Below are 57,085 nucleotides of genomic sequence, written 5' to 3'. Positions count from 1 at the left end.
CGCCGCGAGCTTGGTCTGTAAGGATTCGAGCAGCATGCTGTCATCGCCGGAGGTTGCGCAGGTAGCGTCGAGAATCCAGGCTATGCCGCTTTCCGAAGTGCTCACCAGCTCCGCCTGCAGGTTATGCTCGGCCAGCAGAGAAAAAATACGGGCGTTGAAATCTACCGCAGGCTGCGCGTGCGGACGGCGGCATTTCACCAGCGTTTGCTTGCGGCGGACGGCAAGCGCCCGGTAGCCTGAAGGATTGTCTGTTTCGCGACAGACCAGCGTGCCGCCTGCGTCAGGGTTTTTACTCGATCCTACAAACACCGGGATATTTTTACGCATGGCGGGCATCAGCGTTGCCGGATGCAGCACCTTCGCACCGTAGGCCGCCATGTCGCTGGCTTCACTGAACGAAAGCTGCCCGATGCGCTGCGCCTGGGGCACGATGCGTGGGTCGGTGGTGTAGATCCCGGCAACGTCCGTCCAGATATCCACCCGGCGTGCGTTCAGCGCTTCACCAATCAGAGAGGCGGTGTAATCGCTGCCGCCGCGGCCAAGCGTGGTGGTATGCCCTTCAGCATCACTCCCGATAAAGCCCTGGGTGACGACAATGGCCGTTTCCAGATGAGGCAGCAGCCGGGTTTGTACCTGCTGCGCAATCATCGCCACGTCCGGTTCCGCGCAGCCAAAATTCGCGTCGGTGCGAATCACTTCCCGCGCGTCCAGCCATAGAGCATTCGCTTCGCGTTCGCGCAAAATCGCCGTGAACAGCTGGCTGGAGAGAAGTTCCCCATGGCTGACAAGCTCATCGCTCAGAGAAGGCGAAGCCGTCACAGCAGCCCGTTCAGCAAGAGCTGAGATGTTGCCAAGCAGCGCATCAACCGAGAGACGGACTGCGTCAGGTTTTTTCAGCGAGGAGAGGATGCCGTACGTGAGCGTACGAAGCGTCTCGATTTTGTCGATGCGATCCTGGGCCGTAAGCCCTTCGGAAAGCGAGACCAGAAGGTTGGTTACGCCTGAGGAGGCGGACAAAACGACTACACGGACTTGTTGATCGGCGAGGACGATACTGGCGCTGCGGTTCATTGCGTCAAAATCAGCAACGCTCGTGCCGCCAAATTTGGCCACGACAAAAGGGGAATAAATGCGTGTCATAACAATCTCATATCAGGGCGCCATCATGGATGGCAGAAAATTTCATTCTTGGCATAAGGGAAGCGTGCTTCGCCTTACGAGTGCTCCGCCCGCGGAGAACTCTGGTGACAACCCAGGAAATCTTCCTGTTGTCGATAACGTGTTTCGCCCGTCACACGTTACCGGTGTTTGCGCATTAATTTTTTATTACAACAACTGGATTATTAAAGCCGGGGGATAGTAAGTGATTTATTCCCGCGATGCGATATTTTTATGCCGTTCTAAGATAAATGATTCTTAAACAAAATTTCCTGTTGATAAGTTGTTACAAGTTTAAAGGTAAAAATCCGTAAATAGTTTATGAATCCGCAACTGGCGTGTGGTTTCTGTTTGCCTTCCTTTATAGAGATCCTATTCGCTTAATTAACGGCAGCTTTGTCGCCATTTTTAAACTTTGTCATTTAAGTTTCATCTTTTTGTTTTTGATTTATAAGGGAAAATTTTGTTTTGTAACTATGGGAAATTAATGATTGAGTCCGTTGTCAAAAGGGCATATATTAGCCGCGCCTTTTTTAGGCCAATCCCTTAACTATTATTCAATCCGGCGTCAGGTTAGCCGCGGTTGTAGGAGTGATATGATGACGGATAAAGTCCGTATTGATACTTTAAGTGCTTATTCATTACCGCAGAGCAATGATACCTATTTAACAAGACAGGCTGAGTTTGAGTCTAATGTCAGGAGCTATCCGCGTAAGCTGCCATTGGCGATTGCCAAAGCGCTGGGCGTCTGGATTACTGATGTAGAAAATAATCAATACCTTGACTGCCTTGCAGGTGCCGGAACGCTGGCCCTGGGTCACAATCATCCCGATGTGATTCAAAGCATTCAACGTGTCATCACAAGTGGCTTGCCGTTACATACGCTCGATCTGACTACGCCATTAAAAGACGAGTTTTCCGCTTATCTGCTCTCCCTTTTACCGGGCCAGGGCCGCGAATATTGCCTGCAGTTCACCGGCCCATCCGGTGCCGATGCGGTAGAAGCGGCGCTGAAGCTGGCGAAAAAAGTGACCGGTCGCTCCGGCATTATCAGCTTCTCCGGTGGCTACCACGGCATGACTCACGGCGCACTCTCTGTGACAGGCAACCTGTCGCCGAAAGAAGCCGTCAGCAACATGATGCCGGAAGTACAGTTCCTGCCGTATCCGCATGAGTACCGCTGCCCGCTGGGCATTGGCGGCGAGGCGGGCGTGAAAGCGCTGACTTACTATTTCGATAACCTGATTAACGACGTTGAAAGCGGCGTGCGTAAGCCTGCGGCGGTGATCCTTGAAGCCGTTCAGGGCGAAGGCGGCGTTAACCCGGCTCCGGCGGAGTGGCTGCAGCGCATCCGTAAAGTGACTCAGGAACACGGCATTCTGCTGATTATCGATGAAGTGCAGGCGGGCTTTGCGCGTACCGGTAAGCTGTTCGCTTTCGAACACGCTGGCATTGAGCCAGACATCATCGTGATGTCAAAAGCCGTCGGCGGTGGCCTGCCGCTGGCCGTACTGGGCATCAAGAAACAGTTTGACGCCTGGTCTCCGGGCCACCACACCGGCACCTTCCGCGGTAACCAGCTGGCGATGGCCACTGGCCTCACCACGCTGAAAATCCTCAAGGAAGAAGGCATTGCTGAACAGGTTGCCGCGAAAGGCGAGTGGCTGAAAGGTAAGCTGAAAGAGCTGCAAAAACGCTATCCGGTGATTGGCCACGTGCGCGGTCTGGGCCTGATGATCGGCATTGAGATCGTTAAGCCAAACGAAGCACAGGATCACATGGGCTGCTACCCGGCGGACGGTGAGCTTTCTGCGCTGCTGCAGAAAAAATGCTTCGAAGGCGGGCTGATCCTTGAGCGCGGCGGCCGAAACGGCTGCGTGCTGCGTCTGCTGCCATCGCTGCTCATCACTCGCGAAGAGCTGGAAATCTTCCTCGATAAATTTGAAAACGCCATGCTCAATGCTGGCGTGAAGCCGGTTTGACAGGAGTCGGAACGCCAATGTCAGAAGTGAACCCAATTCTGTCCGGGTCGGCGCAGAGCGTTGCCGCCTATCAGGAAGCGATCGAGCAGAGCACCCGGGCCGTTGTTGAATGGCTGAAGCAGCCTGAGATGTACCAGGGCAAAACCGTGGAGCAGCTGCGCGAGCGTATTCAGCTGGCGTTTACGTCGGAGGGCCTGGGCAACCAGGCCGCCATCGAGCGCGCCGTAGAGTATTTCCTGAAAGACAGCCTGTCGGTGCATCATCCGCAGTGCGTGGCGCATCTGCACTGCCCGAGCCTGGTGATAAGCCAGGCCGCGGAAGTGCTGATCAACGCCACCAACCAGAGCATGGACTCCTGGGACCAGAGCCCGTCGGCAACCATTATTGAGGTTAAACTCATTGAATGGCTGCGAGATCGGGTAGGGTATGCGGCAGGCGACGCGGGTGTGTTCACCAGCGGCGGCACGCAAAGCAACCTGATGGGGCTGATGCTGGCGCGTGACGCCTTCTTTGCCCGTCAGGGTCACTCCGTTCAGCAGCATGGCCTGATGGGGAACCTCAGCAAGCTGAAGGTGTTCTGCTCCAAAGAAGCTCACTTCTCAGTGCAGAAGAATATGGCGCTGATGGGGCTGGGCTACCAGTCTGTGACGCTGGTGGAAACCGATGCTTTCTCGCGCATGGACGTTACCGACCTGAAAGCCAAACTGGCGCAGGCGAAAGCGAACGGCGAACAGGTGATGGCGATTGTGGCTACCGCCGGCACCACCGACGCCGGTGCCATCGATCCGTTAACGGAAATTGCTGCGCTGGCCAGTGAAGAAAACATCTGGATGCACGTGGATGCGGCATGGGGTGGAGCACTGCTGCTGTCTGAGCACTATCGTCACTATCTGAACGGTCTGGAGCTGGCGGATTCGGTTACGCTCGACTTCCACAAGCAGTTCTTCCAGACCATCAGCTGCGGCGCCTTCCTGCTGAAAGACGCCCGCCACTACGAGCTGATGCGCTATCAGGCGGCTTACCTGAACTCTGATTTTGACGAAGAGCACGGCGTGCCGAATCTGGTGTCGAAATCCCTGCAAACCACGCGCCGCTTTGATGCCCTGAAGCTGTGGATGGGCCTTGAAGCGTTGGGTAAAAAGCAGTACGCCGCCATCATTGATAACGGCGTGACGCTGGCGCAGCAGGTTGCGGAATATGTGCAGGCACAGCCTGAGCTGGAACTGGTGATGACGCCGCAGCTGGCAAGCGTGCTGTTCCGCTTCCGCCCTGAGCAGCAGGATCCGGCTTTTGTCGCACTGCTGAACCAGCGTATCGGGGACGTGCTGCTGGCCTCCGGGAGCGCTAACGTGGGCGTGACGGAAGCGAACGGCATAACCTGCCTGAAGATGACGCTGCTGAACCCGACCGTTTGCCTCGACGACGTCAAGGTATTGCTGGCAAGCGTAAAAGAGACGGCGCAGAAACTCCTTACTGCCTGATTCATCCCGGCGGTATCAACGCCAGCCTCAGGTCATTGACCGGGCTGGCGTTTTTTTATGCCTGCTAAATGACTATCCACAGCAGAATCACCACCACGATTGCCGCGATAAGCATCAGGCCCGGGCGGGCAGACATCGCTTTTATCTGTTCGATAAACGGCGTGAACGGGTTATAAATCGGCTGAACATAGCGGGTGTCCAGCGTCTCCTGAGAGCGCTCAACGCGCCGCAGGAAGATCTGATTAAGCAAATCCTGGACCTGGGCTTGCGTCAGTACGGTGAGCGGTGCCGCCTGCCACGTCTGCTGAGCATAATCGCGCAGGGTGTTAAATTCCTGCGCGTCCAGCGGCTGCTTTAATGCTGCCTGAAGGCTGGTAAGCGTGGGAGCTGGCTGCTCGCTCAGCGTTTGACGCGCCTGTAGCCAGGTCATTAGCTGATTAAAATGCCTGGCGGGGATCAGCTCACCGGTTTTGACGCCGGAAAGTTCCAGCATCGACTGCCAGATGAGCTTACTGGATTCGCCCGTGGCGGCGGCCACTTTGGTGACCATCTGATTGAGCGTGTTGTGTTCGGCGGGCTGAAGCGGCCGGTCCGTTGCCGGACGCTGCTGCGGCTGCGGAATGGTCAACTGGTTGGTTTGCAGCAATTGCAAAACCGTTTTGAGCTGATCGGGCGTCAGCTGGCTCAGGGCAGTCTGACCAAACTGCTGACGGATAAAATCACTCACCGCCTGGCGATTGTTGCCCTGGCTCAGCAGCTCGGTGAGCTGGGCCACGACCTGACGCACTTCGTGAGTTTGCTGGGCGCTGGCGAGGCGCTGGTTGAGGTTCTGCTCCGCCGCCGGGAAGTGCCTTGAGAGCAGCTGCGCATCGTTTTTCAGACCTAAATCGTGCTTCATGCCGGCCCACACCCCGGCGCTTTGCTGCGAGGTCAGCGCGATAAGCCGCGTGATCAGACGTTCCAGCACCGTGCGCTGCTGCGTGGAGAGCGGCTGGTCGCCGAGCTTGCTGGTGGGTGGTGCTTCCCCCGGAGGGCGGGCGGGCAGACCTGAAATGGGTTGCGTCATGATAAATCCTGCATGTCCGTCGGTGTTCTCAAGGCTCAGTGTTACTGGCGGCAAGATTATGGCACACTTCCCCGGTTAACTCTCGTTTCAGACAGGTACAGTACCGTGAAAATCCTTGTTGATGAAAATATGCCCTATGCCCGCGAGCTTTTTAGCCGTTTGGGCGACGTAAAGGCGGTTCCGGGCCGTCCGATTCCTCAGCATGAGCTGGATGACGCTGATGCCCTGATGGTGCGTTCGGTTACCAAAGTGAATGAATCGCTGCTGGCAGGGAAAGGGATAAAGTTTGTCGGCACCGCAACGGCGGGTACCGATCATGTCGATGAGAAGTGGCTGGCGCAGGCCGGGATCGGCTTTTCCGCAGCGCCCGGCTGCAACGCCATTGCCGTAGTGGAATACGTCTTTTCCGCGCTGCTGATGCTGGCCGAGCGCGACGGCTTTGCCCTGAAAGATCGTACCGTGGGCATCGTGGGCGTAGGTAACGTCGGCGGTCGTTTGCAAAAACGTCTTGAAGCGCTGGGTATCCGCACCCTGCTTTGCGATCCTCCTCGCGCTGATAAAGGCGACGAAGGTGATTTCAGAAGCCTCGACGAGCTGGTCCAGCAGGCCGACGTCCTTACATTCCACACGCCGCTGTTTAAAGAGGGGCCTTATCAATCGCTGCATCTGGCGGACGAGGCGCTGATTTCGCGCCTGAAGCCGGGCTGCATATTAATTAACGCCTGCCGTGGACCGGTGGTGGATAACGCCGCGCTGCTGAAATGCCTCAAGGCCGGGCAGAAGTTGAGCGTGGTGCTCGACGTCTGGGAGCCGGAGCCGGATCTTAATACTGAGCTGCTTTCTCTCGTCGACATTGGTACTGCGCACATCGCTGGCTACACCCTCGAAGGGAAAGCGCGTGGCACTACGCAGGTGTTTGAGGCGTACAGCGAATTTATCGGCAAGCGCCACCAGATTGCGCTTGAAACGCTGCTGCCAGCCCCGGAATTTGGTCGCATCACGCTGCACGGTGACCTCGATCAGGCGACGCTAAAAAGGCTGGTGCATTTGGTGTATGATGTGCGCCGCGATGATGCGCCGCTGCGGAAGGTGGCGGGGATCCCGGGCGAGTTTGACAAGCTGCGCAAAAATTACCTTGAGCGCCGCGAGTGGTCCTCTTTGCATGTCCTGTGCGATGACGCAAAGAGCGCCGAACTGCTGAAAAATTTGGGCTTCAACGCCGTTCATCACGCCGCGCGTTAATGTCTTCTTAATACGCCCTGCCAGATACTCTGGCGGGGCGGCTATTTTATTTTGGAGTAAACCACCATGTCTGAAGGCTGGAATATTGCCGTACTGGGCGCAACGGGCGCCGTAGGTGAAGCCTTGCTTGAAACTCTTGCAGAGCGTCAGTTCCCGGTGGGCGAGATTTATGGCCTGGCGCGCAGCGAGAGCGCGGGCGAGGCGCTGCGCTACGAAGGCAAAACCCTTCGCGTGCAGGATGTTGCCGGATTCGACTGGACTCAGGTTCAGCTGGCGTTCTTTGCCGCGGGCGTTGAAGCGTCTGCTGCCTGGGCCGAAGAAGCTGCGAATGCGGGCTGCCTGGTGATTGATTTAAGTGGCCTGTTCGCTCTTGAGCCAGACGTGCCGCTGGTCGTGCCGGACGTGAACCCGTTCGTGCTGGCGGATTACCGCAACCGCAATATTGTTGCGGTGCCGGACAGCCTGACCAGCCAGCTGCTGACTGCACTGAAACCGCTGATCGACGAAGGCGGTCTGTCGCGTATTTCCGTGACCAGCCTGATGTCGGCTTCCGCGCAGGGTAAAAAAGCGGTGGATGCGCTGGCAGGGCAGAGCGCCAAGCTGCTGAACGGCATTCCGATTGATGAAGACGATTTCTTCGGTCGTCAGCTGGCGTTCAATATGCTGCCGCTGCTGGTGGATCGCGAAGGTAGCGTCACCGAAGAGCGCCGGATTGTCGATCAGGCACGCAAGATTTTGCAGGATGAAGGCCTGATGATTTCCGCCAGCTGTGTGCGTGCGCCAGTGTTCTACGGTCACGCGCAGATGGTTAACTTTGAAGCGATGCGTCCGTTAGCGGCAGAAGAAGCGCGTGATGCGTTCGAGCGCCAGGAAGATATTGCCCTGTCGGAAGCCACTGACTTCCCGACTCAGGTGGCCGATGCCTCCGGCTCTGCTCATCTCTCGATTGGCTGCGTGCGCAACGATTACGGCATGCCGGAGCAAATCCAGTTCTGGTCGGTGGCCGATAACGTTCGCTTCGGCGGCGCGCTGATGGCAGTGAAGATCGCCGAGAAACTGGTTCAGGAGTACATGTACTGATGTCTGAAGTGGAATCGCTGCCACGGTTTAAAATCGCGCTCGGTATCGAGTACGACGGCAGCAAATACTACGGCTGGCAGCGTCAGAATGAAGTGCGCAGCGTGCAGGAGAGGCTTGAAAAAGCGCTCTCCAAAGTGGCGAACGAACCCATCAACGTACTCTGTGCGGGGCGCACCGACGCCGGTGTCCATGGTACGGGGCAGGTGGTGCACTTTGAAACTCACGCTGAACGCAAAGATGTCGCATGGACGCTTGGAGTCAATGCCAATTTACCCGACGATATTGCCGTGCGTTGGGTTAAAGCCGTGCCGGATGATTTCCACGCCCGCTTCAGCGCGACCGCGCGCCGTTATCGCTACATCATCTACAATCAGCGGCTGCGTCCGGCGATTTTGGGCCAGGGCGTGACGCACTACTATCATCCTCTGGATGCCGAAAAGATGCAGCGTGCGGCCCAGAGCCTGCTCGGCGAGAATGACTTTACCTCGTTTCGCGCGGTGCAGTGCCAGTCGCGCACGCCATGGCGAAACGTGATGCACATTAACGTTGAGCGTTACGGTGCTTATGTGGTGGTGGATATTAAGGCCAATGCCTTTGTACATCATATGGTGCGGAACATTGTGGGCAGCCTGATGGAAGTGGGTGCCGGAAACCAGCCGGAGAGCTGGATTGCAGAGTTGCTGGCAGCGAAGGACAGAACGCTGGCGGCAGCGACGGCGAAAGCGGAGGGGTTATATCTCGTTGCGGTGGATTATCCGGAACGTTTCGACCTGCCAAAACCGCCAATGGGCCCGCTGTTTTTAGCGGACTAATGCAGTCACTTAAGGTTAAGCAACTATGGATCTGATTCGCTTTCTGATTGATTTTATTTTGCATATTGATGTGCATCTCGCCGAACTGGTCGCTCAGTACGGCGTTTGGGTTTATGCCATTCTGTTCCTGATCCTGTTCTGTGAAACGGGGCTGGTGGTGACGCCGTTCCTGCCGGGCGATTCGCTGCTGTTCATTGCCGGGGCGCTGTCCGCGCTGCCGACTAACGATCTGAACGTGCATCTGATGGTTGTGCTGATGGTCATTGCGGCGATTGTCGGTGATGCGGTGAATTACACCATCGGACGACTGTTCGGTGAAAAGCTCTTCAGCAACCCGAACTCAAAAATCTTCCGTCGCAGCTATCTGGATAAAACGCATCAGTTTTATGAGAAACACGGCGGCAAGACCATCATTCTTGCTCGTTTCGTGCCGATCGTTCGTACTTTCGCGCCGTTTGTGGCGGGAATGGGGCATATGTCCTATCGTCACTTTGCGACTTATAACGTGATTGGTGCGCTGCTGTGGGTGCTGCTGTTTACCTATGCGGGCTACCTGTTCGGTGACCTGCCAATTGTGCAGGAAAACCTGAAGCTGCTGATCGTGGCTATCATCGTGCTGTCGGTTCTGCCGGGGGTTATCGAGATTATCCGACACAAGCGCGCCGCAGCGAAGCAGGCAAAATAAACAACGGGCCCTGAAAGGCGGGGAAGTGGCAGCGGTTCGACCACTTTTTTATCCCATGTTCAGGGCTCTTATGTTTTAATGTGCAACATTTCATGGTCTGTAAGCCCTAAAAATGGCATTATTCGCCGCTTACAGCAAAAACTGGCATCGGCCAGGTTCAGGCAGAAAGGTTATCAATGAGCTGGATTGAACGAATTAAAAGCAACATAGCCCCCACCCGCAAGGCGAGTATCCCGGAAGGGGTATGGACCAAATGTGACAGCTGCGGACAGGTTCTGTACCGCGCCGAGCTGGAGCGTAACCTGGAGGTTTGCCCGAAGTGCGATCACCACATGCGAATGTCAGCGCGTAATCGCCTGCATAGCCTGATGGATGAAGGCACGCTCGTGGAGCTGGGTAGCGAGCTTGAGCCGAAAGATTTGCTTAAGTTCCGTGACTCCAAGAAATACAAAGATCGTCTGGCCTCTGCCCAGAAAGAAACCGGCGAGAAAGACGCGCTGGTGGTAATGAAAGGCACGCTGTTTGGCATGCCGGTCGTTGGCGCGGCATTTGAGTTCTCCTTTATGGGCGGCTCAATGGGTTCCGTTGTGGGTGCTCGTTTCGTCCGTGCGGTGGAATATGCGCTGGAAAACAACTGCCCGATGGTCTGCTTCTCCGCTTCCGGCGGTGCTCGTATGCAGGAAGCCCTGATGTCGCTGATGCAGATGGCGAAAACCTCTGCGGCGCTGGCGAAAATGCAGGACCGCGGTCTGCCGTACATTTCCGTTCTGACCGACCCGACCATGGGCGGCGTTTCAGCAAGTTTTGCGATGCTTGGCGATTTGAACATCGCTGAACCGAAAGCGCTGATCGGCTTTGCCGGCCCACGCGTAATCGAACAGACCGTACGTGAAAAACTGCCGCCGGGCTTCCAGCGCAGTGAATTCCTGATCGAGAAAGGCGCGATCGACATGATCGTTCGTCGTCCGGAAATGCGCTTTAAGCTTGCCAGCATTCTGGCGAAGCTGATGAATCTCCCGGCACCGAACCCGGATGCGCCGCGCGAAGCCGTGGTGGTACCGCCGGTACCGGATCAGGAACCAGAGGCCTGATAATGCAAAAGGGCAGGGCCAGACGGCGCTGCCCTTTTTGCTTGTGTTCACCGTTAACTATCGCGGGCATCATGGAAAAAGAACTGACTCCTCTCGCCACGTCGCCCCTCGCTACGTGGCTTTCTTATCTGGAACATCTGCACAGTAAAACTATCGATTTAGGGCTCGCTCGCGTGAGCGAAGTCGCAGCCCGAATGAACGTGCAGAAACCGGCCCCCTTTGTGTTTACCGTGGCGGGCACCAACGGCAAGGGCACGACCTGCCGTACGATTGAATCAGTGCTGACGGCAGCGGGCCTGAAAGTTGGCGTTTACAGCTCTCCGCATCTGGTGCGCTACACCGAGCGTGTGCGCGTGCAAGGGGGTGAACTGGCTGAGTCGGCACACACTGCATCCTTTGCTGAAATCGAAAAGGCACGCGGTGATATCTCCCTGACCTACTTTGAGTTCGGCACGCTCTCGGCGCTGTGGCTGTTTAAGCAAGCGCAGCTGGATGTGGTTATCCTTGAAGTTGGGCTCGGCGGACGCCTGGATGCCACGAATATTGTTGATGCCGATGTGGCCGTGGTGACGAGCATTGCGCTCGATCATACCGACTGGCTTGGGCCCGATCGCGAAAGCATTGGTCGTGAAAAAGCGGGCGTGTTCCGTGGTGGCAAGTCTGCGGTTGTCGGCGAACCCGATATGCCGCAAACCATTGCTGATGTGGCGCAGGAGAAGGGTGCTGTGCTGCTGCGTCGTGGTGTTAACTGGGACTATGACGTACAGAGCAACGGTTGGGCATTCCGAGACGCACAGGGCACGCTAAACGATTTGCCTCTGCCTCTGGTGCCACAGCCCAATGCCGCAACGGCGCTGGCGGCGCTACGCGCGAGCGGGCTCGATGTGAGCGAGCAGGCGATCCGGGAAGGTATCAGGAATGCGATGCTGCCGGGGCGTTTCCAGATTGTGAGTGAATCTCCGCGGGTGATTCTGGACGTGGCGCATAATCCGCATGCGGCGGCTTATCTCGCCGAACGTCTCAAAATGCAGCCTGCCGCCGGGCGCACGCTGGCGGTCATTGGTATGCTTCATGATAAGGACATCGCCGGAACGCTGGCATGTCTGTCTGACGTGGTGGACGGCTGGTATTGCGCGCCGCTGGAAGGGCCGCGCGGCGCCACGGCGGAACAGCTTGTGGAACATTTGCGGGATGGCGCAGTCTATGCCACTGTAGCGCAGGCGTGGCATGCCGCGATGGCGGATGCACGTCCGCAAGATACGGTGCTGGTGTGTGGTTCATTCCATACGGTAGCCCATGTAATGGATGAGATGGACGCGGGGAGAGCCGGTGGCGAGTAAGTTTCAGAATCGTTTAGTCGGAACCATTGCGCTGGTGGCGCTGGGCGTTATTGTGCTTCCGGGTCTGCTGGATGGTCAGAAAAAGCATTATCAGGATGAGTTCGCGGCGATTCCGCTGGTGCCAAAGCCTGGAGACAAAGACGAGCCGGATATGCTGCCCGCCGTGACGCAGGCGCTGCCTTCTCAGCCACCGGAAGGGGCGGCGGAAGAAGTTAGGGCCGGTGATGCGGCGGCACCGTCGCTGGATGCGTCGCGCTATGCGGCCAATAACAGCGGTAATGAGATGGACGAGACCGCACAGCCCGTGCCGCAGCCGAAGCCAAAACCGGTGGCGCCAAAGCTGCAGGTGCAATCGCCACCAAAACCTCAGCGTGATAATACCAGCCAGCAGCTTGCCGCTGCCGCAGAGGCTCCGCCGGCGCCACAGAAATCTGTCGCAGCGGATAAACCAGCACCAACGGGCAAAGCTTATGTTGTGCAGTTGGGGGCGTTGAAAAATGCCGATAAAGTAAACGAAATCGTCGGCAAGCTGCGCGGGGCGGGCTATCGCGTGTTTACCGCGCCGTCCACGCCGGTACAGGGTAAAATTACCCGAATTCTGGTTGGGCCGGATGCGTCGAAAGATAAGATGAAAGGCTCGCTTGGCGAACTGAATCAGCTTTCCGGGCTGAACGGCGTGGTGATGGGGTACAGCCCGAACTGAGGTTGAATTGCCGGATGGCGCTAAAGCTTGTCCGGCCGACAAAAACGGGCTGAACCATAGGTCGGGCAAACGTAGTTCCGCCCGGCAAAAGTGAAAGCAGGAGACATCATCGGCAGCCGTCGATGGGAGTGAATTAGCCCTTATAAGGCTAAAAACTCAGGTGGCGTTGAACGTTTTTTCAGCGCCATTTTTATTTGGGCGGGGAAAGGAAATCCCTACGCAAACGTTTTCTTTTTCTGTTAGAATGCGCCCCGAACTGGACGACAGGGCGTAAAATCGTGGGACGACTATGGTCTGGATTGATTACGCCATTATTGCGGTGATTGGTTTTTCCTGTCTGGTAAGCCTTATCCGCGGCTTTGTTCGTGAAGCATTGTCACTGGTAACCTGGGGTTGTGCTTTCTTTGTTGCCAGTCATTACTACACTTACCTGTCTGTCTGGTTTACGGGCTTTGAAGACGAACTGGTTCGAAACGGGATTGCTATCGCGGTACTGTTTATCGCGACGCTTATCGTCGGCGCTATCGTTAACTACGTTATCGGTACGCTGGTTGAAAAGACGGGCCTGTCGGGAACCGACAGGGTGCTTGGGATCTGTTTTGGTGCGCTGCGTGGAGTGCTTATCGTTGCCGCCATTCTGTTCTTCCTCGACACCTTTACCGGCTTTTCAAAAAGCGATGACTGGCAAAAGTCACAGCTGATCCCGCAGTTCAGCGTCGTCATCAGAATGTTCTTTGACTATCTGCAAAGCTCGTCGAGTTTCTTGCCCAAAGCATAAGCTTTGGGGAGTTCTGAACGAGGAAAATGACGTATGTGCGGTATTGTCGGTATCGCCGGTGTTATGCCGGTAAACCAGTCGATTTATGACGCGTTAACGGTGCTTCAGCACCGTGGGCAGGATGCCGCGGGCATCATCACCATTGATGCAAACAACTGCTTCCGTTTGCGTAAAGCCAACGGCCTGGTGAGCGATGTGTTTGGCGCCGTGCATATGCAGCGCCTGCAGGGCAATATGGGGATCGGTCACGTCCGCTACCCCACTGCAGGCAGCTCCAGCGCTTCCGAGGCGCAGCCTTTCTACGTTAACTCGCCTTACGGCATCACGCTTGCGCACAACGGCAATCTGACCAACGCCCACGAGCTGCGCAAGAAGCTGTTTGAAGAGAAGCGCCGCCATATCAACACCACCTCCGATTCTGAAATTCTGCTCAATGTTTTCGCCAGCGAGCTGGATAACTTCCGCCATTATCCACTGGAAGCCGATAACATTTTTGCGGCAATTGCCGCCACCAACCGCTTGATCCGCGGCGCTTATGCCTGCGTGGCGATGATCATCGGTCATGGCATGGTTGCCTTCCGCGACCCGAACGGGATTCGCCCGCTGGTGCTCGGTAAACGCGACATCGGCGATGGACGCATCGAATATATGGTGGCGTCTGAGAGCGTCGCGCTTGATACCCTTGGTTTCGAATTCCTGCGCGACGTCGCGCCGGGCGAAGCGATTTACATCACCGAAAAAGGGCAACTGTTTACTCGCCAGTGCGCTGATAACCCGGTGAGCAATCCATGCCTGTTCGAGTACGTTTACTTTGCACGCCCGGACTCGTTCATTGACAAAATTTCGGTCTACAGCGCACGCGTGAATATGGGGACCAAACTCGGTGAGAAGATCGCGCGTGAATGGGAAGATCTGGACATCGACGTGGTGATCCCTATCCCGGAAACGTCCTGCGATATCGCGCTGGAGATCGCCCGTATCCTGAACAAGCCGTACCGCCAGGGGTTTGTGAAGAACCGCTACGTGGGCCGCACGTTCATCATGCCAGGCCAGCAGCTGCGCCGTAAGTCCGTGCGTCGTAAGCTGAACGCTAACCGCGCTGAGTTCCGCGATAAAAACGTGCTGCTGGTGGATGACTCCATCGTGCGTGGTACCACTTCTGAGCAAATCATTGAGATGGCTCGCGAAGCCGGGGCGAAGAGAGTTTATCTGGCTTCCGCCGCGCCGGAAATTCGCTTCCCGAATGTCTACGGCATCGATATGCCAAGCGCCACGGAGCTGATTGCCCACGGTCGCGAAGTGGATGAAATCCGCCAGATCATCGGTGCGGATGGTCTGATTTTCCAGGATCTGAACGACTTGATCGACGCGGTGCGCGCCGAGAATCCGGACGTTCAGCAGTTTGAATGCTCGGTATTCAATGGCGTTTACGTGACCAAAGATGTGGATCAGCAGTATCTCGACTATCTCGATACGCTGCGTAACGACGATTCGAAGGCGCTCCAGCGTCAGAATGAAGTGGAAAACCTGGAGATGCACAACGAAGGTTAATCCCGACTACGCCCTCTTGCAGGAGGGCGTCTTTCCTTGCAACTCGCCGTAATTTACGGCACAGTCAGCCCCAGTATGAAGACAGGGCGCAATCATGAAACGACTCATTGTTGGAATTTCCGGTGCCAGCGGCGCGATTTACGGCGTTCGGCTGCTGCAGGTGCTGCGTGATGTCGCAGAGGTGGAAACCCATCTGATCATGAGCCAGGCCGCCCGCCAGACGCTCTCTCTGGAAACGCCTTTCAGCCTGCGTGAAGTTCAGGCGCTGGCAGATGTCGTGCATGACGCGCGCGATATTGCCGCCAGCATTTCCTCCGGTTCCTTCAAAACTGCCGGAATGGTGATCCTTCCGTGCTCAATCAAAACCCTGTCCGGCATTGTTCATAGCTACACTGATGGCTTACTGACGCGAGCCGCTGATGTAGTGCTGAAAGAGCGCCGTCCGCTGGTGCTGTGCGTGCGGGAAACGCCGCTGCACCTTGGGCATTTACGCCTGATGACTCAGGCTGCAGAGATAGGGGCCGTGATCATGCCGCCGGTTCCGGCGTTTTATCATCAGCCACAGACTCTGGATGACGTGATTAATCAGACTGTTAACCGCGTGCTGGATCAATTTGATATCACCCTGCCGCAGGAGCTGTTCACCCGCTGGCAAGGGGCGCAATAAGCGCACTAAGATAGTGCATCTTTTTGGTGCATGCGTTGCCGTCGGGCGATTTTGTAATCCCGATCAAATCCTCAACATTTAATCCCCTTTTTCACCGTTTAGCGCTGCGGTTTATTTGCCATTGCTGTTATCTTTCATTTCTAAGACAACTCCGCAACTATCTCATTAACACATTTAACGCTGTTTTTTTGAGCAGCTCGTTAAGGTGGCATAAAACGTGCAGAGCAGTTCTGCTACACACAACACAACGACATAACACGCAACAGCATCACGACACTTAAGGGTAATGTATGAAGAAGACAGTTCTGGCTCTCTCTTTAATGCTTGGGATCGGCAGTGCTTCCAGCGTCTTTGCTGCGCTGCCGCAGACTGTTCGTATCGGGACTGACGCCACCTACGCTCCGTTCTCTTCCAAGGACGCGAAAGGGGATTTTGTCGGCTTTGATATCGATTTGGGTAATGAGATGTGCAAGCGCATGCAGGTGAAATGCACCTGGGTTGGCAGCGATTTCGATTCCCTGATTCCGTCCCTGAAGGCGAAGAAAATTGACGCCATCATCTCCTCTCTCTCCATCACCGAAAAACGCCAGCAGGAGATTAATTTCTCCGAGAAACTGTATGCTGCTGACTCGCGACTGATCGCGGCGAAAGGTTCGCCGATCGTGCCAACTATCGAATCGCTTAAAGGCAAGCACGTGGGCGTATTGCAGGGCTCTATTCAGGAAACTTACGGCAACGACAAATGGCGTAGCCAGGGCGTCGACGTGGTGGCCTATCAGAACCAGGACCTGATTTATTCTGACCTGGCTGCTGGCCGCCTGGATGCTGCTTTCCAGGATGAAGTCGCCGCGAGCGAGGGCTTCCTCAAACAGCCTGCCGGGAAAGACTTTGCTTTTGCGGGCCCATCCGTGAAGGACAAAAAATACTTCGGTGACGGCACCGGTGTCGGCCTGCGTAAAGATGATACCGAGCTGAAAGCGGCTTTCGACAAAGCGTTCGATTCGCTGCGCAAAGATGGCACCTACGACAAGATGGCGAAGAAGTACTTCGACTTTAACGTCTACGGTGACTAAGACTGTCCTGGCCCGGGTAACCGGGCCTTGCGGGCTGAGCAGTTATCTATACATGTGCGGCATAACCGGGTTTTGCTTTTTGGTGGTGCAATTGATGCACTAAAATGGTGCGATAATGCATAGTTAAGCATCTTTCATGCAAAAAAGTGCGTACTTGCCCCGATAACCTTTTGCCTTATCCGCATGAATGGTGGCACGATAACTGCTCTGATACTTCTGATTACCCGTTAAATGACAGTCTGTTGAGGATGGTTATGAAAAAACTGGCGTTGTCTCTTTCTCTTGTGCTGGCACTTTCCAGCGTTTCTACGGTCTTCGCAGCCATTCCGCAGAAAATCCGCATTGGCACAGATCCGACTTATGCTCCCTTCGAATCCAAGAATGCGCAGGGTGAACTGGTTGGTTTTGATATCGATCTGGCTAAAGAGCTCTGTAAGCGTATTAATACGCAATGTACCTTCGTTGAGAACCCGCTGGATGCGCTGATCCCGTCGCTGCAGGCGAAAAAAATCGACGCCATTATGTCCTCACTCTCCATTACGGAAAAACGCCAGCAGCAGATTGCCTTCACCGACAAACTCTATGCCGCAGATTCTCGCCTGGTGGTGAAAAAGGGCAGCCCGGTCACGCCGGACCTGGCCACGCTGAAAGGTAAACGCGTGGGCGTTCTTCAGGGCACCACACAGGAAACCTATGGCAACGAGCACTGGGCACCGAAAGGCATCGAAATTGTCTCCTATCAGGGCCAGGACAACATCTATTCTGACCTGACGGCCGGGCGCATTGATGCCGCGTTCCAGGATGAAGTGGCGGCAAGCGAAGGGTTCCTTAAGCAGCCGGTTGGCAAAGATTATCAGTTTGGCGGCCCGTCTATTAAGGATGAAAAACTGTTCGGCGTGGGGACCGGTATGGGCCTGCGTAAAGAGGATAACGAACTGCGTGTTGCCCTGAATAAAGCTTTTGCCGAAATGCGCGCCGACGGCACCTACGACAAGCTGGCGAAGAAGTATTTCGATTTTAACGTATACGGCGAGTAATTGCCGTTTTCACCGTGAGCGCCGACGTTCCCGGGGCTCGCGGTGGTTTGACTGACAGGACAGGCTCAATGCTGTACGGGTTTTCACAAGTCATATTACAGGGTGCGCTGGTCACCCTTGAGCTGGCCCTTAGTTCCGTCGTGCTGGCCGTGCTCATTGGCCTGGCGGGGGCTGCGGGCAAGCTGTCCGGCAATCGTGCGCTGGCGCTGCTGTTTGAAGCCTACACCACGTTAATTCGCGGCGTACCGGATCTGGTGCTGATGCTGCTTATCTTCTACGGCCTGCAAATTGCCCTGAACAGCATTACCGATGCTATGGGGCTGACGCAGTTCGATATCGATCCGATGATCGCCGGTATCATTACTCTTGGTTTTATCTACGGCGCTTATTTTACCGAAACCTTCCGTGGGGCGTTTCTCGCAGTGCCCAAAGGACATATTGAGGCCGCAACGGCGTTTGGCTTTACTTCCAGGCAGACGTTTGTGCGGATCCTCTTTCCGGCCATGATGCGCTTTGCGCTGCCCGGAATCGGCAACAACTGGCAGGTTATTCTCAAAGCGACGGCGCTGGTTTCTCTGCTTGGCCTGGAAGACGTGGTGAAAGCCACGCAGCTTGCCGGGAAAAGTACGTGGGAACCGTTCTACTTCGCTATCGTCTGCGGCGTGATTTATCTGGTGTTCACAACGGTCTCTAATGGTGTGCTGCTTCTGCTCGAGCGTCGCTATTCCGTGGGTGTGAAGAGGGCTGACCTGTGATCGAGATTATTCAGGAGTACTGGAAGTCCCTGCTGTGGACCGACGGCTATCGCTTTACCGGCGTGGCGATCACGCTTTGGCTGCTGATTTCTTCCGTGGTGATGGGCGGGATTCTGGCGGTGTTCCTCGCCATTGGTCGCGTCTCCAGTAACAAATACATTCAGTTTCCGATTTGGCTGTTCACCTATATTTTTCGCGGTACGCCGCTCTACGTTCAGCTGCTGGTCTTTTATTCAGGGATGTACACGCTTGAAATCGTGAAAGGGACAGAACTGCTGAATGCTTTTTTCCGCAGCGGCCTGAACTGTACGGTGCTGGCGTTAACGCTTAATACCTGCGCTTATACCACAGAGATTTTTGCAGGGGCCATACGATCGGTTCCGGCAGGTGAAATTGAGGCGGCTCGCGCCTATGGTTTTTCCGGCGTGAAACTCTACCGCTGCATCATTTTGCCTTCGGCGCTGCGTATTGCGCTTCCGGCCTACAGCAACGAAGTGATTCTGATGCTGCACTCCACGGCGCTGGCTTTTACCGCGACCGTGCCAGACCTGCTGAAAATTGCCCGTGATATTAACTCCGCAACCTACCAGCCGTTCACCGCGTTCGGCATTGCTGCGGTGCTGTATCTGATTATCTCTTATGTGCTGATTAGCCTGTTCCGTAAAGCGGAAAAACGCTGGCTGCAACATGTGAAACCCTCTTCGACACACTGAGAACATCATGCCTGACAACAAACTAAACGTTATCGATCTGCACAAGCGCTACGGCGAACATGAGGTGCTGAAAGGGGTATCACTGAAGGCCAATGCGGGCGATGTGATCAGTATTATTGGCTCGTCCGGCTCAGGAAAAAGTACCTTCCTGCGCTGCATCAACTTTCTCGAAAAACCGAGCGAAGGCAATATTGTGGTCAGCGGGCAGACGATTGGTCTGGTGCGCGACAAGGACGGCCAGCTGAAAGTGGCGGATAAAAACCAGCTGCGCCTGCTGCGTACCCGCTTAACGATGGTGTTTCAGCACTTCAACCTGTGGAGCCACATGACGGTGCTGGAAAACGTTATGGAAGCGCCGATTCAGGTGCTCGGCCTCAGCAAGCAGGAAGCGCGTGACCGCGCGGTCAAATACCTGGCAAAAGTGGGCATCGATGAGCGCCAGCAGATTAAATATCCGGTGCATCTTTCGGGCGGCCAGCAGCAGCGTGTCTCCATCGCGCGAGCGTTAGCCATGGAGCCTGAAGTGCTGCTGTTTGATGAACCCACCTCCGCGCTCGATCCTGAGCTGGTGGGGGAAGTGCTGCGCATCATGCAGAAGCTGGCGGAAGAGGGGAAAACCATGGTGGTGGTGACGCATGAGATGGGCTTTGCCCGCGATGTCTCTTCCCACGTGATTTTCCTGCATCAGGGGCGGATCGAAGAAGAAGGGCATCCTGATGAGGTATTCGGTAATCCGAAAAGCACCCGTTTACAGCAGTTTCTTAAAGGTTCTCTGAAGTAAAACTCTCCCCTCGTCTGCATGGCGAGGGGCCTTATTTTACCCGCCGATAGACCCAGTCGTCGTAAAATACGCCGTTTATCTCAACAGCCTTTTCCAGAACCTGCTCGCGCACAAAACTCAGCTTTTCCAGCAGCCTCACCGAGCCGCTATTTTCTGCCAGCACCCAGGCGTTAATGGCGGAAAGCCCAAGTGTGCAAAAACCATACTCACAGACGGCGCTCACGGCCTCTTGCGCATAACCTTGCCCTTGTGCCTGCGGCAATAGCGCGTAGCCAATATCCGCTTCCCGTTGATTCGCTGAGCTGATTTGTAATCCAACGTCTCCTACGGCTTCACCCTGTCTGTCTCGAATAATAAAAATGTTTCCACCCAGACGTGAGTTGAATTTCAGCCTGATAGCTTCCTCAGAAAGCAGCGCCCCCATAAAGCGCGTCACTTGCGGATCGCGACGTAGCGTCAGGAAACAGGGCCAGTCAGCTTCACGCAGTGGAGAAAGCGTCAGTCGTGATGTGATGAGCTCGGGCATTTGGTTCCTGAATCATTGAGTAATGGCGGCGGTATTTTGCTGTTCAAGCTGCTGGAGATAGTGCATTACCCTGTTTTTTTCGAGCGAAGAGCGGAGCTGTAACGCAAGGTTCAGGCTGTCCAGGATGTGTGCATTGGCAATCAGCGGGGATTCCGCTGGTATACGACCTTCGCTTGCCAGCCAGTCAACAACGGTGCGCCAGTGCCAGAGAGGAGAGTTGCCTTTAACGCGCTGCACCGGGCCAGGAAACTGGCGTGAGCCCCTGGTGCCATCTTTAAGCAGAGCGATAGCCTGTCGGGTGAGGCCTGTCAGCTCAGCGATGTCGCTGAGCCCGACGAGGGTTGAATCGACCGACTCCACGCGGGCGCCCAGCCCGGCGGATTCAATGTTATTGACGGCGGAGAGCACGGCCTGAGCCAGGCTTTCGCTTTGCCGATCGAAATCGAGGTAGACCGAGGTGCCGTAGAAACAGATCAGCGCATCGTCGCAGCCTGCGGTAAACAGGGCGTCTTCAAGCCCTTGTGTGTCGGCGGTGACGCCTGAAAGCGTCAGAGTAAAATTGAACAGCGGCATAAGTGGCTCCCTGGAGTTTTTCTGGCTTTTTAGGTTTCAGGTTCGATGGCAAGTGGCAAACAGCTTTCGACCTTTCTGATGATTTGCCTGGCATGATGTTGCGGACTGCCGGGCGTAGACCAGATACTCATCATGTGCTGGCGATGTTCGGGTATGCCGCACTTCAGGCGTCCATAGCAGTGTGAACTGTTACCACCTGAAGTAAAAATCCAGCCCTGAGACTCGGCATAGCGAATTGCTGTACGAATGTGTTTATCAGGATGTTCCTTCATCATTCTTTCCTGTGCAGTATGCATAGTGAGTTGACGCATGTCAACATTCTTGTTGCGCAAAAAAACATCGCTGCGCAAACGGAGAGAGTACGCGTAGTCAGGGGAAATAAGATCGGCGTAAAGCGAAAATGGGTAGGGAAATTAACGAATTGCGGCCAGCATTCCAGCGCTATTGCAAACGTTGCACTGGAATGTACCGTCAGAGCGTGATGGGGTTACCTTCAGGCAAGCACGTCTGCCAGCGCTTCCTCAAGATCGTACCAGCGAAAGGCAAAGCCTGAATCCTCCAGTCGTTTCGGCAGCGCGCGTTGGCCGCCTAACACCAATACGGAAGATTCGCCCATTAGCAGTTTTACCGCCATGGCCGGAGCGCGCAGAACGGCAGGGCGATGCAGGGCGTGCCCGAGCGCGTGGGCGAACTGCTCATTACGCACCGGATAAGGGGAAACCAGATTGAACGGGCCGCGCAAATCATTATTCAGCAGCCACAGGATCCCGTTTACCATATCGTCGATGTGGATCCATGCCAGATATTGCCGACCGTTACCCATCGGGCCGCCCAGGCCAAGCTTGAAGGGAGGCACCATTTTGCCGAGGATGCCGCCTTTTGGCGCTAAGACCACGCCGGTACGCAAAAGACAAACGCGGGTTGTGTCACTCTGTGCGCCGCAGGCGATTTGCTCCCAGCGAGCGCATAGCTTGTGGGTAAATTCGTTATGAGGTGGCTCTTCTTCCGTGACGACAACTTCGCCAAGATCGCCATAATAACCGGCAGCTGAACCTGAAATCAGTACGCGCGGCGGCTGATCGCTTGCGGCAAACAGATCCACAAGTTTTTGGGTGATTTGCCAGCGGCTGTTGCACAGGCGCTGTTTTTGTTCTTCGGTCCAGCGCTTATCGGCAATGGGCTCTCCGGCGAGATTAATGACGGCATCAATGCCGTCAAGCGTGCTGCGCGCGTTGAGTCCTTTCCAGAACTCAACGCGCGCATCCAGCTGCTGACGTGCTTTGTCAGGGCTGCGGGTAACGACAATAACGTTGTGTCCTGATTCCAGCAGGCGTGGAATCAAATGACGGCCTATCAGGCCGGTGCCACCGGTAATCAGGATCTTCATACCCCCTCCGGGTTGTACTTAACGCCGCCAGCTCATGGTCATGGAGACGGAGTCGGCATACCGCAGCGCGTGAAGTTTATCGATTTCTACTTCAGCATAAGTGACCCAGTGATGTTCGCATGCGATGTTGAGCACATCCTGAGTTAATTTTTCCAGCAAAGAGAATCGGTTGTTTTCCACATGCCCGATGATGCGTTTGGTAATCGTGCGGTAATTCAGCGCATCGTTGATGTCTTCACTTTCCCTCGCGTTTTCCGCCGGGTAGTGGATGGTCACATTAATGACGATATCCTGGCGATTAGCGATTTCTTCTTCTTTGATGCCGATAAAGGTACGCAGGCGCAGGTTCTTGATACGAATAATGGCGTCTGGCTGAGACATTGCAGGCTTCCTCCTTGTTGTTATCCCGGCCATGATACACAAACTCCCTTTATTACGCGTGGACCTTCTGCATAGCCCGTTCGGTTGCCGGGCGCTGGCGAATGCGCTCAACCCAGTTGTTCACGGCCGGGAAGTTTTGCAGATCGATGCGCTGGCGCTGATGGGCATTGATCCACGGCCAGCAGGCGATATCAGCAATGCTGTAATGCTCACCGCCAAGCCAGGGGCAGGTTTCCAGACGTTTGTTCAGCACGTTATAAAGACGCTGGGTTTCAACCTGATAGCGTTCAATGGCGTAGGGGACAGGCTGCGGGGCGAAATGGTTAAAATGATGGTTTTGTCCAAGCATTGGCCCCAGACCGCCTACCTGCCAGAAAAGCCACTGCAGCGTTTTATGTCTTTCCCGCAGCTCACCGCTTAATAGTTTTCCCGATTTTTCCGCCAGGTAGAGCAGGATTTCACCTGATTCAAACAGGCTCAGCGGTGCGCCGCCGTCGGCGGGAACATGGTCGACAATGGCAGGAATTTTATTGTTTGGGGAAAGCGAAAGAAACTCCGGGCGAAACTGGTCGCCTTTACTGATATCTACGCGAATGATGCGGTACGCGAGCTGGGCTTCCTCCAAAAAAAGCGTAATTTTGTGGCCGTTTGGCGTAGGGGCGTAATAGAGGTCAATCATTTTAACTCCCGGATTTGGGTTATTTTCATGACAACAGGAGTATAGGTGCTTAAGACAATTGTGTGAGTTTTCATCAAGTGACAGCTTCACAAAGACGCGATATGTTGATGTTTCTCCCCGCAAACCGTTGAGGAAGCTATGACTCGTCCTGTGATTACGCTGTGGTCCGATGCCCATTTTTACTCGCCGTATGTGATGTCCGTGTATGTTGCTTTACAGGAAAAAGGACTGACGTTTAGCCTGAAAACGGTTGATTTGAACAAAGGTGAACACTTACAGGCGGGCTGGAAAGGATACGGCTTAACCCGTCGCGTGCCGCTGCTGGAAGTGGATGCCTTTGAGCTGTCCGAGTCCTCGGCCATTACTGAATTCCTGGACGAGCGTTTCGCGCCGCCGCAGTGGGAACGGCTCTATCCTCACGATATTGAAAAGCGTGCCCGTGCCCGGCAAATTCAGGCGTGGCTGCGCAGTGACTTGATGCCAATCCGTGAAGAGCGTTCCACCGACGTCATTTTTGGCGGTGTGAAAAAGCCTGTGCTGACGGCAAACGGCCAGGCCGCCGCCGCAAAGCTGTTCGATACAGCAGGCGCGCTGTTGTCACACGGTAAACCCAATCTGTTTGGTGAATGGTCGATTGCTGATACCGATCTGGCGCTGATGCTGAACCGGCTCGTCCTCAACGGTGACGACGTCCCGGAAGCGCTTGCCGATTACGCGGCATTCCAGTGGCAGCGCGCATCAGTCCAGCGATTCGTCGCGCTGTCAGCTAAACACGCAGGCTGAACCGGGCAGGATAATCCGTTAATATAGTGCGGTTTTTCGTGGAGGAATAATTGATGAAACTGATGTTTGCGTCAGACATTCACGGCTCCTTGCCCGCCGCTGAACGCGTACTCTCTCTGTTTGCTCAAAGTGGGGCGCGCTATCTGGTTATCCTGGGAGATGTGCTTAATCACGGCCCGCGCAATGCTTTGCCAGAAGGGTATGCTCCCGCCGATGTCGCAACGTGCCTGAACAGCGTTGCCGACAGGATTATTGCCGTGCGGGGCAACTGCGACAGTGAAGTGGATCAGATGCTGCTGCACTTTCCCCTTACCGCGCCGTGGCAGCAGGTGCTAACGTCCAGTCAACGCTTGTTTTTGACGCACGGTCATCTGTTTGGCCCGGACAACGTGCCAGCCCTGTCCGCTGGCGATGTGCTGGTTTACGGCCATACTCATATTCCGGTCGCCGTTCGTAAAGGGGAAATCTTCCACTTTAATCCTGGCTCCGTGAGTATCCCAAAAGGCGGCTACAGCGCCAGCTATGGCATGATGGAGAGCAATAAACTGCGTGTTTTAGCACTCAATGATCAACGCGTTATTGCAGAGGTCGCAATTAATCCGTAATTTACCCGACAACCGTAAACGCGCCGTGAGAGCGCTTTTAAAGAGAAGGTTTCCTGATGGTGGAGCAGAATTTGGCAAGCACAGAATGGGTGGATATCGTTAACGAGGACAATGAGGTCATTGCCCAGGCCAGCCGTGAGCAAATGCGTGCGCAGTGCCTGCGTCATCGCGCTACCTACATTGTGGTTCATGACGGTATGGGAAAGATTCTGGTGCAGCGCCGTACTGAAACCAAAGATTTCATGCCGGGAATGCTGGATGCCACAGCGGGCGGCGTGGTGCAGTCAGATGAAGAATTACTGGATTCTGCGCGCCGTGAAGCGGATGAAGAGCTGGGTATTGCCGGTGTCCCGTTTGCCGACCACGGTCAGTTTTACTTCGAAGATAAGCATTGCCGCGTCTGGGGCAGCCTTTTTAGCTGCGTCTCGCACGGCCCGTTTGCGTTGCAGGAAGAAGAAGTGAGTGAAGTATGCTGGCTGACACCGGAAGAGATCACCGCGCGCTGTGATGAATTCACACCGGATTCCCTGAAGGCGCTGGCGCTGTGGATGAGCCGCAATGCCAACAACGAAGCGCAAAAAGAAGAAGAAATCGAGTAATATTCAACAGCTGTCCCGCAGGCATAAGCGTGCGGCGATGGCGCTTTTTTCCTCCCACTCTTGATCGTTCAGACGCGCCAACAGCGCGCGTCCTGCTTCAATCCCAATCTGTCGGTGCGGTACCGAAATGGTGGTCAGCGGCGGCTGACACACGCGGCTGACGTCGCTGTCGCCGAAACCCACAATCGCCAGCTCGTCCGGCACCTTGATACGTCGACGCTGGCACTCGTACAGCGCACCACAGGCTAATTCATCCGAAACGCAGACCAGCGCATCCAGCTCCGGCCAGGCCAGCAGAAACTCCGGCAGCTGTGAGGCCCCGGTGGAGAAGGTGGGGGGCTGTGCGGCATTAATGACTCGCGTAGGGGACATATGATGGCGCAGCATCGCTTTATACCAGCCCTGCAGGTGCTGCTGAAAGATCCACTGCTCCTGGTTGGCGCACAGCAAACCAATATTCTGATATCCGCGCTGAATCAGCATTTGCGTCAGCTCGAACATCGCTGCGACGTTATCAATACCGATATTCATATCGAGTGGGTCGGCGCGCTTTGCGCCAATTTCCATCACGGGAATCGAGCTGTTCTCCAGCCACTGGCGGGAGGTATCGCTGTGTTCGACGCTGAGCAGAATGGCTGCGGCTATGTTTGAGGCGAGTAACGTCTCCAGCAGTTTTTCTTCCTGATCGAGATGGTGACGGGATTCCGCCAGCATGATTTGATAGCCCGCAGGCTGAAGCACCTGTTGTAACCCGGCGAACATCTCCGAGCAACCGGATTCGGCCAGGCTTGGCACCACCATGCCGATGGTCCATGAGGATGCCGAGGCCAGCGCGCTGGCCGCCAGGTTTGGCATATATCCCAGTGTCTGCACCGCGGCTTCAATCTTTTCCCGCAGCTTATCGGAAACCTGCTCCGGCGTGCGCAAAGCACGGGAAACGGTCATTGTTCCCACGCCAGCCAGCTGTGCCACATCTGCCAGCGTGACTTTTCCGGTGCCGCGGCGTTTTCGGGTCAGAGACATGCTTCTTCCTGATTGAAATCTCGTTTTGAAAGTGCATGCAGTATACGCCTGAAATCCCTCTTTTTGCTGAGTTATTACAGCTTGTTCACATTTTGATAGCGCTATCACAAATTTGATACAGCCTTTTTTGGTAGCGCTATCTTTGTGACTATCATCACAGTCAGCCCTTAAGGCCTTGCATAAAGTTTGTCCACCTTACCACTGCAGGAGTTGATCATGCTGAGTCAATGGATCCACGAAGGGACGGTGCGTTTACAGGAAAGCGTAGAAAGCTGGCCGCAGGCGCTGGAAATCTGTGCTCAGCCGCTGCTGGATGCGCAAACGATCGTGCCGGAATACATTACGGCCATTATCGAACAGCACCATAAGCTGGGGCCCTATTACGTACTGGCTCCTGGCCTCGCGATGCCACATGCTCGCCCGGAAGAGGGGGCAAAAGGGTTAGGTCTTTCGCTTCTGAAGCTGCAACACGGCGTTAATTTTGGCTCAGAAGAACACGATCCGGTTGACCTGATTATTATGCTCGCGGCACCGGATAAACACAGTCACATTGAAATGATTTCATCTCTCGCGGAGCTCTTTTCCAGCGATGAAGATATGCTGTTGCTGCACCAGGCGAAAACCTTTGAGGAGATTAAAAATATAATTTCACGCTTCTGATTGTTTTTTATTACCCCTGACTTCTGACATTTTATCTTCGGGTAAAGTGCGGGCTGACTCTACATTAAATAAGGTAACAATAATGAAAATTATGGCGATTTGCGGCTCCGGCCTGGGCAGCAGTTTTATGGTCGAAATGAATATTAAAAAGGTGCTTAAAAAACTCAATATTGAGGCTGAGGTAGAACATTCTGACCTTTCATCCGCCACGCCCGGTGCGGCCGATCTCTTTGTTATGGCAAAGGACATTGCCGAAAGCGCCAGCGTGCCAGACCATCAGCTGGTGGTCATCAGCAATATTATTGATATCAATGAACTGGAAAATAAGCTCAGCGCTTATTTTGCCAGCCGTTAATCATCCATCCGCATTGAGTGAGGGGCCATTATGTTTATCCTCGAAACGCTTAATTTTGTGGTCGATATTTTAAAAGTACCTTCAGTGCTGGTAGGGTTAATTGCGCTGATTGGTCTGGTTGCGCAGAAAAAATCATTTTCTGATGTGGTTAAAGGCACGGTAAAAACGATTCTCGGCTTTATTGTGCTGGGCGGTGGTGCGGGCGTATTAGTTGGCTCGCTGAACCCGCTAGGTGGCATGTTTGAACACGCTTTCAGCATTCAGGGGATTATCCCGAATAACGAAGCCATCGTCTCTATCGCGCTGGAAAAATATGGTGCAGCCACGGCGTTAATCATGGCCTTTGGTATGGTGGCGAACATCGTTGTCGCACGCTTTACCCGCCTGAAATACATTTTCCTGACCGGCCATCATACCTTCTACATGGCCTGTATGATTGGCGTGATCCTGACGGTGGCGGGCTTCGAAGGTATTGGTCTGGTGTTCACCGGATCGCTGATACTCGGGCTCATTATGGCGTTTTTCCCGGCAATTGCGCAGCGCTACATGAAGCGTATTACCGGCAATGATGATATTGCGTTTGGGCACTTCGGTACGCTTGGCTACGTGCTGTCTGGCTGGATTGGCAGCAAAGTAGGTAAAGGTTCGCGCTCAACTGAGGAGATGAACCTGCCGAAAAACCTGAGCTTCCTGCGAGACAGCTCCATCTCCATTTCGCTGACCATGATGATCATCTACCTGATTATGGCGGTTTTCGCAGGGCGCGAGTATGTCGAAGCCACCTTCAGTAGCGGTCAGAACTATCTCGTCTACGCCATCATCATGGCGATCACCTTTGCGGCGGGCGTATTTATCATTCTGCAGGGCGTGCGCCTGATTCTGGCTGAAATTGTGCCGGCCTTTACCGGCTTCTCCGAGAAACTGGTGCCTAACGCGCGTCCGGCGCTGGATTGCCCGGTTGTCTATCCCTACGCTCCGAACGCGGTGCTGATTGGTTTCCTGTTCAGCTTCCTCGGTGGCCTGGTCGGCCTTTTCCTCTGCGGACAGTTCAAATGGGTGCTTATCCTGCCGGGCGTCGTCCCTCACTTCTTCACCGGCGCGACGGCTGGCGTCTTCGGTAATGCCACCGGCGGCCGTCGTGGCGCGATGATTGGCGCTTTTGCCAACGGTCTGTTGATCACCTTCCTGCCTGTTTTACTGCTGCCGGTACTGGGCGCGCTGGGCTTTGCCAACACGACCTTCTCAGATGCCGATTTTGGTGCCGTCGGAATTGTGCTCGGTAATCTCGCTCGTTATCTGTCGCCGATGGCGATCACTGGCCTGGTGGTCGTGATTTTCGCGCTGCTGGTGCTGTTCAACTACCTGGCTAAGAACAAAGTGGCCGGGAACGATTCACCACAAAACACAGGAGCCAAATAATGAATACGGTTGCAGAGGTTACCCAACTGGCGCGCGATATTCGCGTTGCCACCCTGAAATCGCTGACGGATTTAGGTTTTGGTCACTATGGCGGCAGCATGTCGGTGGTGGAAACGCTGGCGGTGCTGTACGGCGATGTGATGCGCATCGATCCGGGCGATCCGGACTGGAAAGGGCGCGATTACTTCGTGCTATCAAAAGGCCATGCGGGCCCGGCGTTGTACAGCACGCTGGCGATCAAAGGCTACTTCCCGCAGGAGGAGCTGAGCACGCTGAACCAAAACGGTACGAAGCTGCCAAGCCATCCGGACAGGCTCAAAACGCGCGGCGTGGATGCGACGACCGGATCGCTGGGCCAGGGGATTTCCATCGCGGGCGGTATGGCGCTTTCACATAAGCTTGCCGGACGCAGCAACCGCGTATTCTGCATCGTCGGTGATGGTGAGCTGAACGAGGGGCAGTGCTGGGAAGCGTTTCAGTTTATCGCCCATCACAGGCTCAACAACCTGACGGTGTTCGTTGACTGGAACAAGCAGCAGCTTGACGGCGAGCTTGACGAAATTATCTGTGCCTTCGATCTGCACGAGAAATTCACCGCTTTTGGCTTTGATGTGGTGACGGTGAAGGGCGATGACATCCCTGGGCTTCTTGAGGCGGTTAAACCCGTACCGGCAGCGGATGCCCGGCCGAGGCTTGTGATCCTCGACAGCATTAAGGGGCAGGGCGTGCCGTATCTGGAAAATCTGGGTAATTCCCACCACCTGCGCCTGACGGATGAGATGAAACAGGCGCTCACTGAAACGATTGCTCAACTGGAGGCCGCGCATGATTAAGGTTGCACCTGAAGGCGCAAAAGACGCGATTGAAATGCGTAAAGTCTACGCAGGTTTTGTCACCGAACAGATTGAGGCGGGCAGTGAGATTATCGCGCTCGAGGCCGACCTGATGAGTTCGATGGCGATGGACGGCGTGCACAAAAAATACCCGCAGCAGGTCATTAACTGCGGAATAATGGAGGCCAACGTGATTGGTACCGCGGCGGGGCTATCGCTGACCGGGCGAAAACCGTTTGTGCACACCTTCACTGCATTTGCCAGCCGTCGCTGTTTCGACCAGCTGTTTATGTCGCTCGATTACCAGCGCAATAACGTGAAGGTGATTGCTTCAGATGCTGGCGTGACGGCCTGCCACAACGGCGGAACGCACATGTCGTTTGAAGATATGGGAATCGTGCGAGGGCTGGCGAATTCGGTGGTGCTGGAAGTGACTGATGCCACCATGTTTAAGGATATCCTCAATCAACTGATCGACCTCGAGGGCTTTTATTGGGTTCGAACCATCCGCAAGCAGGCGCCGTCGGTTTATCAGGAAGGTTCGACCTTCACTATCGGTAAAGGCAACGTGCTGCGTGAAGGAACGGATATCACGCTCATCGCCAATGGCATTATGGTTGCAGAGGCGCTGGAAGCTGCGCGTCGCCTGGAGCGGGAAGGCGTCAGCGCGGTGGTGATCGACATGTTCACCCTCAAGCCAATCGATAAAATGCTGGTGAAAAACTATGCCGAGAAAACCGGGCGCATCGTGACCTGTGAAAACCACAGTATTCACAACGGGCTGGGCTCCGCGGTAGCGGAAGTACTGGTCGAAACCTGCCCGGTACCGATGCGTCGCGTCGGCGTGAAGGAGCGCTACGGTCAGGTGGGCACCCAGGATTTCCTGCAGCAGGAGTATGGTCTGACGGCAGATGAGATAGTGAAGGCGGCAAAAGAGCTGCTGTGATCTGCTTCTGGTAATAAAAAAGGCGACCCTCTGAGAGTCGCCTTTTTGTTGCCCGGTGGTGCTAACGCTCACCGGGCCTGGGGTCCTGTAGGCCGGATAAACGAAGTGCCATCCGGCAAGTCATCAGTCCTGCTGAGAGGACTGAATCGCAGTCAGTGCGATAGTGTAGACGATATCGTCAACCAGTGCGCCACGAGAGAGGTCGTTGACGGGCTTACGCATACCCTGCAGCATCGGCCCGATGGAGATCAGGTCGGCAGAACGCTGTACCGCTTTGTAGGTGGTGTTACCGGTGTTCAGATCCGGGAAGATGAACACGGTTGCACGACCTGCAACAGGGGAGTTCGGCGCTTTGGATTTCGCAACGTCCGCCATTACTGCGGCATCGTACTGCAGCGGGCCATCGATCATCAGGTCAGGACGCTTTTCCTGCGCCAGACGAGTCGCTTCACGCACTTTTTCTACGTCGCTACCTGCACCAGAGGTACCGGTGGAGTAGGAGAGCATCGCCACGCGTGGCTCGATACCGAAGGCAGTTGCCGAGTCCGCAGACTGGATAGCGATTTCAGCCAGCTGTTCAGCGGTTGGATCCGGGTTGATCGCGCAGTCGCCGTAAACGTAAACCTGTTCAGGCAGCAGCATGAAGAACACGGAAGAAACCAGAGAGCTGCCCGGCGCCGTTTTAATCAGCTGCAGCGGTGGACGGATGGTGTTGGCGGTGGTGTGAACAGCACCGGAAACCAGGCCGTCGACTTCGTTCTGTTCCAGCATCAGGGTACCGAGAACCACGTTGTCTTCCAGCTGTTCGCGGGCAACGGCTTCGGTCATGCCTTTGCTCTTACGCAGCTCGACCAGGCGTGCCACGTAGCTTTCACGAACCACTTCCGGATCGACGATTTCAATGCCTGCACCCAGTTCAACGCCCTGGTCAGCCGCAACGCGGTTGATTGCATCAGGGTTGCCGAGCAGCACACAGGTCGCGATGCCGCGCTCTGCACAGATTGCCGCAGCTTTCACAGTACGTGGTTCGTCACCTTCCGGCAGAACAACGCGTTTGCCTGCTTTACGCGCCAGCTCGGTCAGCTGGTAGCGGAACGCTGGCGGAGAGAGACGACGGCTGCGCTCGGAGGTCGCGGTCAGGGATTCAACCCAGTTTGCGTCGATGTGGCTTGCCACGTATTCCTGAACTTTCTCGATACGAGCATGGTCATCTGCCGGAACTTCAAGGTTGAAGCTCTGCAGGCTCAGAGAGGTCTGCCAGGTGTTGGTGTTCACCATGAAGACCGGCAGGCCAGTTGCAAATGCACGTTCGCACAGCTTGCTGACGCGCGCGTCCATTTCGTAAGCGCCGGTCAGCAGGATGGCGCCGATTTCAACGCCGTTCATCGCGGCCAGGCAGGCTGCAACCAGCACGTCCGGACGATCTGCGGAGGTTACCAGCAGGGAACCTGCACGGAAGTGTTCCAGCATGTGCGGAATGCTGCGCGCACAGAAGGTCACAGACTTCACGCGACGGGTGTTGATGTCGCCTTCATTAACGATGGTGGCATTCAGGTGGCGAGCCATATCGATTGCACGGGTGGCAATCAGATCGAAGCTCCACGGTACTGCACCCAGAATTGGCAGCGGGCTGGCGGCGGCCAGATCTGCCGCATTGATTTTCACGACTTTTGCTTTGGAAGAGTCATCGAAAATTTCAGACAGGTCAGGGCGGGTACGGCCTTGCTCATCCACCGGGGCGTTCAGTTTGTTAACGATAACGCCGGTGATGTTGGTGTTTTTCACGCCACCGAAGCTGCTGCGGGTCAGCTCAATACGCTCTTTCAGCTCTTCCTGAGTGTCGGTGCCCTGAGACATCACGAACACGATTTCTGCGTTCAGCGTCTTGGCAATTTCGTAGTTCAGGGACTGGGCGAACTGGTGTTTGCGGGTCGGAACCAGGCCTTCAACCAGCACCACTTCTGCGTCCTTCGCGTTAGCGTGATAGTTGGCGATGATCTCTTCCATCAGCACGTCTTTCTGGTTGCTGGAGAGCAGAGATTCAACGTGGCTCATCTTCAGCGGTTCAGCCGCTGGCAGATTGGAGTTGGCACGCACGATAGTGGTGGTCTGGTCTGGCGCATCGCCACCGGCACGCGGCTGAGCGATTGGCTTAAAGACGCTCAGACGAACGCCTTTGCGTTCCATAGCACGGATAACGCCAAGGCTGACGCTGGTCAGGCCGACGCTGGTTCCGGTAGGGATCAGCATAATTGTACGGGACACGGTTTATCCTCTTTCGTTACCGCCGCTCAGGGCGGGATACAAAACAGCACCGCCAGCTAGGCTGGCGGTGTGGAATCAGGCAGTCAGACGAGCTGCGTCTTGTGCGATAACCAACTCTTCGTTGGTCGGGATGACCACGGCAGGGCGGGTGCCTTCTTTGTTGATGAAGCCAGACTTGCCGAAACGGGCAGCCAGGTTACGCTCGTGATCAACTTCGAAGCCCAGAACGCCCAGTTTGCCCAGGGAGAGTTCGCGGACCATCGCGGCGTTTTCACCGATACCACCGGTGAATACGACGGCGTCCAGACGACCGTCCATCAGCGCGGTGTAGGAACCGATGTATTTCGCCAGACGGTGGCAGTAAACGTCCATTGCACGTTTAGCGTCTGCTTTGGTTTCATAGTTGTCTTCAACATAGCGGCAGTCGCTGGTGACTTCGGTCAGACCCAGCAGGCCGGACTCTTTGGTCAGCATTTTGTTGATAGCGTCAACGCTCATGCCCAGGGTGTCGTGCAGGTGGAAGATGATAGCCGGGTCGATGTCACCGGAACGGGTACCCATCACCAGGCCTTCCAGTGGGGTCAGACCCATGGAGGTATCAACACATTCGCCGTTGCGGATAGCAGAAACGGAACCACCATTGCCGAGGTGGCAGGTGATGATGTTCAGTTCGTTAACTGGCTTGTTCAGGACCTTAGCGGCTTCCTGAGTCACGAAGAAGTGGCTGGTGCCGTGTGCGCCATAGCGACGAACGCCGTGCTCTTTGTACAGGCTGTACGGCAGGGCATACAGGTAAGATTCTTCCGGCATGGTCTGATGGAACGCGGTGTCGAAGACGGCCACGTTTTTGTCTTTCAGATTCGGGAAGGATTTCAGCGCTTCCGCGATGCCGATCAGGTGTGCCGGGTTGTGCAGCGGTGCAAAAGAGGCTGCGTCTTTGATGCCCTGAATAACGGAATCATCGATAACCACAGAGCCAGTGTACTTCTCGCCGCCGTGGACAACACGGTGACCGATAGCAGCCAACTGAGCAGACAGTTCTGGTTTTTGTGCCAGAATAGTGTTAACGATAAAGTTAAGCGCTTCACTGTGAGCGGCGCCTGCACCTAAAGCCGCTTCTTGTTTGCCGCCATCCATTTTCCACTTGATACGCGCTTCTGGGAGATGGAAACATTCGGCCAAACCAGAAAGGTATTCTTCACCGTTAATCGCATCAATGATTGCGAATTTCAGGGAGGAGCTACCGCAGTTCAGAACCAGTACTAACTTACTCGACATGGAAGTACCTATTAATCTTATGTGGCTAAAAAAACGTCAGTGAGCCAAAGAGCGTAGCGCAGGATGACGCTGACATTTATGATTAACATCATGCCTGATACTTTTAGCGGGCATGATGAAAGAAAATTGGGTGATTCAGCATTCAGTTTTGCACAATTTTCCACCAATGACAGAATGTGCAATAATTTGACGAACCGCGAGACTGGGTCTACGCCCATCTCAGGCCGCACAGGATACCTGATTGTCGCCTTTATTGCCAAAATGATTTGAACGTTGTCATGCATAGTTGTTGTTTTGCACGAAATTTTGATTTTTTATCTGTGAAGTTGAGGTAACGCCATGTCGACACCCGAGAACCGCCCGGTCAGCTTTTTTAGTTCATTCCGCCGTGGGCAGCACTACGCAAAGACGTGGCCAATGGAAAAACGCCTTGCTCCAGTGTTTGTAGAAAACCGCGTCATACGCGCCACCCGCCACGCCATCCGCTTTATGCCGCCCGTGTCCATTTTTACTCTCTGCTGGCAAATTGCCCTTGGTGGTCAGCTTGGGCCGGCCGTCGCCACCGCGCTGTTTGCTCTCAGCCTGCCGATGCAGGGATTATGGTGGCTCGGTAAGCGTTCAGCTACGCCGCTTCCGCCGGGGATTCTGAACTGGTTCTATGAAGTGCGTGGTAAATTGCAGGAGTCGGGTCAGGCGCTGGCCCCGGTTGAAGGCAAGCCTGATTACCAGGCGTTAGCTGACACGCTTAAGCGCGCCTTCAAACAACTGGATAAAACTTTCCTCGATGATTTGTAATTAACCATCAAAAACGCATATAAAAGAGGGCATACATACTGTAGGCCCTCTTTTTTTCATGCGCGTTAAGCGCACAGGAGTCGAAAATGGAAATGACCAACGCTCAACGTCTGATTTTATCGAATCAGTACAAAATGATGACCATGATGGATCCGGATAACGCGGAACGTTATCGCCGTCTGCAAACCATCATCGAGCGCGGCTACGGCCTGCAAATGCGCGAACTGGACCGCGAATTCGGCCAGCTCACCGAAGAAACCTGCCGAGTGATTATCGATATTATGGAGATGTATCACGCCCTGCATGTTTCCTGGACCAACCTGAAAGACGCCAATACCATCGACGAGCGCCGCGTCACCTTCCTGGGCTTCGATGCTGCAACGGAGGCCAGATACCTCGGCTACGTGCGCTTTATGGTGAATACCGAAGGTCGCTACACTCACTTCGACGCCGGTACACACGGCTTTAATGCCCAAACGCCGATGTGGGAAAAATACCAGCGCATGCTGAGCGTATGGCATGCGTGCCCGCGTCAGTACCACCTGAGCAGCAACGAAATTAACCAGATCATTAACGCCTGATGGAGGCCGCCGTGCAGTGCAAAGGCTTTTTATTCGATCTCGACGGCACGCTGGTGGACTCCCTGCCGGTGGTGGAGCGCTCCTGGTGCCACTGGGCCGACAGACACGGCCTCAGTCATGAAGACGTCCTGAATTTTATTCACGGTAAGCAGGCGATCACTTCGCTGCGTCATTTCCTTCCGGGCAAAACCGAAGCGCAAATTCAGGCTGAATTCTCCTGGCTTGAGCAAATTGAAGCGGAAGATATCGATGGTATCACCGCGCTGCCGGGCGCGCTGGCGTTGCTCACCCATCTTGATGAAAGCGGCATTCCATGGGCGATTGTCACTTCCGGTTCCATTCCCGTCGCACACGCCCGCCATCGCGCGGCAGGGCTGCCCGCGGCGAAGATTTTTGTCACGGCGGAGCAGGTGAAACGCGGTAAGCCCGAGCCGGATGCATATCTGCTTGGGGCGGAACTGTTGGGGCTTGCACCTGCAGACTGTGCCGTAGTGGAAGATGCCGCGGCGGGAATGTTGTCTGGTCTTGCTGCCGGCTGCCGTGTGATTGCGGTGAATGTGCCGCATGATGCGCCCCGGCTGGAGGAGGCAGATTTTGTGCTGACAACGCTGGAGGCGCTGAGCGTGATCCGCCAGCCGGATGGCAACGTCGATGTTCGACTGAAGAACTAACGGCATGATATAGCCCCGCATCGTCGGGGCTTTTTTATGCCACACTTTGGGCACTTTCTTTTCTGACAAGGATATGTTGTGAACAGTGAACTGATGTGGGTATTAGCGCTGCTGGGCGTGGCTGTGCTCTTATTTGCGACCGGCAAAGTGCGCATGGATGCCGTTGCGCTGCTGGTCATTGTGGCGTTTGTCCTGAGCGGCACGCTCACCTTAAGCGAAGCATTTTCTGGCTTCAGCGATCCGAACGTCATTCTTATCGCCGCGCTGTTTATCATCGGCGACGGCCTGGTGCGTACCGGCGTTGCCACCAGTATGGGGGCGTGGCTGGTGAAAGTGGCGGGCAACAGCGAAATCAAGATGCTGATTTTCCTGATGTTGACCGTTGCAGGCCTTGGGGCATTTATGAGTTCCACTGGCGTGGTGGCGATTTTTATTCCCGTGGTGCTGAGCGTGTGCATGCAAATGAACACCTCGCCGTCGCGGCTGATGATGCCGCTGAGCTTCGCCGGGCTTATCAGCGGCATGATGACGCTGGTCGCCACGCCGCCTAATCTGGTTATCAACAGTGAACTGATTCGCGAAGGGCTTGAGGGGTTCAGCTTCTTCAGCGTGACGCCGATTGGCGTGGTCGTGCTGGCGCTCGGTATTGTCTACATGCTGCTGATGCGTTTTATGCTGCCGGGCGATGAGGGCGAACCTAAATACGATAAACGACGCACGTTTCGTGATTTGATCAAAGAGTACCGCCTGAATGGCCGCGCGCGTCGTCTGGCGATTCGCCCTGGCTCGCCGCTGGTGGGTCAACGGCTGGACGATTTGAAGCTGCGCGAACGCTATGGGGCTAACGTAATCGGCGTAGAGCGCTGGCGGCGCTTTCGTCGGGTGATCGTGAACGTCAGCGGCGTATCGGAATTCCACGCCCGCGATGTGCTGCTGATTGATATGTCCGCCGCGGATGTGGATTTGCGCCAGTTTTGCAGCGAGCAGCTGTTGGAGCCAATGGTATTGCGCGGCGAGTATTTCTCCGATCAGGCACTGGACGTGGGCATGGCCGAAGTTTCGTTGATCCCGGATTCTGAACTGGTAGGCAAAACGGTGAGGGAAATGGAGTTCCGTAGCCGCTTCGGGCTGAACGTTGCGGGCCTCAAGCGTGGGGGCAAAGCCGTTGAGGGTTCCGTGGTGGATGACGCCATTGAGCCCGGCGACATTCTGCTGGTGGTGGGGAACTGGAAACTGATTGCCCATCTGTCACAGAGCGGGCGGGACTTTGTAGTTCACAACATGCCGATTGAGGTCAACGACGCCTCTCCCGCGCACAGCCAGGCGCCGCACGCGGTGTTTTGCCTGGTATTGATGGTGGCCCTGATGCTTACCGATGAAATCCCCAACCCGATCGCGGCAATCATTGCCTGCCTGCTGATGGGCAAGTTTCGCTGTATCAACGCCGAGAGCGCTTATAAGGCTATCCACTGGCCGAGCATTATCCTTATCGTTGGTATGATGCCGTTTGCTCTGGCACTGCAAAAGACCGGCGGCGTCGATTTGATTGTGCAAGGGCTGATGGAAATCGGCGGGGGGCAAGGACCGTATCTCATGCTGATCTGTCTGTTTGTTATGTGCGCTACGATCGGGCTGTTTATTTCGAATACTGCGACAGCGGTGCTGATGGCACCGATTGCGCTGGCAGCGGCAAGGTCAATGGACGTATCGCCTTACCCGTTCGCTATGATGGTTGCGATGGCGGCTTCAGCGGCATTTATGACGCCCGTTTCCTCGCCGGTCAATACGCTGGTGCTGGGACCCGGGAAATACAGCTTCAGTGATTTCGTGAAAATTGGCGTACCGTTTACGCTGCTGGTGATGGTGATGGTGGTGTGCGTGATTCTTATCCCGGTGTTGTTCCCGTTTTAACTGCCCCCGGTGGCAAGGTGAATTGCAAAACCTTCCTGTAAGGGAAGGTTTTTAGTGTTTGCGCCCCTCTCCACGTGGGAGAGGGGCGGGGGAGAGGGCATCAGAGGCTGCACGATATCACAACGGGGAATCCTGGCTTATCTCATCCAACGAAAGCTGGAAGCTCGGTACAAACATCTGCATGAAGTAGTCCATCTCTTCGCTGCGGCGTGCTTCCAGCGTTTTTTCCAGCCTTGTTTTTGCCAGAAGAAATTCGTTGTTGCCCGCGGAGAGCTCTTCCAGACACTTAAGGTAGGCGCAAAGGGCATCGGCCTGCTTCACGATGGCTTTTTCTTCTTCACTTGCGTGGCGCTCGTCAATCAGCGGTTCAAAAATGTCACGCAGTTCATCCGGGACCATATCCACCAGCTTTTGCTGTGCGATTTTCTCGATTGCTTTGTATTCCTGGGCAATCTGCGAATTGAAGTACTTCACCGGCGTGGGCAGGTCGCCTGTCAGCACTTCGGAGGCGTCGTGATACAGCGCCAGCAGCGCAATCCGCTCCGCATTAATGCTACCGCTGAACTTACGGTTTTTAATGGCCGCCAGCGCATGGGCCACCATCGCGACCTGCAGGCTGTGCTCGGAAACATTTTCGGTGCGCACGTTGCGCATCAGCGGCCAGCGATTGATCAGTTTCAGACGGGAGAGATGGGCAAAGAAGTGACTCTGGCTCATGGGGATCCTTGATGCATGACTACAGATGAGCCATTGTGCGCAGAGTTGACCGCCGGATGCAAACCCGGCGGCCAGGGTGTTTATAGTTGGCGGTATCCGGAGAGGAACCGACCGAAGCGGTTGATAGACATTTCCAGATCGTCCATGCGGGGAAGGGTCACAATTCGCACGTGGTCCGGCCAGGGCCAGTTGAAGGCCGAGCCCTGAACCAGCAGCACTTTTTCCTGCAGCAGGAAGTCGAGCACCATTTTCTGGTCGTCGTGAATATTAAAGCGTTTGGCGTCAATTTTCGGGAACATATAGAGCGCACCGTTAGGCTTCACGCAGCTGACGCCCGGGATCTCATTGATGAGCTCCCAGGCGCGGTTGCGCTGTTCGTACAGGCGCCCGCCCGGTACGATAAATTCGCTGATGCTTTGATAGCCGCCCAGCGCGGTCTGAATGGCATGCTGTGCGGGAACGTTGGCGCACAGACGCATCGAGGCGAGCATTTCCAGCCCTTCGATATAACCTTTAGCGTGTTTTTTCGGCCCGTTAAGGACCATCCAGCCCTGGCGGAAACCTGCGACGCGATAGGTTTTGGACAGGCCGTTAAAGGTGACGGTGAGCAGGTCCGGTGCGAGCGCGGCAATAGAGTGATGCTGTGCTTCGTCATAGAGGATTTTGTCGTAGATCTCGTCAGCAAAAATGATCAGGTTATGCTGGCGGGCGATCTCCACGATCTCCAGCAGCAGCTCTTTGGAGTACACCGCACCTGTCGGGTTGTTCGGGTTAATGATCACGATCCCACGGGTGCGTGGGGTGATTTTACTGCGAATATCGTCCAGATCCGGGAACCAGCCTGCGGATTCGTCACACAGATAGTGCACCGCTTTGCCGCTGGAAAGCGACACCGCTGCCGTCCATAGCGGGTAATCCGGAGCGGGGACCAGCATCTCATCGCCGCTGTTGAGTAGCGCCTGCATGGCCTGCACGATCAGTTCAGACACGCCGTTGCCGATGTAAATGTCTTCCACCGTCACGTCGCGCATATCGCGTGCCTGATAATGCTGCATAATGGCTTTACGTGCAGAATAAAGACCTTTGGAATCGCAATAGCCCTGCGCGGTTGGCAGGTTGCGGATCACATCGACCAGGATTTCGTCAGGGGCATCAAAGCCAAAAGGGGCCGGGTTGCCAATGTTCAGCTTAAGGACCTTGTTGCCTTCTTCTTCAAGACGTTTGGCTTCTTTAAGTACCGGGCCGCGGATGTCGTAACAGACATTATCTAATTTGCTGGATTTTTCGATGGGAGACATGAATCTTAACCTTTTCGCTAGTTTCGCCACTCCCTGCCGTGGAAGTCAGCACCGAATAAGGTACTCCCCATCAGGGCTATTTTGAAGGGTTGGCAGGACAATATTTTGTGCAGCACGCTACGGATGTGTGTTTTGTTTGCCTGAGATTCCACCACTTCTTCTGGAGAAATCACCATGTTATGAAAAAGAGGTGGTGGTTAATGTTGTTATTTTGCTTAACTTTTGAATTTTTAACTGATTTAACTCCTGCTGTCGCCAACTCTCCTGCATGATGACGTTCGCCGAATTGCAAAGTGTTGAACCCAGATGCTAAGGCATTTGCAAAGCAGAAGATGAGGTCTAATACTTTACTCTGTGAATACAATGTTAAGTTTTGTTAATGAAAGAATATTTAATCAATTAATCATTTTTCATTAATTGCAAAGTTATCTCAGCGGATTGTTAATTTATTCCTGAGTGATGATTTTCAATTAAAATTTTATGTAAGATTAACCCTAATAACACTTATAAATATAATGTTTTTGCGGTAGGATACCACGGTCAGCAAACGGTGATTATCACCATATTGGCGATATCCTGGCTTGCTAAAACAATATAACTTTATGTTATTGCTTGTATTTTTGTTTTTCCTGATGCGTTTGTAATTTTTGACATCTTTGTTGAGTGTTCTTAAAGGACTCGGCGTAAAAGTAACGCTTTTTTTTGAATAATCTCGCATAAAAGTGCCAGAAATAATTAATTCGTTATCCGGGTGTAAGCAAAAATATAGCTATGGGGTCTGCTCACTAAGACGCAGGCAGGCAATTATAATGCAATAACGCTCTTTCAGGTATTCGTCCGGCTTGCCGGCTCGGAGGAGAGAATTTAAAAGGAATTGCCTGATTTTCTTAGAGCACAGCATCAACCAGGCAGGTCAGCACAAGCAACCTGTAAGTGAAGAATTATGATTAACGCAAATCGTCCGATATTGAATCTCGATCTCGATCTGCTGAGAACGTTTGTTGCGGTCGCCGATCTGAACACCTTTGCAGCAGCCGCCGCTGCCGTGTGCCGGACTCAGTCCGCCGTCAGCCAGCAGATGCAACGTCTCGAGCAACTGGTCGGTAAAGAACTGTTTGCCCGTCATGGCAGAAACAAACTGCTCACAGAACACGGCATCCAGCTGCTGGGTTATGCCCGCAAAATTCTGCGCTTCAATGACGAAGCGTGCACATCGCTTATGTTTAGCTCGTTGCAGGGCATGCTGACTATCGGTTCGTCTGATGAATCGGCTGATACTATCCTGCCTTTCCTGCTCAACCGAATCAGCTCTGTTTATCCGAAGCTGGCGCTGGATGTTCGTGTGAAGCGTCATGCCGAAATGGACGTTATGCTACAGGCGAATGAAGTCGATTTAGTGCTGACTACGCACCGTCTGGCACAGTTTGATTCAATTTCTTTGCGCACGTCACCAACGCTCTGGTATTGCGCCGCCGACTACATTCTGCCACCCGGCGAAGCCGTGCCGCTGGTGCTGCTCGATGACCCAAGTCCTTTCCGCGACATGATCATTGATACGCTGAATGCCGCGCGCATTCCATGGCGGCTGGCCTATGTCGCTTCAACTCTCTCAGCCGTGCGTGCAGCAGTCAAAGCTGGATTGGGCGTCACCGCGCGCCCGGTCGAAATGATGAGCCCGGAACTGCGCGTGTTGGGCAGAAGCGACGGGTTACCGCAGCTGCCTGATACCGAGTACCTGCTGAGCTGCAACAGCCAGAGTTCAAACGAGCTGGTTCGGGCGATTTTCCAGTCACTGGATAACGACAATAACCCCTGGTATCAGTACGGAGCGTATACCTCGGAAGGGGGTGACGATACCCTTATTCCTGAAAGGGATTTAGAGTAACCAGGCTGTCGCTTTCTGGTAACAATTTGTAAGTGCAAAAAAAGGCCGCTGACGCATTAATTCCGTTCAGTGGCCTTTTTTTTGGATAAAGAATAATCGACGGCTGGGTTTTTATTTTTTTTATTTCTATTTTTCAGTTCGTTAGATTCTGGTGGTGCTGTTTTAGCATGCTTAGGGCGGCCAATTTGCAGGTTCCTGCTAATGTTAAAAAAACGGCTGTATTGTTGCCGTTTTTTTGTGTGGATTAACAAAAGCGTGTCTCAGATCAAGAAAATACTCCCCATTGGGGGGAGGAATCAACGGCAAATCCTGTCAAAATAGAAGGGTAATTGGTGTTTAAACCTCAGACGGACACGATTCACCCAGCGCAAATCCTGGTGGCTATTTCATCCCGAAAAGGCTAAAGGGCATTTAATGTTAATGAAACGCGCTCGGTGTAAACTAATGTGAGGAAACTTTTGTTAAAGTTGACAAAAGGTTATAGAAAGGAGTAAAAAACCACATCTTTTAGCAGTTTTAGCCCGTTAGTGGCACTCTTTTTGTGGTTTTTTAATTCCTCCCCATGAATCATGTGGCGTTCATCTGCCAGCCAGAGCAGAGTTTTGGCGCTACTTATTTTGGTTAAGCAATGCGTATGTCAACATCCACTGAAGTCATCGCTCATCACTGGGCATTCGCTATATTTCTCATCATTGCCATTGGCCTCTGCTGTCTGATGCTGGTTGGCGGTTGGTATCTCGGCGGTCGCGCGCGCGCGCGTAGCAAGAACACTCCATTTGAGTCGGGTATCGACTCCGTGGGCTCTGCTCGCTTACGTCTCTCGGCGAAGTTCTACCTGGTCGCCATGTTCTTCGTCATCTTCGACGTGGAAGCCCTTTACCTTTACGCATGGTCAACCTCTATCCGTGAAAGCGGTTGGGTCGGCTTTGTGGAAGCCGCAATTTTCATTTTAGTGTTACTGGCAGGCCTGGTTTACCTCGTCCGTATCGGTGCGCTGGACTGGACGCCTGCGCGTTCCCGTCGCACGCTGGTCAATCCGGAAACTGACAGTTCTACTAATCGTCATACGCAGTAAAAGCGAGGCAATAAGATGGATTATACGCTCACCCGCATAGATCCTAACGGTGAGAACGACCGTTACCCCCTGCAAAAACAGGAGATCGTAACCGACCCTCTTGAGCAGGAAGTGAATAAAAGCGTGTACATGGGCAAGCTCGAAAACGCCCTGCACGATATGGTCAACTGGGGTCGCAAGAACTCAATCTGGCCCTACAACTTCGGCCTTTCCTGCTGCTACGTTGAAATGGTGACGTCATTCACTGCGGTGCATGACGTTGCGCGTTTTGGTGCTGAAGTACTGCGCGCATCTCCGCGTCAGGCTGACCTGATGGTGGTGGCCGGTACCTGTTTCACCAAAATGGCCCCGGTTATTCAGCGTCTGTACGATCAGATGCTGGAGCCAAAGTGGGTTATCTCCATGGGCGCCTGTGCAAACTCCGGCGGCATGTACGACATTTATTCTGTTGTGCAGGGTGTCGATAAGTTTATCCCGGTCGATGTTTACATTCCCGGCTGCCCGCCGCGTCCGGAAGCCTACATGCAGGCGCTGATGCTGCTGCAGGAGTCCATCGGCAAAGAGCGTCGTCCGCTCTCCTGGGTGGTTGGCGATCAGGGCGTATACCGCGCCAATATGCAATCTGAACGCGAGCGTAAACGCGGCGAACGTATTGCTGTGACGAATCTTCGTACGCCTGACGAGATTTAACTTTGCGCCTGTCGGCAGTGAAACGTCTTCGCATATCAAAACTATAGCGCGAAGCCACGCCCGACAGTCACCACGGACCTTTTGCAATGGTGAACAATATGACCGATTTAACCGCGCATGACGCCGCCGCCTGGCAGACCCGGGATCATCTCGATGACCCGGTGATTGGCGAACTGCGCAACCGTTTTGGGCCGGATGCCTTTACCGTTCAGCCAACCCGCACCGGGGTACCTGTTGTTTGGGTCAAGCGTGAACAGTTACTGGAAGTGGTCGATTTCCTCAAGAAATTGCCGAAACCTTACGTCATGCTGTTTGACTTACACGGCATGGACGAGCGTCTGCGCACACACCGTGACGGGTTACCCGCCGCGGATTTTTCCGTTTTCTATCATCTGATTTCTATCGACCGCAACCGCGACATCATGCTCAAGGTGGCGCTGTCTGAGAACGATCTGAATGTGCCGACGGTGACCAAACTCTTCCCTAACGCTAACTGGTATGAGCGTGAAACCTGGGAGATGTTCGGTATCAACATTGAGGGCCACCCAAACCTGCGTCGCATCATGATGCCGGATACCTGGGAAGGCCATCCGCTGCGTAAGGACTACCCGGCGCGCGCCACCGAATTCGATCCGTTTGAGCTGACCAAAGCCAAGCAGGATCTGGAGATGGAAGCGCTGACCTTCAAGCCTGAACAGTGGGGCATGAAGCGCAGCACCGAAAACGAGGACTTCATGTTCCTCAACCTCGGCCCAAACCACCCGTCCGCGCACGGTGCATTCCGCATTATCCTTCAACTCGACGGTGAAGAGATTGTCGACTGCGTCCCGGACATCGGCTACCACCACCGTGGTGCTGAGAAGATGGGCGAGCGTCAGTCCTGGCACAGCTACATTCCGTACACCGACCGTATCGAGTACCTCGGCGGCTGCGTGAACGAAATGCCTTACGTTCTGGCCGTTGAAAAACTGGCGGGTATCAAGGTCCCCGAGCGCGTGGACGTCATCCGCGTCATGCTCTCCGAACTGTTCCGTATTAACAGCCACCTGCTGTACATCTCCACGTTCATTCAGGACGTCGGCGCAATGACGCCGGTGTTCTTCGCGTTTACCGATCGCCAGAAAATCTACGATCTGGTTGAAGCGATCACTGGTTTCCGTATGCACCCGGCCTGGTTCCGTATCGGCGGCGTGGCGCACGATCTGCCGCGTGGCTGGGATCGTCTGCTGCGTGAATTCCTCGAGTGGATGCCAAAGCGTCTGGATTCTTATGAGAAAGCCGCACTGCGTAACACCATTCTGAAAGGTCGTTCTCAGGGCGTCGCCGCTTATACCGCGAAAGAAGCGCTGGAGTGGGGCACCACCGGTGCTGGCCTGCGTGCTACCGGGATCGACTTCGACGTGCGTAAGGCGCGTCCATACTCTGGATATGAAAACTTCGACTTCGAAATCCCGGTTGGAGGCGGCGTGTCCGACTGCTACACCCGCGTGATGCTGAAAGTCGAAGAGCTGCGCCAGAGCCTGCGCATTCTTGAGCAGTGCCTCAAGAACATGCCGGAAGGCCCGTTCAAGGCGGATCACCCGCTGACGACGCCGCCGCCGAAAGAGCGCACGCTGCAGCATATCGAAACCCTGATCACTCACTTCCTGCAGGTTTCCTGGGGCCCGGTTATGCCGGCCAACGAATCCTTCCAGATGATTGAGGCGACCAAGGGCATCAACAGCTACTACCTGACCAGCGACGGCAGCACCATGAGCTACCGCACCCGTATCCGTACGCCGAGCTATGCGCACCTGCAGCAGATCCCGGCGGCGATTCGCGGCAGCCTGGTATCAGACCTTATCGTCTATCTGGGTAGTATTGATTTTGTTATGTCAGATGTGGACCGCTAATTATGCACGAGAATCAACAACCACAAACCGAGGCTTTTGAGCTGAGTGCGGCCGAGCGTGACGCTATCGAGCACGAAAAGCACCACTACGAAGACCCGCGTGCGGCGTCCATTGAAGCGCTGAAGATCGTTCAGAAACAGCGTGGCTGGGTGCCGGATGGCGCGATCTATGCGATCGCCGACGTACTGGGCATCCCGGCGAGCGATGTCGAAGGCGTGGCTACGTTCTACAGCCAGATCTTCCGCCAGCCAGTGGGCCGCCACGTCATTCGCTACTGCGACAGCGTGGTGTGTCACATCACCGGTTATCAGGGCATTCAGGCGGCGCTTGAGCAGAAGCTCAACATCAAGCCAGGCCAGACGACCTTTGACGGGCGTTTCACCCTGCTGCCGACCTGCTGCCTCGGTAACTGCGACAAGGGGCCGAACATGATGATTGATGAGGACACTCACAGCCATCTGACGCCGGAGGCAATCCCTGAGCTGCTGGAGCGTTACAAATGAAAACTGTGACCATGACGCCTGAAACGCATCCGCTGACGTGGCGTCTGCGCGAAGACAAACAGCCGGTCTGGCTCGAAGAGTACCAGAGCAAAAACGGCTATGCGGGCGCGCGTAAAGCGCTTACCGGCATGGCCCCGGATGATATCGTCAACGCGGTAAAAGATGCGGGTCTGAAAGGGCGCGGCGGTGCGGGCTTCTCCACCGGTCTGAAGTGGAGCCTGATGCCGAAAGACGAATCCATGAACATCCGTTACCTGCTGTGTAACGCCGATGAAATGGAGCCGGGCACCTATAAAGACCGCCTGCTGATGGAGCAGCTGCCGCACCTGCTGGTGGAAGGCATGCTGATCTCCGCATTCGCGCTGAAAGCCTACCGCGGCTACATCTTCCTGCGTGGCGAATATATCGAAGCCGCTGTGCATCTGCGCCGTGCGATTGCTGAAGCGACTGAAGCGGGTCTGCTGGGCAAAAACATTCTCGGCACCGGATTTGATTTCGAACTGTTCGTGCACACCGGTGCGGGACGTTATATCTGCGGGGAAGAAACCGCGCTGATTAACTCCCTCGAAGGCCGTCGTGCGAATCCACGTTCCAAGCCACCATTCCCGGCAAGTTCCGGCGTGTGGGGCAAACCGACCTGCGTAAACAACGTAGAAACCCTGTGCAACGTGCCAGCCATTCTCGCTAACGGCGTGGAGTGGTATCAGAACATCTCGAAAAGCAAAGATGCGGGCACCAAACTGATGGGCTTCTCCGGGCGCGTGAAAAATCCTGGCCTGTGGGAATTGCCGTTCGGCACCACCGCACGTGAAATCCTCGAAGATTACGCGGGCGGCATGCGCGATGGCCTGAAATTCAAAGCCTGGCAGCCGGGCGGGGCAGGGACTGACTTCCTGACCGAAGCGCACCTCGATTTACCGATGGAGTTTGAAAGCATCGGTAAAGCAGGTAGCCGTCTGGGTACTGCGCTGGCGATGGCGGTTGACCATGAAATTGGCATGGTTGGCCTGGTGCGTAACCTCGAAGAGTTCTTCGCCCGCGAATCCTGCGGCTGGTGTACGCCGTGCCGCGATGGCCTGCCGTGGAGCGTGAAAATTCTGCGTGCCCTTGAGCGTGGCGAAGGCCAGCCGGGTGATATCGAGACGCTTGAGCAACTGTGTCGATTCCTCGGGCCGGGTAAGACCTTCTGTGCGCATGCGCCAGGTGCGGTCGAACCGCTGCAGAGCGCGATTAAATATTTCCGCGAAGAATTTGAAGCAGGCATTAAGCAGCAGTTCAGCAACACCCATCTGATTAATGGGATTCAGCCCAACCTGCTGAAAACGCGCTGGTAAGCCCTGAGAATTTTGATTAACGCCCGGTTTCGGCCGGGCCAACTGGAAGCACGCTAATGGCTACGATTCATGTAGACGGCAAAGAATACGAGGTCAACGGAGCGGATAACCTGTTACAGGCTTGTCTCTCTCACGGCCTTGATATTCCTTATTTTTGCTGGCATCCGGCGCTGGGAAGCGTGGGAGCCTGCCGCCAGTGTGCGGTGAAGCAATATCAAAACGCGGAAGACACGCGTGGCCGCCTGGTGATGTCCTGTATGACTCCGGCATCCGATGGCACCTTTATCTCTATCGACGACGAAGAAGCGAAACAGTTCCGCGAAAGCGTAGTGGAGTGGCTGATGACCAACCACCCGCACGACTGTCCGGTTTGTGAAGAGGGCGGTAACTGCCATCTTCAGGATATGACCGTAATGACCGGTCATAGCTTCCGTCGCTACCGTTTCACCAAACGTACGCACCGTAACCAGGATTTGGGGCCGTTCATCTCTCACGAAATGAACCGCTGCATCGCCTGTTACCGCTGCGTGCGTTACTACAAAGATTATGCCGACGGTGGCGATCTGGGCGTGTATGGCGCGCACGATAACGTCTACTTCGGTCGTCCGGAAGACGGTACGCTGGAGAGCGAATTCTCCGGCAACCTCGTTGAAATCTGCCCGACCGGCGTTTTCACTGACAAAACTCACTCCGAGCGCTACAACCGTAAATGGGACATGCAGTTCGCACCAAGCATCTGCCAGCAGTGCTCCCTTGGCTGTAACACCAGCCCGGGTGAGCGCTACGGCGAACTGCGTCGTATCGAAAACCGTTACAACGGCACCGTAAACCACTACTTCCTCTGCGACCGTGGTCGTTTTGGTTACGGCTACGTGAACCTGAAAGATCGTCCGCGTCAGCCGGTTCAGCGTCGTGGTGACGACTTCATTACCCTGAACGCTGAGCAGGCGATGCAGGGTGCCGCAGATATTCTGCGTCAGTCGAAGAAAGTGATCGGCATCGGTTCTCCGCGTGCGAGCGTAGAGAGTAACTTCGCGCTGCGTGAACTGGTTGGGGAAGAGAACTTCTACACCGGTATCGCCAAAGGTGAACAGGAGCGTCTGCAGCTGGCGCTGAAAGTGTTGCGTGAAGGCGGCATCCACACCCCTGCACTGCGCGACATCGAATCCTACGATGCGGTGCTGGTATTAGGTGAAGATATCACCCAGACCGGCGCCCGCGTTGCCCTGGCGGTGCGTCAGGCGGTGAAAGGGAAAGCGCGCGAGATGGCGGCGGCTCAGAAAGTGGCTGACTGGCAGATTGCGGCAATCCTGAACATCGGTCAGCGCGCGAAGCATCCGCTGTTCGTGACGAACGTCGACAATACCCGTCTGGATGACATCGCGGCATGGACCTACTGCGCTCCGGTCGAAGACCAGGCGCGTTTAGGTTTTGCTATCGCTCACGCGCTGGATGAGAGTGCGCCAGCGGTCGAAGGTCTGAGCAACGATCTGAAAGGCAAAATTGACGTTATCGTGCAGGCGCTGGCCGGTGCGAAAAAGCCATTGATCATCACCGGAACCAACTCCGGTAGCGCCGAAATCATTCAGGCCGCGGCGAACGTTGCCAAAGCGCTGAAAGGCCGTGGCGCAGACGTCGGTGTGACCATGATTGCCCGTGCGGTTAACAGCGTAGGTCTTGGCCTGATCGGCGGCGGTTCGCTGGAAGATGCGCTGAGCGAGCTGGAATCTGGCTCTGCGGATGCGGTTGTGGTGCTGGAAAACGATCTCCACCGCCATGCAGCGGCTTCCCGCGTAGATGCTGCGCTGTCTAAAGCGCCGCTGGTGATGGTTATCGACCATCAGCGCACCGCGATTATGGACAAAGCCCATCTGGTGCTTTCTGCCGCAAGTTTTGCAGAAAGTGACGGTACGGTAATCAACAACGAAGGTCGTGCCCAGCGTTTCTTCCAGGTTTATGATCCGGCTTACTACGACAGCAACACCGTGATGCTGGAAAGCTGGCGCTGGCTGCACTCGCTGCACAGCACCGTGCAGAGCCGCGAAGTGGACTGGACTCAACTGGATCACGTGATCGACGCTGCCGTGGCGAAACTACCGCAGCTGGCAGGCATCAAAGAAGCCGCGCCGGACGCATCGTTCCGTATTCGTGGTCAGAAACTGGCGCGTGAACCGCACCGCTACAGTGGTCGTACTGCAATGCGTGCGAACATCAGCGTTCACGAACCGCGTCAGCCGCAGGATAAAGACACCATGTTCGCCTTCTCGATGGAAGGGAACAACCAGCCGTCAGCACCGCGTTCGCAAATTCCGTTCGCATGGGCTCCGGGCTGGAACTCCCCGCAGGCATGGAACAAGTTCCAGGCGGAAGTGGGCGGCAAACTGCGCCACGGCGATCCTGGCGTGCGCCTGATTGAAGCGTCTGCAAACGGTCTGGAATATTTCGGCACCGTGCCGGCAGGCTTCGAAGCGCAGGAAGGTCAGTGGCGTGTTGCGCCGTGCTATCACCTGTTCGGCAGTGACGAAATGTCACAGCGTTCGCCGGTCTTCCAGCAGCGTATGCCAGAGCCTTACATCAAGCTCAATCCGGCAGATGCCGCGAAGCTTGGCGTGAACGCGGGCGCGAAGATTGCCTTCAGCTACGACGGTCAGACCGTCACTCTGCCACTGCTGCTTTCCGAAGGGCTGACGGCAGGGCAGGTGGGTCTGCCAATGGGTATGCCGGGCATTGCGCCAGTGCTGGCCGGTGCGCGTATTGAAAATCTGCAGGAGGCGAAAGCATGAGTTGGTTAACACCGGATGTTATCGACATTCTGTTAAGCATCCTGAAGGCAGTTGTCATCCTGCTGGTGGTTGTCACCTGCGGGGCGTTCATGAGCTTTGGTGAACGTCGTCTGCTCGGTCTGTTCCAGAACCGTTACGGGCCGAACCGCGTAGGCTGGGGCGGCTCGCTCCAGCTGGTGGCGGACATGATCAAGATGTTCTTCAAAGAGGACTGGATCCCGAAATTTACCGACAAGGTGATCTTCACCCTGGCGCCGGTTATCGCGTTCACCTCTTTGCTGCTGTCGTTTGCCATCGTCCCGGTCAGCCCGACCTGGGTGGTTGCCGACCTCAACATCGGTATTCTGTTCTTCCTGATGATGGCGGGTCTGGCGGTTTACGCCGTGCTGTTCGCAGGCTGGTCGAGTAACAACAAATACTCGCTGCTCGGTGCAATGCGTGCTTCAGCGCAAACCCTGAGCTACGAAGTGTTCCTCGGCCTGTCGCTGATGGGGGTTGTCGCGCAGGCTGGCTCCTTCAACATGACCGATATCGTCAATAACCAGGCACACCTGTGGAACGTGATTCCACAGTTCTTCGGCTTCATTACTTTCGCTATCGCGGGCGTGGCGGTGTGTCACCGTCACCCGTTTGACCAGCCGGAAGCGGAGCAGGAGCTGGCCGACGGTTACCACATCGAATATTCCGGCATGAAGTTCGGCCTGTTCTTCGTGGGCGAATACATCGGTATCGTCACCGTTTCAGCGCTGATTGTGACGCTGTTCTTCGGTGGCTGGCAGGGTCCGTTCTTACCGCCATTCATCTGGTTCGCGATCAAAACCGCGTTCTTCATGATGATGTTCATTTTGATCCGTGCTGCATTGCCTCGTCCGCGTTATGACCAGGTGATGTCCTTCGGCTGGAAAGTGTGCCTGCCGCTGACGCTGATCAACTTGCTGGTAACGGCGGCTGTCATTCTCTGGCAGCAGCCATAAGGGGCGAATAGACCATGACTTTAAAAGAATTAATAGTGGGCTTCGGCACCCAGGTTCGCAGTATCTGGATGATCGGGATGCACGCGTTCGCCAAGCGCGAAACGCAGATGTATCCGGAAGAGCCGGTTTACCTGCCGCCGCGCTACCGTGGCCGCATCGTGCTGACGCGCGATCCGGACGGTGAAGAGCGCTGCGTAGCCTGTAACCTGTGCGCCGTTGCCTGTCCGGTTGGCTGTATCTCTCTGCAAAAGGCAGAGACCAAAGATGGCCGCTGGTATCCAGAGTTTTTCCGCATCAACTTCTCACGCTGCATTTTCTGCGGCCTGTGTGAAGAAGCGTGCCCGACCACGGCGATTCAGTTGACCCCGGACTTCGAGCTGGGTGAATACAAGCGTCAGGATCTGGTGTACGAGAAAGAGGATCTGCTGATTTCCGGTCCGGGCAAATACCCGGAATATAACTTCTACCGGATGGCGGGTATGGCAATCGACGGCAAAGATAAGGGCGAAGCAGAGAACGAAGCCAAGCCTATCGACGTCAAGAGCCTGTTACCGTAAGGAGAGGGGCAATGGAATTCGCATTTTACATTTGTGGTCTCGTCGCCATCCTGGCCACGCTACGGGTCATCACGCACACCAATCCGGTGCATGCGTTGCTGTACCTGATCATCTCCCTGCTGGCGATTGCCGGCGTGTTCTTCTCGCTCGGAGCGTATTTCGCCGGGGCGCTGGAGATCATTGTTTATGCCGGGGCGATCATGGTGCTGTTCGTGTTCGTAGTGATGATGCTGAACCTGGGCGGCGCCGAAATCGAACAGGAACGTCAGTGGCTGAAGCCGCAGGTCTGGATTGGGCCTGGCGTGCTGTCCGTGGTTCTGCTGGCGGTGATTGTTTACGGTATTTTGGGCGTGAGCGACCAGGGTATCGACGGCAACGCGATCAGCGCGAAGGAAGTGGGCGTTGCACTGTTCGGTCCGTACGTGCTGGCGGTGGAACTGGCTTCCATGCTGCTGCTGGCGGGCCTGGTTGTCGCCTTCCACGTTGGTCGTGAAGACCGCGTGGGTGAAGTCATCAGCAACCGTCCGAACGACAGCAAAAGAAAACCGGAGGAGCACGCATGATCCCCTTAACACATGGACTGATCCTCGCGGCGATCCTCTTCGTTCTCGGGCTGACCGGTCTGGTTATCCGCCGCAATCTGCTGTTTATGCTGATCGGGCTGGAAATCATGATTAACGCCGCCGCGCTGGCCTTCGTGGTTGCCGGTAGCTACTGGGGCCAGACCGACGGTCAGGTGATGTATATCCTCGCTATCAGCCTCGCGGCTGCGGAGGCGAGTATTGGCCTGGCGCTGCTGCTGCAGCTCCACCGTCGCCGCCAGAACCTGAACATCGATTCAGTAAGTGAGTTGCGTGGATGAACATGCTTGCCTTAACCGTCATTTTGCCATTGATTGGCTTCCTGCTGCTCGCCTTCTCCCGCGGGCGCTGGTCTGAGAATCTCTCCGCCACCATCGGTATGGGCTCTGTGGGCCTGGCCGCGCTGACCACCGTTTTTGTCGGCGTGGATTTCTTCGCCAACGGTAAACAGGCCGTCAGCGTGCCGCTGTGGAACTGGATGTCCGTCGGCGATTTCAACATCGGCTTCAATCTGGTGCTGGATGGCCTGTCGCTGACCATGCTCTCTGTGGTTACCGGCGTTGGCTTCCTGATCCACATGTTTGCCTCCTGGTACATGCGCGGAGAAGAGGGCTACTCCCGCTTCTTCGCCTACACCAACCTGTTCATTGCGAGCATGGTGGTGCTGGTGCTGGCGGATAACCTGCTGCTGATGTACCTGGGCTGGGAAGGCGTGGGCCTGTGCTCCTATCTGCTGATCGGTTTCTACTATACCGATCCGAAGAATGGCGCAGCAGCGATGAAAGCCTTCGTCGTGACCCGTGTGGGTGACGTGTTCCTCGCTTTCGCGCTGTTCATCCTCTACAACGAGCTGGGCACCCTGAACTTCCGTGAAATGGTCGAGCTGGCTCCGCAGCACTTCGAAGCCGGCAACAACATGTTGACCTGGGCAACGCTGATGCTGCTGGGTGGTGCGGTCGGTAAATCGGCTCAGCTGCCGTTGCAGACGTGGCTTGCGGACGCAATGGCTGGTCCAACTCCGGTTTCTGCGCTGATCCACGCCGCAACCATGGTGACCGCGGGCGTCTACCTGATTGCCCGTACTCACGGCCTGTTCCTGATGACCCCGGAAATTCTGCATCTGGTGGGTATTGTTGGTGCGGTTACGCTGGTGATGGCAGGCTTTGCCGCACTGGTTCAGACCGACATCAAACGTGTACTCGCTTACTCCACCATGAGCCAGATTGGCTACATGTTCCTGGCGCTCGGCGTTCAGGCATGGGATGCAGCGATTTTCCATCTGATGACCCACGCGTTCTTCAAAGCGCTGCTGTTCCTCTCGTCCGGTTCGGTCATTCTGGCCTGCCACCACGAGCAGAACATCTTCAAAATGGGTGGCCTGCGTAAGTCAATTCCGCTGGTGTATGTCTGCTTCCTGGTCGGTGGTGCTGCGCTGTCCGCGCTACCGCTGATTACCGCTGGCTTCTTCAGTAAGGATGAGATCCTGGCAGGTGCGATGGCCAACGGTCACATCAACCTGATGATCGCCGGTCTGGTGGGCGCGTTCATGACGTCGCTCTATACCTTCCGCATGATCTTCATCGTGTTCCACGGCAAAGAGCAGATCCACGCGCACGCAGGGAAGGGGATTACCCATCACCTGCCGCTTATCGTGCTGCTCGTTCTGTCCACCTTTGTTGGCGCCATGATTGTTCCGCCACTGCAGGGTGTACTGCCGCAGACAACTGAACTGGAACACAGCCACGTCCTGACTCTGGAAATCACCTCCGGCGTTGTGGCGATTGCCGGCATCCTGATTGCCGCCTGGCTGTGGCTGGGTAAACGTACGCTGGTCACCGCGATTGCCAACAGCGCGCCGGGCCGTCTGCTCGGAACCTGGTGGTACAACGCCTGGGGCTTCGACTGGCTGTACGATAATATTTTCGTCAAACCGTACCTGGGCATTGCGTGGCTGCTGAAACGCGATCCGCTGAACAGTCTGATGAATCTCCCGGCCATTCTTTCCCGCTTCGCAGGCAAAGGTCTGCTGGTGAGCGAGAACGGTTACCTGCGCTGGTATGTGGCATCCATGAGCATTGGCGCGGTGGTTGTTCTCGCGCTGCTGATGGTTTTGCGTTGAGTTGACAGAAAAGGAATATAGATCGCCATGTTATTACCCTGGCTAATACTAATCCCGTTTATCGGCGGCTTCTTATGCTGGCAGACCGAGCGCTTCGGCGTGAAGGTGCCGCGCTGGATTGCGCTGATCACCATGGGACTGACGCTGGCTCTGTCCCTGCAGCTGTGGCTGCAGGGCGGCTACTCGCTGACGCAATCCGCTGGCATTCCGCAATGGCAGTCTGAGTTCATTCTGCCGTGGATCCCACGCTTTGGTATCACCGTTCACCTCGCCATTGACGGCCTGTCGCTGCTGATGGTTGTGCTGACCGGCCTGCTCGGCGTGCTGGCGGTACTCTGCTCCTGGCAGGAAATTCAGAAATATCAGGGCTTCTTCCACCTCAACCTGATGTGGATCCTGGGTGGCGTTATCGGCGTGTTCCTCGCCATCGACATGTTCCTGTTCTTCTTCTTCTGGGAAATGATGTTGGTGCCGATGTACTTCCTGATCGCGCTGTGGGGCCACAAAGCTTCCGACGGTAAAACGCGTATCACGGCGGCCACCAAGTTCTTCATCTACACCCAGGCGAGCGGTCTGGTGATGTTGATTGCCATCCTGGCGCTGGTGTTCGTGCACTACAGCGCGACCGGCGTGTGGACCTTCAACTACGAGCAGCTGCTGAAAACGCCGATGGCCCACAACGTGGAATATCTGCTGATGCTCGGCTTCTTCATCGCCTTCGCGGTGAAAATGCCGGTAGTACCGCTGCATGGCTGGCTGCCGGATGCGCACTCTCAGGCACCAACGGCAGGTTCCGTTGACCTTGCGGGCATCTTGCTGAAAACCGCGGCCTACGGTCTGCTGCGCTTCGCGCTACCGCTGTTCCCGAACGCGTCTGCTGAATTTGCGCCAATCGCAATGTGGCTCGGCGTGATCGGTATCTTCTACGGCGCGTGGATGGCCTTCACCCAGTACGACATCAAGCGTCTGATCGCCTACACCTCTGTTTCGCATATGGGCTTTGTGCTGATTGCGATTTACACCGGCAGCCAGCTGGCGTATCAGGGCGCAGTGATTCAGATGATTGCGCACGGTCTGTCCGCGGCGGGTCTGTTCATTCTGTGTGGTCAGCTGTACGAACGTCTGCACACGCGTGATATGCGCATGATGGGCGGCCTGTGGAGCAAAATTAAATGGCTGCCAGCGCTGTCTATGTTCTTCGCTGTGGCAACCCTCGGTATGCCGGGCACCGGTAACTTCGTCGGCGAATTCATGATTCTGTTCGGCAGCTTCCACGTCGTGCCGGTTATTACCGTGATTTCCACCTTCGGTCTGGTGTTTGCTTCCGTCTACTCGCTGGCGATGCTGCATCGCGCTTACTTCGGTAAAGCGAAAAGCGAAATTGCGGCTAAAGAACTGCCAGGGATGTCGCTGCGCGAGCTGTTTATCATCCTGCTGTTAGTGGTGCTGCTGGTTCTGCTCGGGTTCTACCCTCAGCCGATCCTCGACACCTCACACGCTGCGATGGGCAATATTCAGCAGTGGTTTGTTAATTCTGTTACTACTACAAGGCCGTAAATCGCCATGACAATAACTCCACAACAACTGATCGCACTGCTACCGCTGCTGATCGTCGGCTTGACGGTGGTGGTTGTGATGCTCTCCATTGCGTGGCGACGCAATCATTTCCTCAATGCCACGCTAGCGGTTGTCGGCCTCAACGTCGCGCTGCTGTCGCTTTGGTTTGTCGGTCACGTTGGCGCGATGGACGTCACGCCGCTGATGCGCGTTGATGGCTACGCCATGCTTTACACCGGGCTGGTGCTGCTGGCGAGTCTCGCCACCTGTACCTTTGCCTATCCATGGCTCGAAGGCTATTACGACAACAAAGAAGAGTTCTACCTGCTGGTGCTGATTGCCGCGCTGGGTGGCATTCTGCTGGCGAACGCCAACCATATGGCTGCGCTGTTCCTTGGTATCGAGCTTATCTCGCTGCCGCTGTTCGGCCTGATTGGTTATGCCTACCGCCAGAAACGCTCGCTGGAAGCCAGCATCAAATACACCATTCTGTCTGCCGCAGCCTCTTCATTCCTGCTGTTCGGTATGGCGCTGGTGTATGCGAACTCCGGTAGCCTGTCGTTCCTGGCACTGGGCAAAGCGCTTGCGGACAATATGCTGCATGAGCCGCTGCTGCTGGCGGGTCTGGGCCTGATGATTGTTGGCCTCGGGTTCAAGCTCTCTCTGGTTCCGTTCCACCTGTGGACGCCAGACGTGTATCAGGGCGCGCCTGCACCGGTCTCCACCTTCCTGGCGACCGCGAGCAAAATCGCTATCTTTGGCGTGGTAATGCGTCTGTTCCTGTACGCGCCAGTGGGCGACAGCGAAGCCGTTCGTGTGGTGCTGGGCATCATTGCCTTTGTGTCCATCATCTTC

At 55.3% G+C, this 57,085-nt stretch carries 56 protein-coding genes (2 of these 56 cut by a window edge); 43 read left to right on the top strand and 13 right to left on the bottom strand.

Features of this window, described 5'->3' with window-relative positions; all coding sequences use genetic code 11:
- Positions 1-1,140, bottom strand: partial view of a lysine-sensitive aspartokinase 3 gene (gene lysC / locus AB1287_RS15025; protein WP_435618275.1) — the 5' portion only. The gene continues 249 nt to the left of window position 1, outside the view; only the first 1,140 of its 1,389 coding nucleotides appear in the window; its start codon is at positions 1,138-1,140; its stop codon lies beyond the left edge, outside the window.
- A 617-nt stretch (positions 1,141-1,757) separates the two neighbouring features.
- Between lysC and AB1287_RS15020 the strand changes: the two genes are divergently transcribed.
- Positions 1,758-3,140 (top strand): diaminobutyrate--2-oxoglutarate transaminase, encoded by a 1,383-nt coding sequence (locus AB1287_RS15020; RefSeq protein ID WP_312625291.1) that lies wholly within the window; start codon positions 1,758-1,760, stop codon positions 3,138-3,140.
- Between the two features lie 17 nt (positions 3,141-3,157).
- Complete coding sequence (locus AB1287_RS15015) at positions 3,158-4,621, top strand: aspartate aminotransferase family protein (RefSeq protein ID WP_435618274.1); 1,464 nt, start codon at positions 3,158-3,160, stop codon at positions 4,619-4,621.
- A gap of 64 nt (positions 4,622-4,685) precedes the next feature.
- Here AB1287_RS15015 and flk read toward each other — a convergent pair whose 3' ends face one another.
- The gene (gene flk, locus AB1287_RS15010; RefSeq protein ID WP_435618273.1) at positions 4,686-5,687 is read right to left on the bottom strand and encodes a flagella biosynthesis regulator Flk; all 1,002 of its coding nucleotides are present in this window, start codon (positions 5,685-5,687) and stop codon (positions 4,686-4,688) included.
- 105 nt (positions 5,688-5,792) lie between these two features.
- Between flk and pdxB the strand changes: the two genes are divergently transcribed.
- The 15 genes from pdxB (at position 5,793) to hisP (ending at position 19,995) form a co-directional block, all read left to right on the top strand.
- Positions 5,793-6,929 carry a 4-phosphoerythronate dehydrogenase PdxB gene (gene pdxB / locus AB1287_RS15005; RefSeq protein WP_312625221.1) on the top strand — a complete coding sequence of 379 codons (1,137 nt, stop codon included), beginning with the start codon at positions 5,793-5,795 and terminating at the stop codon, positions 6,927-6,929.
- A gap of 66 nt (positions 6,930-6,995) precedes the next feature.
- A complete protein-coding gene (locus AB1287_RS15000) occupies positions 6,996-8,009 on the top strand; it encodes an aspartate-semialdehyde dehydrogenase (RefSeq protein ID WP_435618272.1) in 1,014 nt (337 codons plus the stop codon).
- Positions 8,009-8,821, top strand: a complete 813-nt coding sequence (gene truA / locus AB1287_RS14995; protein WP_435618271.1) for a tRNA pseudouridine(38-40) synthase TruA — start codon at positions 8,009-8,011, stop codon at positions 8,819-8,821. Before AB1287_RS15000 ends, truA begins: the two co-directional genes overlap by 1 nt.
- A 25-nt stretch (positions 8,822-8,846) precedes the next feature.
- Positions 8,847-9,506, top strand: a complete 660-nt coding sequence (locus tag AB1287_RS14990) for a DedA family protein (RefSeq protein WP_312625227.1) — start codon at positions 8,847-8,849, stop codon at positions 9,504-9,506.
- Between the two features lie 176 nt (positions 9,507-9,682).
- Positions 9,683-10,597, top strand: coding sequence for an acetyl-CoA carboxylase, carboxyltransferase subunit beta (accD, locus tag AB1287_RS14985; RefSeq protein WP_176504257.1), 915 nt, complete (start codon positions 9,683-9,685; stop codon positions 10,595-10,597).
- Positions 10,598-10,668: 71 nt separating this feature from the next.
- Positions 10,669-11,937, top strand: coding sequence for a bifunctional tetrahydrofolate synthase/dihydrofolate synthase (gene folC, locus AB1287_RS14980; protein ID WP_435618270.1), 1,269 nt, complete (start codon positions 10,669-10,671; stop codon positions 11,935-11,937).
- Positions 11,927-12,640 (top strand): cell division protein DedD, encoded by a 714-nt coding sequence (gene dedD / locus AB1287_RS14975; protein ID WP_435618269.1) that lies wholly within the window; start codon positions 11,927-11,929, stop codon positions 12,638-12,640. Before folC ends, dedD begins: the two co-directional genes overlap by 11 nt.
- Positions 12,641-12,929: 289 nt before the next feature.
- Entirely contained in the window at positions 12,930-13,418 is a 489-nt protein-coding gene (cvpA, locus tag AB1287_RS14970; protein ID WP_312625232.1) for a colicin V production protein, read from the top strand.
- 33 nt (positions 13,419-13,451) lie between these two features.
- Positions 13,452-14,969, top strand: a complete 1,518-nt coding sequence (gene purF, locus AB1287_RS14965) for an amidophosphoribosyltransferase (RefSeq protein ID WP_312625233.1) — start codon at positions 13,452-13,454, stop codon at positions 14,967-14,969.
- A 94-nt stretch (positions 14,970-15,063) separates the two neighbouring features.
- On the top strand, positions 15,064-15,636 hold the full coding sequence (locus AB1287_RS14960; RefSeq protein ID WP_312625234.1) for a UbiX family flavin prenyltransferase: 573 nt from the start codon (positions 15,064-15,066) through the stop codon (positions 15,634-15,636).
- A 290-nt stretch (positions 15,637-15,926) separates the two neighbouring features.
- Positions 15,927-16,709 (top strand): lysine/arginine/ornithine ABC transporter substrate-binding protein ArgT, encoded by a 783-nt coding sequence (gene argT / locus AB1287_RS14955; RefSeq protein ID WP_312625235.1) that lies wholly within the window; start codon positions 15,927-15,929, stop codon positions 16,707-16,709.
- A gap of 254 nt (positions 16,710-16,963) precedes the next feature.
- On the top strand, positions 16,964-17,746 hold the full coding sequence (gene hisJ, locus AB1287_RS14950; RefSeq protein ID WP_312625236.1) for a histidine ABC transporter substrate-binding protein HisJ: 783 nt from the start codon (positions 16,964-16,966) through the stop codon (positions 17,744-17,746).
- 68 nt (positions 17,747-17,814) lie between these two features.
- Positions 17,815-18,501 (top strand): histidine ABC transporter permease HisQ, encoded by a 687-nt coding sequence (locus AB1287_RS14945; RefSeq protein ID WP_312625237.1) that lies wholly within the window; start codon positions 17,815-17,817, stop codon positions 18,499-18,501.
- Complete coding sequence (gene hisM, locus AB1287_RS14940; protein ID WP_312625238.1) at positions 18,498-19,214, top strand: histidine ABC transporter permease HisM; 717 nt, start codon at positions 18,498-18,500, stop codon at positions 19,212-19,214. The genes AB1287_RS14945 and hisM overlap by 4 nt, the downstream gene beginning before the upstream one ends.
- Positions 19,215-19,221: 7 nt before the next feature.
- Positions 19,222-19,995, top strand: a complete 774-nt coding sequence (hisP, locus tag AB1287_RS14935; RefSeq protein ID WP_312625239.1) for a histidine ABC transporter ATP-binding protein HisP — start codon at positions 19,222-19,224, stop codon at positions 19,993-19,995.
- Between the two features lie 31 nt (positions 19,996-20,026).
- On the opposite strand, the gene AB1287_RS14930 is transcribed toward hisP, so the two are convergent.
- The 6 genes from AB1287_RS14930 to yfcG all read right to left on the bottom strand — a co-directional run bounded on the left by AB1287_RS14930 (position 20,027) and on the right by yfcG (position 23,541).
- A complete protein-coding gene (locus tag AB1287_RS14930) occupies positions 20,027-20,521 on the bottom strand; it encodes a GNAT family N-acetyltransferase (protein WP_435618268.1) in 495 nt (164 codons plus the stop codon).
- 12 nt (positions 20,522-20,533) lie between these two features.
- Positions 20,534-21,094, bottom strand: coding sequence for a DNA-binding protein (locus AB1287_RS14925; RefSeq protein ID WP_435618267.1), 561 nt, complete (start codon positions 21,092-21,094; stop codon positions 20,534-20,536).
- Between the two features lie 29 nt (positions 21,095-21,123).
- Complete coding sequence (locus AB1287_RS14920; RefSeq protein WP_435618303.1) at positions 21,124-21,366, bottom strand: hypothetical protein; 243 nt, start codon at positions 21,364-21,366, stop codon at positions 21,124-21,126.
- Positions 21,367-21,587: 221 nt separating this feature from the next.
- A complete protein-coding gene (locus tag AB1287_RS14915) occupies positions 21,588-22,481 on the bottom strand; it encodes a TIGR01777 family oxidoreductase (RefSeq protein ID WP_312625242.1) in 894 nt (297 codons plus the stop codon).
- A gap of 18 nt (positions 22,482-22,499) precedes the next feature.
- On the bottom strand, positions 22,500-22,862 hold the full coding sequence (gene folX, locus AB1287_RS14910) for a dihydroneopterin triphosphate 2'-epimerase (RefSeq protein ID WP_312625243.1): 363 nt from the start codon (positions 22,860-22,862) through the stop codon (positions 22,500-22,502).
- A 52-nt stretch (positions 22,863-22,914) separates the two neighbouring features.
- Positions 22,915-23,541 carry a GSH-dependent disulfide bond oxidoreductase gene (yfcG, locus tag AB1287_RS14905; protein WP_312625244.1) on the bottom strand — a complete coding sequence of 209 codons (627 nt, stop codon included), beginning with the start codon at positions 23,539-23,541 and terminating at the stop codon, positions 22,915-22,917.
- 138 nt (positions 23,542-23,679) lie between these two features.
- Here yfcG and yfcF point away from each other — a divergent pair, with 138 nt between their 5' ends.
- From yfcF to yfcD, 3 genes are read left to right on the top strand one after another with little or no spacing between them, the layout of a single operon-like run.
- Positions 23,680-24,324 carry a glutathione transferase gene (gene yfcF, locus AB1287_RS14900; protein WP_312625245.1) on the top strand — a complete coding sequence of 215 codons (645 nt, stop codon included), beginning with the start codon at positions 23,680-23,682 and terminating at the stop codon, positions 24,322-24,324.
- Between the two features lie 53 nt (positions 24,325-24,377).
- Positions 24,378-24,929 carry a phosphodiesterase gene (gene yfcE, locus AB1287_RS14895; protein ID WP_312625246.1) on the top strand — a complete coding sequence of 184 codons (552 nt, stop codon included), beginning with the start codon at positions 24,378-24,380 and terminating at the stop codon, positions 24,927-24,929.
- A gap of 56 nt (positions 24,930-24,985) precedes the next feature.
- Positions 24,986-25,528 (top strand): NUDIX hydrolase YfcD, encoded by a 543-nt coding sequence (yfcD, locus tag AB1287_RS14890; RefSeq protein ID WP_312625247.1) that lies wholly within the window; start codon positions 24,986-24,988, stop codon positions 25,526-25,528.
- A gap of 3 nt (positions 25,529-25,531) precedes the next feature.
- On the opposite strand, the gene AB1287_RS14885 is transcribed toward yfcD, so the two are convergent.
- Positions 25,532-26,551 carry a LacI family DNA-binding transcriptional regulator gene (locus AB1287_RS14885; RefSeq protein ID WP_312625248.1) on the bottom strand — a complete coding sequence of 340 codons (1,020 nt, stop codon included), beginning with the start codon at positions 26,549-26,551 and terminating at the stop codon, positions 25,532-25,534.
- Between the two features lie 216 nt (positions 26,552-26,767).
- Here AB1287_RS14885 and AB1287_RS14880 point away from each other — a divergent pair, with 216 nt between their 5' ends.
- From AB1287_RS14880 to AB1287_RS14860, 5 genes are all read left to right on the top strand, one after another.
- On the top strand, positions 26,768-27,211 hold the full coding sequence (locus AB1287_RS14880) for a PTS sugar transporter subunit IIA (RefSeq protein WP_312625249.1): 444 nt from the start codon (positions 26,768-26,770) through the stop codon (positions 27,209-27,211).
- 82 nt (positions 27,212-27,293) lie between these two features.
- On the top strand, positions 27,294-27,566 hold the full coding sequence (locus AB1287_RS14875) for a PTS sugar transporter subunit IIB (RefSeq protein ID WP_097161745.1): 273 nt from the start codon (positions 27,294-27,296) through the stop codon (positions 27,564-27,566).
- 30 nt (positions 27,567-27,596) lie between these two features.
- Positions 27,597-28,985 carry a PTS ascorbate transporter subunit IIC gene (locus AB1287_RS14870; protein WP_435618266.1) on the top strand — a complete coding sequence of 463 codons (1,389 nt, stop codon included), beginning with the start codon at positions 27,597-27,599 and terminating at the stop codon, positions 28,983-28,985.
- The gene (locus AB1287_RS14865; RefSeq protein ID WP_312625251.1) at positions 28,985-29,818 is read left to right on the top strand and encodes a transketolase; all 834 of its coding nucleotides are present in this window, start codon (positions 28,985-28,987) and stop codon (positions 29,816-29,818) included. The genes AB1287_RS14870 and AB1287_RS14865 overlap by 1 nt, the downstream gene beginning before the upstream one ends.
- Positions 29,811-30,764 carry a transketolase family protein gene (locus AB1287_RS14860; RefSeq protein WP_312625253.1) on the top strand — a complete coding sequence of 318 codons (954 nt, stop codon included), beginning with the start codon at positions 29,811-29,813 and terminating at the stop codon, positions 30,762-30,764. The genes AB1287_RS14865 and AB1287_RS14860 overlap by 8 nt, the downstream gene beginning before the upstream one ends.
- Positions 30,765-30,887: 123 nt before the next feature.
- Here the strand turns inward: AB1287_RS14860 and pta are convergent, their stop codons facing one another.
- Together pta and ackA are read right to left on the bottom strand one after the other, a co-directional pair.
- Complete coding sequence (gene pta / locus AB1287_RS14855) at positions 30,888-33,029, bottom strand: phosphate acetyltransferase (RefSeq protein WP_312625256.1); 2,142 nt, start codon at positions 33,027-33,029, stop codon at positions 30,888-30,890.
- A 75-nt stretch (positions 33,030-33,104) separates the two neighbouring features.
- Positions 33,105-34,307, bottom strand: a complete 1,203-nt coding sequence (gene ackA / locus AB1287_RS14850; protein ID WP_312625258.1) for an acetate kinase — start codon at positions 34,305-34,307, stop codon at positions 33,105-33,107.
- A 339-nt stretch (positions 34,308-34,646) separates the two neighbouring features.
- Between ackA and yfbV the strand changes: the two genes are divergently transcribed.
- The 4 genes from yfbV to AB1287_RS14830 all read left to right on the top strand — a co-directional run bounded on the left by yfbV (position 34,647) and on the right by AB1287_RS14830 (position 38,265).
- A complete protein-coding gene (gene yfbV, locus AB1287_RS14845; protein ID WP_435618265.1) occupies positions 34,647-35,102 on the top strand; it encodes a terminus macrodomain insulation protein YfbV in 456 nt (151 codons plus the stop codon).
- 86 nt (positions 35,103-35,188) lie between these two features.
- Entirely contained in the window at positions 35,189-35,683 is a 495-nt protein-coding gene (locus AB1287_RS14840) for a YfbU family protein (protein ID WP_435618264.1), read from the top strand.
- Positions 35,684-35,694: 11 nt separating this feature from the next.
- On the top strand, positions 35,695-36,354 hold the full coding sequence (locus tag AB1287_RS14835; protein WP_435618263.1) for a sugar phosphatase: 660 nt from the start codon (positions 35,695-35,697) through the stop codon (positions 36,352-36,354).
- Between the two features lie 78 nt (positions 36,355-36,432).
- Positions 36,433-38,265, top strand: coding sequence for an SLC13 family permease (locus AB1287_RS14830; RefSeq protein ID WP_435618262.1), 1,833 nt, complete (start codon positions 36,433-36,435; stop codon positions 38,263-38,265).
- 117 nt (positions 38,266-38,382) lie between these two features.
- Here the strand turns inward: AB1287_RS14830 and yfbR are convergent, their stop codons facing one another.
- Together yfbR and alaA are read right to left on the bottom strand one after the other, a co-directional pair.
- On the bottom strand, positions 38,383-38,982 hold the full coding sequence (gene yfbR / locus AB1287_RS14825; RefSeq protein WP_435618261.1) for a 5'-deoxynucleotidase: 600 nt from the start codon (positions 38,980-38,982) through the stop codon (positions 38,383-38,385).
- A gap of 80 nt (positions 38,983-39,062) precedes the next feature.
- Positions 39,063-40,280 (bottom strand): alanine transaminase AlaA, encoded by a 1,218-nt coding sequence (gene alaA, locus AB1287_RS14820; RefSeq protein WP_312625265.1) that lies wholly within the window; start codon positions 40,278-40,280, stop codon positions 39,063-39,065.
- A gap of 943 nt (positions 40,281-41,223) precedes the next feature.
- Here alaA and lrhA point away from each other — a divergent pair.
- From lrhA to nuoN, 14 genes are all read left to right on the top strand, one after another.
- The gene (gene lrhA / locus AB1287_RS14815) at positions 41,224-42,165 is read left to right on the top strand and encodes a transcriptional regulator LrhA (RefSeq protein ID WP_312625266.1); all 942 of its coding nucleotides are present in this window, start codon (positions 41,224-41,226) and stop codon (positions 42,163-42,165) included.
- A gap of 628 nt (positions 42,166-42,793) precedes the next feature.
- Positions 42,794-43,240 (top strand): NADH-quinone oxidoreductase subunit NuoA, encoded by a 447-nt coding sequence (gene nuoA / locus AB1287_RS14810; RefSeq protein ID WP_312625267.1) that lies wholly within the window; start codon positions 42,794-42,796, stop codon positions 43,238-43,240.
- 15 nt (positions 43,241-43,255) lie between these two features.
- Complete coding sequence (gene nuoB, locus AB1287_RS14805) at positions 43,256-43,930, top strand: NADH-quinone oxidoreductase subunit NuoB (RefSeq protein WP_097161758.1); 675 nt, start codon at positions 43,256-43,258, stop codon at positions 43,928-43,930.
- Between the two features lie 86 nt (positions 43,931-44,016).
- Positions 44,017-45,822 carry an NADH-quinone oxidoreductase subunit C/D gene (gene nuoC / locus AB1287_RS14800; RefSeq protein WP_312625269.1) on the top strand — a complete coding sequence of 602 codons (1,806 nt, stop codon included), beginning with the start codon at positions 44,017-44,019 and terminating at the stop codon, positions 45,820-45,822.
- Between the two features lie 2 nt (positions 45,823-45,824).
- Positions 45,825-46,325 carry an NADH-quinone oxidoreductase subunit NuoE gene (gene nuoE / locus AB1287_RS14795; RefSeq protein ID WP_312625271.1) on the top strand — a complete coding sequence of 167 codons (501 nt, stop codon included), beginning with the start codon at positions 45,825-45,827 and terminating at the stop codon, positions 46,323-46,325.
- A complete protein-coding gene (nuoF, locus tag AB1287_RS14790; RefSeq protein ID WP_312625272.1) occupies positions 46,322-47,659 on the top strand; it encodes an NADH-quinone oxidoreductase subunit NuoF in 1,338 nt (445 codons plus the stop codon). Before nuoE ends, nuoF begins: the two co-directional genes overlap by 4 nt.
- Positions 47,660-47,715: 56 nt before the next feature.
- Entirely contained in the window at positions 47,716-50,442 is a 2,727-nt protein-coding gene (nuoG, locus tag AB1287_RS14785) for an NADH-quinone oxidoreductase subunit NuoG (protein WP_435618260.1), read from the top strand.
- Positions 50,439-51,416, top strand: a complete 978-nt coding sequence (nuoH, locus tag AB1287_RS14780) for an NADH-quinone oxidoreductase subunit NuoH (protein WP_312625274.1) — start codon at positions 50,439-50,441, stop codon at positions 51,414-51,416. Before nuoG ends, nuoH begins: the two co-directional genes overlap by 4 nt.
- A 14-nt stretch (positions 51,417-51,430) precedes the next feature.
- Positions 51,431-51,973, top strand: a complete 543-nt coding sequence (gene nuoI / locus AB1287_RS14775) for an NADH-quinone oxidoreductase subunit NuoI (protein WP_404657323.1) — start codon at positions 51,431-51,433, stop codon at positions 51,971-51,973.
- 11 nt (positions 51,974-51,984) lie between these two features.
- Positions 51,985-52,536: an NADH-quinone oxidoreductase subunit J gene (gene nuoJ / locus AB1287_RS14770; protein WP_312627131.1), complete on the top strand. Its 552-nt coding sequence runs from the start codon at positions 51,985-51,987 to the stop codon at positions 52,534-52,536.
- Positions 52,533-52,835, top strand: a complete 303-nt coding sequence (gene nuoK, locus AB1287_RS14765; RefSeq protein ID WP_097161765.1) for an NADH-quinone oxidoreductase subunit NuoK — start codon at positions 52,533-52,535, stop codon at positions 52,833-52,835. Before nuoJ ends, nuoK begins: the two co-directional genes overlap by 4 nt.
- Complete coding sequence (gene nuoL, locus AB1287_RS14760; protein WP_312627128.1) at positions 52,832-54,673, top strand: NADH-quinone oxidoreductase subunit L; 1,842 nt, start codon at positions 52,832-52,834, stop codon at positions 54,671-54,673. The genes nuoK and nuoL overlap by 4 nt, the downstream gene beginning before the upstream one ends.
- 27 nt (positions 54,674-54,700) lie before the next feature.
- On the top strand, positions 54,701-56,230 hold the full coding sequence (nuoM, locus tag AB1287_RS14755; protein WP_435618259.1) for an NADH-quinone oxidoreductase subunit M: 1,530 nt from the start codon (positions 54,701-54,703) through the stop codon (positions 56,228-56,230).
- Between the two features lie 6 nt (positions 56,231-56,236).
- Positions 56,237-57,085 carry the 5' portion of an NADH-quinone oxidoreductase subunit NuoN gene (gene nuoN / locus AB1287_RS14750; RefSeq protein WP_312627125.1) on the top strand. 609 nt of this gene lie beyond the right edge of the window, so 849 of the gene's 1,458 nt are visible here — the first part of the coding sequence; the start codon lies at positions 56,237-56,239; its stop codon lies off the right edge, out of view.

The sequence above is a fragment of the Scandinavium sp. UTDF21-P1B genome, from assembly GCF_040750395.1.
GTDB lineage: Bacteria > Pseudomonadota > Gammaproteobacteria > Enterobacterales > Enterobacteriaceae > Scandinavium.
This window is presented reverse-complemented; position numbering and strand designations above follow the sequence as displayed.

Bases quoted from the DNA above. Each gene is read 5' to 3' on its own strand.
- nuoB (WP_097161758.1), top strand. From the start codon at position 43,256: ATGGATTATACGCTCACCCGCATAGATCCTAACGGTGAGAACGACCGT.
- folC (WP_435618270.1), top strand. From the start codon at position 10,669: ATGGAAAAAGAACTGACTCCTCTCGCCACGTCGCCCCTCGCTACGTGG.
- lrhA (WP_312625266.1), top strand. From the start codon at position 41,224: ATGATTAACGCAAATCGTCCGATATTGAATCTCGATCTCGATCTGCTG.
- nuoL (WP_312627128.1), top strand. From the start codon at position 52,832: ATGAACATGCTTGCCTTAACCGTCATTTTGCCATTGATTGGCTTCCTG.
- AB1287_RS15000 (WP_435618272.1), top strand. From the start codon at position 6,996: ATGTCTGAAGGCTGGAATATTGCCGTACTGGGCGCAACGGGCGCCGTA.
- AB1287_RS14920 (WP_435618303.1), bottom strand. From the start codon at position 21,366: ATGAAGGAACATCCTGATAAACACATTCGTACAGCAATTCGCTATGCC.
- yfbR (WP_435618261.1), bottom strand. From the start codon at position 38,982: ATGAGCCAGAGTCACTTCTTTGCCCATCTCTCCCGTCTGAAACTGATC.
- accD (WP_176504257.1), top strand. From the start codon at position 9,683: ATGAGCTGGATTGAACGAATTAAAAGCAACATAGCCCCCACCCGCAAG.
- nuoF (WP_312625272.1), top strand. From the start codon at position 46,322: ATGAAAACTGTGACCATGACGCCTGAAACGCATCCGCTGACGTGGCGT.
- hisJ (WP_312625236.1), top strand. From the start codon at position 16,964: ATGAAAAAACTGGCGTTGTCTCTTTCTCTTGTGCTGGCACTTTCCAGC.
- yfcG (WP_312625244.1), bottom strand. From the start codon at position 23,541: ATGATTGACCTCTATTACGCCCCTACGCCAAACGGCCACAAAATTACG.
- nuoJ (WP_312627131.1), top strand. From the start codon at position 51,985: ATGGAATTCGCATTTTACATTTGTGGTCTCGTCGCCATCCTGGCCACG.
- hisP (WP_312625239.1), top strand. From the start codon at position 19,222: ATGCCTGACAACAAACTAAACGTTATCGATCTGCACAAGCGCTACGGC.
- purF (WP_312625233.1), top strand. From the start codon at position 13,452: ATGTGCGGTATTGTCGGTATCGCCGGTGTTATGCCGGTAAACCAGTCG.
- nuoM (WP_435618259.1), top strand. From the start codon at position 54,701: ATGTTATTACCCTGGCTAATACTAATCCCGTTTATCGGCGGCTTCTTA.
- AB1287_RS14915 (WP_312625242.1), bottom strand. From the start codon at position 22,481: ATGAAGATCCTGATTACCGGTGGCACCGGCCTGATAGGCCGTCATTTG.
- ackA (WP_312625258.1), bottom strand. From the start codon at position 34,307: ATGTCGAGTAAGTTAGTACTGGTTCTGAACTGCGGTAGCTCCTCCCTG.
- AB1287_RS14870 (WP_435618266.1), top strand. From the start codon at position 27,597: ATGTTTATCCTCGAAACGCTTAATTTTGTGGTCGATATTTTAAAAGTA.
- AB1287_RS14990 (WP_312625227.1), top strand. From the start codon at position 8,847: ATGGATCTGATTCGCTTTCTGATTGATTTTATTTTGCATATTGATGTG.
- yfcE (WP_312625246.1), top strand. From the start codon at position 24,378: ATGAAACTGATGTTTGCGTCAGACATTCACGGCTCCTTGCCCGCCGCT.
- folX (WP_312625243.1), bottom strand. From the start codon at position 22,862: ATGTCTCAGCCAGACGCCATTATTCGTATCAAGAACCTGCGCCTGCGT.
- nuoG (WP_435618260.1), top strand. From the start codon at position 47,716: ATGGCTACGATTCATGTAGACGGCAAAGAATACGAGGTCAACGGAGCG.
- AB1287_RS14885 (WP_312625248.1), bottom strand. From the start codon at position 26,551: ATGTCTCTGACCCGAAAACGCCGCGGCACCGGAAAAGTCACGCTGGCA.
- truA (WP_435618271.1), top strand. From the start codon at position 8,009: ATGTCTGAAGTGGAATCGCTGCCACGGTTTAAAATCGCGCTCGGTATC.
- nuoC (WP_312625269.1), top strand. From the start codon at position 44,017: ATGGTGAACAATATGACCGATTTAACCGCGCATGACGCCGCCGCCTGG.
- AB1287_RS14925 (WP_435618267.1), bottom strand. From the start codon at position 21,094: ATGCCGCTGTTCAATTTTACTCTGACGCTTTCAGGCGTCACCGCCGAC.
- yfcF (WP_312625245.1), top strand. From the start codon at position 23,680: ATGACTCGTCCTGTGATTACGCTGTGGTCCGATGCCCATTTTTACTCG.
- alaA (WP_312625265.1), bottom strand. From the start codon at position 40,280: ATGTCTCCCATCGAAAAATCCAGCAAATTAGATAATGTCTGTTACGAC.
- nuoA (WP_312625267.1), top strand. From the start codon at position 42,794: ATGCGTATGTCAACATCCACTGAAGTCATCGCTCATCACTGGGCATTC.
- AB1287_RS14945 (WP_312625237.1), top strand. From the start codon at position 17,815: ATGCTGTACGGGTTTTCACAAGTCATATTACAGGGTGCGCTGGTCACC.
- AB1287_RS14865 (WP_312625251.1), top strand. From the start codon at position 28,985: ATGAATACGGTTGCAGAGGTTACCCAACTGGCGCGCGATATTCGCGTT.
- AB1287_RS15015 (WP_435618274.1), top strand. From the start codon at position 3,158: ATGTCAGAAGTGAACCCAATTCTGTCCGGGTCGGCGCAGAGCGTTGCC.
- nuoI (WP_404657323.1), top strand. From the start codon at position 51,431: ATGACTTTAAAAGAATTAATAGTGGGCTTCGGCACCCAGGTTCGCAGT.
- AB1287_RS14880 (WP_312625249.1), top strand. From the start codon at position 26,768: ATGCTGAGTCAATGGATCCACGAAGGGACGGTGCGTTTACAGGAAAGC.
- flk (WP_435618273.1), bottom strand. From the start codon at position 5,687: ATGACGCAACCCATTTCAGGTCTGCCCGCCCGCCCTCCGGGGGAAGCA.
- AB1287_RS15020 (WP_312625291.1), top strand. From the start codon at position 1,758: ATGACGGATAAAGTCCGTATTGATACTTTAAGTGCTTATTCATTACCG.
- yfcD (WP_312625247.1), top strand. From the start codon at position 24,986: ATGGTGGAGCAGAATTTGGCAAGCACAGAATGGGTGGATATCGTTAAC.
- nuoE (WP_312625271.1), top strand. From the start codon at position 45,825: ATGCACGAGAATCAACAACCACAAACCGAGGCTTTTGAGCTGAGTGCG.
- argT (WP_312625235.1), top strand. From the start codon at position 15,927: ATGAAGAAGACAGTTCTGGCTCTCTCTTTAATGCTTGGGATCGGCAGT.
- AB1287_RS14875 (WP_097161745.1), top strand. From the start codon at position 27,294: ATGAAAATTATGGCGATTTGCGGCTCCGGCCTGGGCAGCAGTTTTATG.
- nuoH (WP_312625274.1), top strand. From the start codon at position 50,439: ATGAGTTGGTTAACACCGGATGTTATCGACATTCTGTTAAGCATCCTG.
- nuoK (WP_097161765.1), top strand. From the start codon at position 52,533: ATGATCCCCTTAACACATGGACTGATCCTCGCGGCGATCCTCTTCGTT.
- AB1287_RS14960 (WP_312625234.1), top strand. From the start codon at position 15,064: ATGAAACGACTCATTGTTGGAATTTCCGGTGCCAGCGGCGCGATTTAC.
- yfbV (WP_435618265.1), top strand. From the start codon at position 34,647: ATGTCGACACCCGAGAACCGCCCGGTCAGCTTTTTTAGTTCATTCCGC.
- AB1287_RS14860 (WP_312625253.1), top strand. From the start codon at position 29,811: ATGATTAAGGTTGCACCTGAAGGCGCAAAAGACGCGATTGAAATGCGT.
- cvpA (WP_312625232.1), top strand. From the start codon at position 12,930: ATGGTCTGGATTGATTACGCCATTATTGCGGTGATTGGTTTTTCCTGT.
- AB1287_RS14840 (WP_435618264.1), top strand. From the start codon at position 35,189: ATGGAAATGACCAACGCTCAACGTCTGATTTTATCGAATCAGTACAAA.
- AB1287_RS14930 (WP_435618268.1), bottom strand. From the start codon at position 20,521: ATGCCCGAGCTCATCACATCACGACTGACGCTTTCTCCACTGCGTGAA.